This window comes from Myxococcus sp. AM011, assembly GCF_013372595.1.
Taxonomy (GTDB): domain Bacteria; phylum Myxococcota; class Myxococcia; order Myxococcales; family Myxococcaceae; genus Myxococcus; species Myxococcus eversor.
In genome coordinates this window covers 1-41,257 of the sequence record NZ_JABXEM010000070.1, presented here as the reverse complement: position 1 = coordinate 41,257, position 41,257 = coordinate 1, and the positions used below count along the sequence as shown (strand labels likewise).

The 41,257-nt window shown below is 70.3% G+C and carries 17 protein-coding genes; 3 read left to right on the top strand and 14 right to left on the bottom strand.

The genetic code is table 11. The annotated features are described in order from the left end of the window. The 6 genes from HUW62_RS16830 to HUW62_RS16800 form a co-directional block, all read right to left on the bottom strand. The coding region (locus HUW62_RS16830) for a non-ribosomal peptide synthetase (RefSeq protein ID WP_176435032.1) at positions 1-5,218 on the bottom strand (5,218 nt) is incomplete at its 3' end. Between the two features lie 108 nt (positions 5,219-5,326). Continuing rightward, positions 5,327-9,697, bottom strand: a complete 4,371-nt coding sequence (locus HUW62_RS16825) for a type I polyketide synthase (RefSeq protein WP_255203471.1) — start codon at positions 9,695-9,697, stop codon at positions 5,327-5,329. A 20-nt stretch (positions 9,698-9,717) separates the two neighbouring features. Continuing rightward, the gene (locus HUW62_RS16820; protein WP_176435030.1) at positions 9,718-11,010 is read right to left on the bottom strand and encodes a glycosyltransferase; all 1,293 of its coding nucleotides are present in this window, start codon (positions 11,008-11,010) and stop codon (positions 9,718-9,720) included. Positions 11,011-11,048: 38 nt separating this feature from the next. Further along, positions 11,049-15,740 carry a type I polyketide synthase gene (locus tag HUW62_RS48115; RefSeq protein ID WP_217911373.1) on the bottom strand — a complete coding sequence of 1,564 codons (4,692 nt, stop codon included), beginning with the start codon at positions 15,738-15,740 and terminating at the stop codon, positions 11,049-11,051. 21 nt (positions 15,741-15,761) lie between these two features. Further along, entirely contained in the window at positions 15,762-20,324 is a 4,563-nt protein-coding gene (locus HUW62_RS16805) for a type I polyketide synthase (protein WP_176435029.1), read from the bottom strand. Between the two features lie 7 nt (positions 20,325-20,331). Beyond that, the gene (locus tag HUW62_RS16800) at positions 20,332-26,805 is read right to left on the bottom strand and encodes a MupA/Atu3671 family FMN-dependent luciferase-like monooxygenase (RefSeq protein WP_176435028.1); all 6,474 of its coding nucleotides are present in this window, start codon (positions 26,803-26,805) and stop codon (positions 20,332-20,334) included. A gap of 378 nt (positions 26,806-27,183) precedes the next feature. Between HUW62_RS16800 and HUW62_RS16795 the strand changes: the two genes are divergently transcribed. Then, positions 27,184-28,536, top strand: coding sequence for a cytochrome P450 (locus tag HUW62_RS16795; protein WP_176435027.1), 1,353 nt, complete (start codon positions 27,184-27,186; stop codon positions 28,534-28,536). Positions 28,537-28,565: 29 nt separating this feature from the next. Here HUW62_RS16795 and hppD read toward each other — a convergent pair whose 3' ends face one another. Together hppD and HUW62_RS16785 are read right to left on the bottom strand one after the other, a co-directional pair. Next, complete coding sequence (hppD, locus tag HUW62_RS16790) at positions 28,566-29,621, bottom strand: 4-hydroxyphenylpyruvate dioxygenase (protein ID WP_163869376.1); 1,056 nt, start codon at positions 29,619-29,621, stop codon at positions 28,566-28,568. Positions 29,622-29,831: 210 nt separating this feature from the next. Beyond that, positions 29,832-31,478 (bottom strand): cyclic peptide export ABC transporter, encoded by a 1,647-nt coding sequence (locus HUW62_RS16785; RefSeq protein WP_163869375.1) that lies wholly within the window; start codon positions 31,476-31,478, stop codon positions 29,832-29,834. 177 nt (positions 31,479-31,655) lie between these two features. Here HUW62_RS16785 and HUW62_RS16780 point away from each other — a divergent pair, with 177 nt between their 5' ends. Beyond that, positions 31,656-32,675, top strand: a complete 1,020-nt coding sequence (locus tag HUW62_RS16780) for a DUF4105 domain-containing protein (protein WP_176435026.1) — start codon at positions 31,656-31,658, stop codon at positions 32,673-32,675. Here HUW62_RS16780 and HUW62_RS16775 read toward each other — a convergent pair. The 3 genes from HUW62_RS16775 to HUW62_RS16765 all read right to left on the bottom strand — a co-directional run bounded on the left by HUW62_RS16775 (position 32,664) and on the right by HUW62_RS16765 (position 35,822). Then, entirely contained in the window at positions 32,664-33,410 is a 747-nt protein-coding gene (locus HUW62_RS16775; protein WP_163869373.1) for a hypothetical protein, read from the bottom strand. The genes HUW62_RS16780 and HUW62_RS16775 overlap by 12 nt on opposite strands. A 74-nt stretch (positions 33,411-33,484) precedes the next feature. Next, a complete protein-coding gene (locus tag HUW62_RS16770) occupies positions 33,485-34,441 on the bottom strand; it encodes a ketopantoate reductase family protein (RefSeq protein WP_163869372.1) in 957 nt (318 codons plus the stop codon). A gap of 73 nt (positions 34,442-34,514) precedes the next feature. Beyond that, positions 34,515-35,822, bottom strand: coding sequence for a styrene monooxygenase/indole monooxygenase family protein (locus tag HUW62_RS16765; RefSeq protein WP_176435025.1), 1,308 nt, complete (start codon positions 35,820-35,822; stop codon positions 34,515-34,517). A gap of 239 nt (positions 35,823-36,061) precedes the next feature. Between HUW62_RS16765 and HUW62_RS16760 the strand changes: the two genes are divergently transcribed. Next, the gene (locus tag HUW62_RS16760; protein ID WP_163869370.1) at positions 36,062-37,063 is read left to right on the top strand and encodes a hypothetical protein; all 1,002 of its coding nucleotides are present in this window, start codon (positions 36,062-36,064) and stop codon (positions 37,061-37,063) included. A 6-nt stretch (positions 37,064-37,069) separates the two neighbouring features. Here HUW62_RS16760 and HUW62_RS16755 read toward each other — a convergent pair whose 3' ends face one another. The 3 genes from HUW62_RS16755 to HUW62_RS16745 all read right to left on the bottom strand — a co-directional run. Further along, a complete protein-coding gene (locus HUW62_RS16755) occupies positions 37,070-38,161 on the bottom strand; it encodes a D-TA family PLP-dependent enzyme (protein ID WP_163869369.1) in 1,092 nt (363 codons plus the stop codon). A 137-nt stretch (positions 38,162-38,298) separates the two neighbouring features. Then, a complete protein-coding gene (locus tag HUW62_RS16750; protein WP_163869368.1) occupies positions 38,299-40,476 on the bottom strand; it encodes a prolyl oligopeptidase family protein in 2,178 nt (725 codons plus the stop codon). Between the two features lie 160 nt (positions 40,477-40,636). Continuing rightward, on the bottom strand, positions 40,637-41,257 hold a 621-nt coding region (locus tag HUW62_RS16745; protein WP_176435024.1), incomplete at its 5' end, for a D-alanyl-D-alanine carboxypeptidase.

The window sequence follows — 41,257 nt, the reverse complement described above, 5'->3', positions numbered from 1 at the left end:
GAGTGACGCCGCGGTGAGGGACGCAGACACCCTTGGGCTCGCCCGTGGAGCCGGAGGTGAACATGACGTAGGCAAGGTCATTGCCCGTCACATCCAGAGGCAGCGTGGAAGAAGGCTGGCCTGCGATACGAGAAGCCTCCTCATCGATGACGAGGAGAACGGCGCCAAAGGCCGGCAAGTCGTCGACGACGTCGGAGTGGGAGAGGACGACTCCCGCGGCGGACTCGCGAAGGACGAAGGCGAGACGCTCGGAGGGCCAGGCCTTGTCGAGAGGGACGTAGGCCGCCCCCACCTTGAGGATGGCGAGGAGGGAAACAATGAGGTCCGCGGAGCGGTCAAGGCGGACAGCGACGCGAGAGCCCGGGAGCACACCCAACGAGCGCAGGTAATGAGCGAGCTGGTTGGAGCGCGAGTCGAGCTGGGCGTAGGAGAGCGACTCCTCGCCGGAGACGACCGCGGCAGCGTCAGGCGCGAGCGCGGCCTGCACGGCGAAGAGGTCCTGAATGCTCGCGTTGCGCGGGTAGTTCGCCGTGGCGCCATTCCAGCGCGTGAGCACCAGTTGCTTCTCGTCCGGCGTGAGCAGCGACATCCGTCCGAGCCGTGCATCAGGCGCGGTGACGGCCTCCGTGAGCAGCACGGAGAAGTGCCGCGACAGGCGCTCCAGGGTCGCCGCGTCGAAGAGGTCGGTGTTGTAGTTGAAGACGCCCGAGAAGCCGCTGCCGCCCTCTTCGAGCAAGAGACTGATGTCGTACTTCGACGTCTCCAGCTCCGGAGGAAGGTGCGTGAGGGTGATGCCAGGAAGCGCGAGCGTCGAGTTCGGCGTGTTCTGAAGGGTGAGGGTGACCTGGAACAGCGGACTGCGGCTCAGGTCACGCTGCGGCTGAAGCTCCTCGACGAGCTTCTCGAACGGGACGTCCTGGTGCTCATAGGCGGCCAGGGTGGACAGGCGCACCTGTGCCAGCAGCTCACGGAAGGACTGTCGGACGTCGATGCGCGTGCGCAGAACCAGCGTGTTGACGAAGAAGCCGACCAGGCCCTCGGTCTCCGCGCGGTTGCGATTGGCGATGGGCGAACCCACCAGGACGTCGTCCTGGCCCGAGTAGCGTGACAGCACGAGCTGCCACACGGCGAGCAAAATCATGAACGGCGTAGCGCCTTCGCGCTGCGCGAGCTCCCTCACCGCGTTGCTCACGCTGGCGGACAGGGAGATGGGAAGCACCGCGCCATGCTCGGTCTGCGCGGCGGGACGGGGCCTGTCGGTGGGCAGCTCCAGCGCGGCGGGCGCTCCGGAGAGCTGCTGCTTCCACCAGTCCAGCTCCTGACGAAGCGTGTCGCCGCTGAGCCGCTGCCGCTGCCAGACGGAGAAGTCCGCGTACTGGATGGGCAGGGGCGCGAGCCGCGCGGACTCGCCGCCGGAGAACTGGCGATAGAACGCACCCAGCTCCCGGACCATGACCTCCGTGGACCAGCCATCCGAGATGATGTGGTGGACGGTGACCAGCAGCAGATGGTGGTGCGCGTCGAGCCGAAGCAGCGTGGCCCGGACGAGCGGCCCACGGGCCAGGTCGAACGGACGCAGGGCCTCTTCCCGCATCAGCCTGCGCGCTTCCTCATCCCGGTGCGATGGCTCCAGCAGCCCGAGCTCCTGCACGGGCAGGTCCACCCGCGCCTCGGGCTCGATGACCTGAACGGGCTGCGCATCACGGACGACGAAGTGCGTGCGCAGCACCTCATGACGCTGGACGAGCGCCCGCAGGGACTGCCGCAGGGCCTCGACATCCAGCTCTCCTTCGAGCCGCAGGGCCGCGGGCAGATTGTACGAAGCGGTGCCCGGCTGGAGCTGGTCCAGGAACCACAGACGCTGCTGTGCGAACGACAGGGGCAGGTCCCCATCGCGCGGAACCGGGCGCAGCTTCGCCGGGCCCGAGTCCGCAACAGCCCCACCCGAAGCGACCTGGAGCCGCTGAGCGAGCAGCTCGACGGTGGGCGCCTCGAACAAATCGCGCAGCGGCAGCTCCACGCCGGTGGAGGCACGAAGCCGCGCCACCAGTCGCGTGCCCAACAGCGAGTGACCACCCAACTCGAAGAAGCTGTCGGTGACACCGACGCGCTCGATGCGAAGCACCGAGGCGAAGAGGGAGGCGAGCAGCTCCTCTGAGGGCGTGCGAGGCGCGACGAACTCGCGCGAGGCGGGGACGAAGTCCGGGGCCGGGAGCGCCTTGCGTTCCACCTTGCCACTGGGGCTCAGGGGGAGCGCGTCGAGGAAGACGAAGGCGGAGGGCACCATGTACTCGGGCAGGCGCTGGGAGAGCGCGGCCCGGAGTGCGGCGGCGTCGACATCACCGGAGGAGACGACGTAGGCGACGAGACGCGCCTCGTCGCGGACGACGACGACGGTATCGGAGATGGAGGGAAGCGAGCGAAGCGCGGCCTCGACTTCACCCAGCTCGATGCGGAAGCCGCGCAGCTTGACCTGGAAGTCGGAGCGGCCGAGGTACTCGAGAGTGCCGTCGGGCAGCCAGCGAGCGACGTCGCCGGTGCGGTAGAGGCGAGCGCCGGGAGTGGCGCTGAAGGCGTCGGGGATGAAGCGCTCAGCGGTGAGGTGGGGCTTGCGCCAGTAGCCGAGGCCGACCTGGACGCCGCCGATGAAGAGCTCGCCCGGGACGCCGACGGGAGAAGGCTGGGAGTCGGGGTCGAGGACGTAGAGGCGCGTGTTGGCGACCGGCCTGCCGATGGGGATGGAGGAGCGAGAGGAGCCGCGAGCGCAGTGGAAGAAGGAGACGTCGACGGCGGCCTCGGTGGGGCCGTAGAGGTTGTGGACCTCGGCGGAGGCAGGCAGGCGCGCATGGGCGCGAGCCACGAGGTCCGAAGTGAGGGCCTCACCACTGCACACGACGCGGCGCAGACCGGAGAGCTTCTCGACGCCCGGCTCCTCGAGGAAGGCGCGGAGCATGGAGGGGACGAAGTGGAGCGTGGAGACGCGCTGCTCGGCGATGAGGCGCACGAGGTAGGCGGGGTCCTGGTGACCACCGGGCTTCGCGAGGACGAGGCGAGCGCCCGTCATGAGGGGCCAGAAGAACTCCCAGACGGAGACGTCGAAGGAGAACGGAGTCTTCTGGAGGACCGTGTCCATCGCCGTGAGGGCGTACTGCTGCTGCATCCACAGCAGGCGGTTGACGACGCCTGAGTGGGCATTCATGGCGCCCTTGGGGCGGCCCGTGGAGCCGGACGTGAAGATGACGTAGGCGAGCGAGTCCGGGCCGGCGAGCGACTCGAGCGAAGAGGAGGGCTGGCGAGAGACAGCGTCCCACTCGGAGTCGAGGCAGAGCACGTGAGCGGCGTGCGGGGGGAGAACGGACTTCAGGTGCTCGTGCGTGAGGAGGACAGGCGCGTCGGCGTCCTCCAGCATCCCTGCGAGGCGCTCACGCGGATACGCGGGGTCCAAGGGCACGTACGCGGCGCCAGACTTGAGGACGCCGAGCAGCGCGACGACGAGGTCGAGCGAGCGCTCCAGGCAGACACCGACGAGGACGCCGGGGCGAGCACCGAGCGAGCGCAGGTGGTGCGCGAGCTGGTTGGAGCGCGAGTCGAGCTGGGCGTAGGTGAGGACGCTGTCCTCGAAGCGAATGGCCTCCGAGTAAGGCGTGCGCATCGCTTGCGACTCGATGAGCGAGTGAAGCGTGGCCTCACTCGGGTACTTCACCTGCGCGCCCTGGAAGTCGGCGAGGAGCTGATGGTGCTCCTCGTTCGTGAGGAGGGGCAGCTCGGACAGGCGGGTGTCCGGGTTGGCGGCCACCGCTCCGAGCAGCGTGTAGAAGTGACCGCGCAGCCGCTGGATGGTCGCGACGTCGAAGAGGTCGGTGTTGTACTCCAGCCAGCCGAAGATCTCGTCCGGCCGGTCCTCGCGCAGCTCCAGCAGCAGGTCGAACTTCGCCGAGCCCGGGTCCACCAACAGATAGGTGGACTGCAACCCCGGCATCGACAGGTCCTGGCGCGGGGTGTTCTGGAAGCTGAACATCACCTGGAACAGCGGGTGACGGCTCAAGTCCCGCGGAGGCTGCAGCTCCTCCACCAGCTTCTCGAAGGGCAGCTCCTGGTGCGCATACGCCGCCATGCACACGTCCTTCGCGCGACGCAGCAGCTCGCGGAAGGTGGGGTCGCCGCCCAGGTCATTGCGCAGGACCAGGGTGTTGACGAAGAAGCCGATCAGCGACTCCAGCTCTGGCACGTTGCGACCGGCGATCGGCGAGCCGACCGTGATGTCCGTCTGCCGCGAGTGCCGGTGCATCAACGTCTGGAACGTGGCCAGCAACGTCATGAAGAGGGTGGCCCCTTCCTGCTGGCTGACCTCCTTCAGCACGCGCGTCAGCGCGACGGGAAGCGTGACGAACTGACGCGAGCCTCGGTACGTCTGGCGGGCGGGACGCGGCCGGTCCGTGGGCAGCTCCAGCGGCTCCGGCAGCGTTTTCAGATGTTGCTTCCAGAAGTCCAGCTCGATGCGCAGCCGCTCACCCTGCATCCGCTCGCGCTGCCACTCCGCGAAGTCGGAGTACTGGATGGCGAGCTCCGGAATCGCGGGCGTCTGGCCCGTGACCTCCGCCGCGTAGAAGGTCATCAGCTCGCGAACGAAGACACCCAGCGACCAGCGGTCCGTCACCAGGTGATGCATGGTGACCAGGGCCACGTGGTTGTCGGGACCCAGGCGCAGCACCTTGCCGCGCAGCAGCGGTCCACGCGCCAGATCAAACAGGCGCTGGGACTCCTCGCTGGTGCGGCGCTCCACCTCCCCGTCCTGCTCCGCCTTGCCCAGGTGGGAGATGTCCTCCACGGGGATGGTCAGCGTCAGCTCCGGCAGGACGATCTGCACGGGGAGCCCGTCGTCCCTCGCGGCGAACACCGTGCGCAGCGACTCGTGGCGCCGCACCACCTGGTTCACACACCGCGCCAGCAGCGGGATGTCCAGCACGCCGGTGAACTGCACGGTGATGTGGACGTTGTACGCGAAGGCCTGTCCGCCCTCGAGCTGGTCCACCACCCACAGGCGCTGCTGCGGGAATGAAGCAGGCGCGGGCTCGGTTCCGGCGCGACGCGGAATGGTCCGCTCGAGCGCCTGCGTCGTGGCGGCCTGGAGCTGCCCCTTCTTCTCCTTGAGGAGCAATTCGTACAGCGCACGCTGCTTGGGAGTGAGCTTGTCGAGATTCTTGGAGCTACCGCTCATTGCTGGACTCCGACTGCGGAGCCTCCGCTCGCTGGGATGACCCAGGGCGGAGGGGAAGGTTGCTGGGGCCGAAACGGGGTCGTCGGCCCGACTGAAATTCGGTGGGGGCTAGCTCGAACGTCTGGCCAGCTCGGCTTCAATCTCTTCGTCGCTGAGGTTGGACAGCTCCTCGAGCGCGGCGTCACTGGCGGCCTCTTCGAGCGCGGTCTGGTGGTCCGCCACCAGCTTCGCGAGGGAGGCCACGGTCGCGGCCTCGAAGAGCTTCGCCAGGGGAATGTCGAAATCGAACTGGGTGCGCAGGCGTCCGGCCACGCGCGTGGCGAGCAGCGAGTGGCCGCCCAGGTCGAAGAAGTTGTCGTTCAGTCCCACGGAGTCCACGCCCAGGACTTCCTGCCAGATGGCCGCGAGCTGCTTCTCCAGCTCGCTCGCGGGCGCCACGAAGGGCGTCTTCGCGCGACGGGGCTTGCCAGCCGCGCGCGCACCCGAGGTGGGCTGGGACGTGTCGCGCTGAATCCACAACTTCCAGCGCTGGGCCAGGTCACCCGTGGCGACGACGACGTGGCCATCCACGCCGAGCGTCACCAGACGACGGACGGCCTCGGCGCCCTCCTGGGGCGTCATGGCGTACTGGTCCATGCTGGTGCGCACGTGGTTGTGCTTCGTCTCCTCCGGCCAGGGGTCCCACGACGCGCTCACCCAGCGCGTCCCGGTGCTTCCCGAGTGGGCCTGCGCGAAGGCGTCCATGAAGAGGTTGGAGGACGCGTAGGTCAGGTAGCCGAGGCCACCGAGGACTGCGGCGTTGGACGAGAAGAGCAGGGCGAAATCCGCCGAGCGGGTGCTCAGCACCTCCTGCAACGCGTAGGTGCCGTAGACCTTCGGACCGAACTGCGTCTCCGACTCGCCCCGGCCAATCTCCGTCAGCGGGTTGTAGAGCGATGGGCCATGCGTGACGCCCGCGCAGTGGAGCACGCCATTGAGCGCGCCGAACCGGGCCTCCACCTGCGCCACCGCGGCCTCCAGTTGCGCCGCGTCCGCGACGTCCGCGCGCACCACCATCACCTGCGCGCCAAGCCGCTCCAGCTTCCGCACCTGGAGGATGCGCTGGGCCACCGCGTCGTCCTCGGGATGCGTGGCCAGATACGAATCCCACTCGGACGTCGCCGGCAGGGCGGTGCGTCCCAAGAGCGCCAGGCGGGCCTTGAGCGTCTGGGCCAGGTGCTCGGCGAGCATCAGGCCCACGGCGCCAAGGCCACCGGTGATGAGGTAGACGCCCTGCTCACGCAGAGGAGCCGCCGCCTCGCCCGAGTGCTCCAGCCGCAGCGGCGCAAGGGTCTGCGTGAAGCGGTGGTTTCCGCGCCACGCCACGACGGCGTCGCGCGTGCGCTGACTCAGCTCGGCGACCAGCCGCTCCGCGAGCTTCTCCACGCCGGCGCCAAGAGGCTCCGGTGCAATCAGGTCGATGCAGCGCGTGCTGACGTGCTCCTGCTCCTGCGGAATCACCTTGCACGGCCCCAGCAGCGTGGCCTTCTCCGGGAGGGCATTGCCCTCGCCCGCCACGTCATGCAGCCGGTCCGTCACCACCTCCAGGCGCACGGGACGGGAGGTGTCTCCCTGCGCGAGCGCCTGTCCCAGGTGCAGGAGGCTGTAGTAGCCCGTGTCCTGCACCTTGCGGAACAGTTCGGGCCCCGGAAGGCCCTCGCCCGACGAGGCGAGGCTCCACAGGTGGACGACCACGGACGGGCTCAGCTCCTGGTCCGCCAGGTCCTTCCACAACGTGGCGTAGTCCCCGCGCAGGCGAGGATCCACCGCATACCGGCGCGCGGCGTCCCGCATGAAGGAGCTTCCCTGGCGCACTCGCACCACGTCCTGGCCAGCCTCCTCCAGGCGGCGGCACAGCGCCTCGCCGACGCCCACGCCGTCCACGAAGACGACCCAGCAGCGACGCTCGGCCAGGGCCTTGCGGTCCAGGGCCACGGGCGCAGTGCGGTGCCACGTGGGCGCGTGGAACCACTCCGCCATGTCCACGAGCTTGCCCTGCGGCGCCTGGGCCTGCGTGGCCTCGACGCGCGAGCCCGGCGCCACCCAGTAGCGCTGACGCTCGAAGGGGTACGCGGGCAGCGGCACGCGGCGAAGGACGCGGCCCTCGCTCACGGCTTCCCAGTCCACCTCCACACCGTCCAGCCAGAGCTGCCCCAGCGCGCCGAGCACCGCCACCGACGCGGGCTGGTTCGTCCCCGATGTGGGCAGGCAGCCGTGCACGGAGCGAGTCCCCGTGCTCCCGGCCAGCGCGCGGGCCTTCTCGACGAGCGGCCCCGCGGCCCCCATCGCGAGCACGACGCGAGAGGGCTCCTTCACCAGCTCGCGTAGCGCATCGTCCATGCGCGGCGCGCGGCTCGTCGCGTCCTTCCACGTCTCGGGGCGGGTGGCCTCGGCGGACGTGAGCAGGGCTCCCGTGGCCAGGGAGTAGAGCGGCACCTCCGGCGCCTTCAGCGTCGCGGCGTTCGGTGACAGCTCACGCCCCTCGGCTCGGGCAACCGTCAGGGAGAGGGCCTCCTCCAGCGGGAGCGTGCCCGCGAGGCTGGCGGCGATCCACGCGCCCATGCCTTCACCCAGCATCGACTCCGGCTGCACACCCCACGACATCCACAGGCGCGCCAGGGCGTACGCCTCCACGAAGCGCGCGGCGGCGGTCACCGCGCCGGAGACGGCCGGTCGGCTCCCGTCCTCGGGATACAGCACGGCGCGCAGGTCCACGCCGAGCCGCGACTGGAGCAGCTCCGCGCACGCGTCCACCTCCGCGCGGAACGCGGGCTCCGAGCGATACAGCGACTCCAACGGAGCTTCCGCTCCGGCGTCGGAGAAGAGGAAGGACACGGGGCGGTTGCCCGTCTCGTGCGTGCCGGAGAGCACGCGCTGCGGCTCCGCCATGCGCAACACCCGCATCGCATCCTGTCCATCGCGCGCCACCAGGACGCGGCGGTGCGCATGGGCCTTGCGGCCCACCTGGAGCGTGTACGCCACATCCGCCAGCGTCTGCTCCGGATGCGTCTCCAGGTGCTGCGCGAGCCGCGCGGTGGCCGAGTCGAGCGCGGTATGGCTGCGCGCGGACAACACCAGCAGCTCCCACGGACGGCCCGTCGAAGCCGCGGGCGCGGGAGGTGCTTCCTCCAGGACGATGTGGGCGTTGGTGCCGCCGATGCCGAACGAGCTGACGCCCGCGCGCCGGGGCGTCCTGCCGCGCGGCCAGGGCTGGAGCGCGGTGTTCACATAGAAGGGCCCGCTGTCGAAGTCGATCTGCGGGTTGGGGGACTCGAAGTGGAGGCTGGGCGGGACCTGCTGGTGCTTCATCGCGAGGATGGCCTTGAGCAAGCTCGCGCTGCCGGCCGCCGCGTCCAGGTGGCCCACGTTCGTCTTCACCGAGCCGATGGGCACCGTGCGACGGCCCTTCGCCTTCGCGCCGAACACCTTCGTCAAGGCGCGCAGCTCGATGGGGTCTCCCAGCGCGGTGCCCGTGCCATGCGTCTCCACGTAGGAAATCGTGTCGGCGGGGACTTCCGCCGCGGCGAGGGCGTCCTTGATGACGGTGGCCTGTCCCTGCACGCTGGGCGCGGTGAAGCTGGCCTTCACGGCGCCGTCGTTGTTGATGGCGGAGCCCTTGATGACGGCGTGGATGGTGTCGCCGTCCGCCAGCGCGTCCTCCAGCCGCTTGAGGACGACGAGGCCGATTCCGCTGCCGAAGATGGTGCCCGCCGCCTTCGCGTCGAAGGCGCGGCAGTGGCCGTCCGGCGAGGCGATGCCGCCGTACTGATACAGGTAGCCGACCTTCTGCGGCACGTTGATGGCGACGGCGCCGGCAATCGCCATCCGGCACTCGTCCGCGAGCAGGGCCTGTCCCGCCAGGTGCAACGCGACGAGCGCCGTGGAGCACGCGGTGTGCACGGAGTACGCGGGGCCGCGCAGGTTGAGGCGGTGCGCCACGCGCGTGGTGAGGAAGGCCAGGTCATTGCCCAGGCCAATCTCGAACGGGTCCAACCCGCCAAGCGCGGAGGGATTGGAGAAGAGGTTGAAGACGTACGTGTCCGTGCGCGCTCCGGCGTACACGCCGATGCGGCCCTTGAAGCGCTCGGCGTCGTAGCCCGCGTTCTCCAGCGCCTCCACGGCGCACTCCAGGAAGACGCGCTGCTGCGGGTCCATCACCTCCGCTTCCTTGGGGGTGACGCCGAAGTAGCCCGCGTCGAACAGGTCCGCGTCCTCCAGGACGGCGGCGGCCTTCACGTAGTTCGGGTCCGAGCGGATGGCGGCCGTGTCGAGCGCGCTCGCCTCCAGCTCCGCGTCCGTCAGGAAGCTGATGGACTCCACGCCGTCCCGCAGGTTGCGCCAGAACGCCTCCAAGTCACGTGCACCCGGGAAGCGCCCCGCCATGCCGACGACGGCGATCTCCAACCCCGTGGTGTCCGCGCTGGATGAATCCGTGGCCATGTCTCTCTCCAAAGTCCCGCTCAAGTTTCGACCTTCCTCGCCCGTTGCTGCTTCAGCGCCGACTTGCGACGCTGTTGCCGCCCCTCGTCTTCCGCGTCCGCCTCGTCCTCGGCCTTCGAGTCCGTGGCCAGCCCCACTCGTCGGACCAGGTCCTCGAGGAGCTGACGCGCCTTCATTGTTCCGTGCTCCGCGCGGAGCTGTTCTCCCAGCCGCGCCGCGGACGCCTGGATATCCGCGCGAGCGTGCACCGCGCTCAACGCGTCCCCGAGTCGCTCCGCGCTCAGCTCACCAATCGGCAGCGCCGCGCCCCCGCAGCCCTGCTGCTGGACGACCTCGCCCCAGGTGAACTGGTCATACGTGTGCGGCACCACGACCTGCGGGACGCCCGCCCGGAACGCCGCGCCCGTGGTGCCCGCTCCGCCGTGGTGCACCACGCACGACACGCGCGAGAAGAGCCAGGAGTGCGGCACCTGTCCCAGGGCCCGCACCGTCGGAGGGAGGACGCGCTGGCCCAGGCCGCTCCATCCGTGCTGGATGAGTGCCCGTCGCCCCGCGCGCACCGTGGCGGCTACCAGCGTGTCCGTCAGCGCCGCCGGGTCCGCGTGGGTCATGCTGCCGAAGGTGATGCAGACGGGCGGCTCGCCCTCGGCGAGGAACGAGGCCAGCTCCGCGTCCGGAGTGAAGGCCGGCTCGTCGACAAGGCAGTACCCGACCGTGTGGTGGTGCGGGGGCAGGTCCGAGGCGGGAGGCCGCACGTGCCGGCTCAGCGCGGTGAGCACCAGTTGATTCGACAGGCCATCCACCAGCGGGTTGTCGAGCGGTGGAAGGCCATGGGCCTCGCGCAGGGGATTGACCAGTCCGCGCACGGCGAACTGGAAGGCGGGGCTGCCGCCTCCGCTGCCACTGTGTTCCACCAGCACCGTGACGAAAGGCAGGTGCGTCAGGTCATGCACCATGCGCGCGACGGGCTGGACGCGTCCGCTGACGAGCACGTCCGCGCCCTGACATGCGGCGCGCAGGTCCTGGAACATGAGGGGCAGCGCCTCCAGGAGCGGCTGGAAGAGCTGGAGCATGCCCCCGGCGGAGTGCACGACGTCGGGGCTCCCCATCATCGCCTGGGTGATGCCGCTCTGGGCTTCCCGCAGGTCGGGGCCCACCGGAATGAAGTCGACGTCATGCTGTCGAGCGAGTGCGCGGTACGACGGCGCGGCGGCGAGCACGGGCTGGTGCCCGTGACGCTTCAGCTCGACCGCCAGCGCCACGAAGGGCTGGATGTCGCCGAGGGTTCCGAAGTTGGTGAGGATGGCTCGCATGGGCGGGGGCGTGGAGGTCGAGAAGGAGCCGCGACGACTCAGTCGCCTTCCTCCGGTTCTTCATCGTCCGCGCGGCGACGGGAGCGCTGTCGCTGGAGATTCTGCTTGCGGCGCTGCACGGCGGACTCGCGCTCGTCAGCCTCGCTGTTCGCGGAGCCGGGTCCCGCCTCGGGAGGCTGGAGCAGCACCGCCAGGGCCTTCACGGTGACACCCTCGTAGAGGCTGGACGCGGGAACGCTGACGTTGAGCCGCCGCTTGAGGCGGTCACTGAGTTGCACGGCGATGAGGGAGTCGCCGCCCAGCTCGAAGAAGTTGTCCTGGATGCCGATGGGCGCGACGCCCAGCGTCTGCTGCCACAGGTCGGCGAGCGTCCGCTCCATGTCCGTCGTCGGCGCCACATAGGCGCTGCGCAGGTTCGCCGGCCGCGGATGCTGAGGCCGCGCCGCGGGCTCCTCCCGCGTGTCCTCGGTGCCGAGCGCTTGCGGCGCCGGGGACAGCCGCGCGGCCACGTCGTGGGTGGACACCACCAGCCAGGGGCCCGTGGCATGCGCGAGCGCGCGGCTCAGGGCCTCGGCGCCTTGCTCGGGCGAGAGCGCCAGTCGGTCCAGGGCCTCACCGCGTGCACCGGGGTGCGCGCCGTAGTCCTCCACCTTCACCACGTCCCAGCCCAGGCTCAGCCACCGCCGTCCTTCATGTGACGCGGCCTGGGCGAAGGCGTCCTGCCAGGCGCTCGCAGCGGTGTGCGCGACGGTGGCCATGCCTCCGAGCACCGCGGAGATGGACGACGCCACCACGCGGAAGTCCAGCGCCCGGTCTCCGAGCACCGCATCCAGCAGCGCCAGTCCACGCGCACGCGGGTCGAAGTGCCAGGCGGTCTCCTCGGGCCCCGTCTCCGAGACGAGCCGCGCCACCTGGTCCTTGGGGAGCCACGCCGCGTGCACCACGCCATGGAGCGCGCCGAAGCGGGCCACGGTCGTATCGATGGCCTCGCGCAACGACTCCTGTCGCGTCAGGTCGGTGGGCAGCACCACCACCTCCGCGCCCAGGGCCTCCAACTGCCGCGCGCGGCGGATGCGCTGCGCCCACGTCTCGCTCTCTTCGTGACGGGCGACGTGCGCATCCCAGGTGTCGCGCGACGGAAAGCCGAGCGGCTCCAGGCAGACGAGCTTCGCTCCGGGAGACAGGCTGGCCAGCGCGCGCCCGTTCATCGCACCCAGGCCGCCGAGGCCATGGACGAGCAGGTACACGCCGTTGGGGCGCGCGCTCGGATGCGGCGCGGGCACGTCGGGAAGGGGCAGCGGCTCCAGGCCCTGCACCCAGCGGTGCGGACCGCGCAGCGCCACCACCGTCTCACGGGGCAGCGAGCGCAGCTCGGCGCGAAGTGCCTGGAGGCTGGTGGCGGAGAGTCGTGCCTCCGGGCTCGTCACCATGTCCACATGGTGGAACCGCAGGAACGGATGCTCCTGCTGAATCACCCGGCAGGGGCCGAGCAGCGTGGCCTTGTCGGCGCGGAGTGACTCATCACCGGTGACGTCGTGGACGTGGTTGGACACCACCCAGACAGTGCAGGGGCGCTCCGACGTCAGCTCGACGAGGGCCCTCGCGAGGCCGACGAGCGTGAAGTAACCGCCCGCCTGGACCTGCGCGAAGGACGCGGGCGCATCCGTGGTGAGGCTCCACAGATGCAACACGGTATCAGGCAGCCGGCCCGCGTCCCGCAGCGCGGTGATCAGCGCGCGCAGGTCCGACAGCGAGCCCGGCGCGACGGTGTAGCTCAACTCCCCGGAGTGACTGAAGCCCGCGCCTGGGCGCACGCGGAGCACCATCCGCTCCTCGCCGGGCTCGGGCGCAAGCAGTGCGTCGGTGGGAGAGGACTCGTCCTCGAAGACCAGCCAGACGCGCTGGTTCGCGGCCTTCGCGGTGCGCCCGGGAGGCAGCGGCGCGCGCTTCCAGGACGGCGCATGGAACCAGCGCTCCATCGGCGCCTGGGCGAGCGGCAGCCCGAGCGTCTCGCTCGTGACGGGCGCGGCCTCGACGCTGGACTTCGTGTCGGGCTCCACCCAGTAGCGCTTCCGCTCGAACGGGTAGGTCGGAAGCGGGACGCGGTGGCGACGCCCCTCACCGTGGAAGCCGCGCCAGTCCACGGTGACGCCGGCCTGCCAGAGTCCACCCAGCGTCGTGTACGCGTGCGGGGGCGCATCGGCGGCCACGGTGTCCTGCGAGGAGGGCATCGAGCTGAGCACCGGACGTGAAGCGGTGGCGTCCGGATAGCGCCGCGTGAGTCGACTGAGCACCTGTCCCGGACCCGCCTCCAGCACCACGCGCTTCGGGTCGGAGAGGAGCGCGTGCAGTCCATCCGCGAAGCGCACCGCGCCACGCAGGTGCTGGGCCCAATACTTGGGGCTCGTCGCCTGCTCCGTCGTAATCCACGTCCCGGTGACGTTGGAGACGAAGGGCAGGGTGGGCGGACGAAGGCTCACGGCCGCCGCGCGTGCCGTGAAGGCCTCCAGGATGGGGTCCATCATCGCCGAGTGGAAGGCATGCGACGTGGCGAGCACGTGGCTGCGAACGCCGGCCTCATCGAGCTGGCGCTTGAGCTTCTCCACCGCTTCCGTCGGCCCGGAGGCCACGCACTGCATGGGCGCGTTCACCGCGGCGAGGCTCAGCTCGGTTCCGAGATACGGACGAACCTCGTCCTCGCTCAGCGGCACCGCCAGCATGGAGCCGGCGGGCAGCGACTGCATCAACCGGCCGCGCGCGGCGACCAATTGGAGCGCGTGCTCCAGCGTGAAGACCCCCGCGAGGCACGCGGCCACGTACTCACCAATGCTGTGCCCCAGCATCGCCGCGGGCTTCACGCCCCAGGACATCCAGAGGCGCGCGGTGGCGTACTCGATGACGAACAGCGCCGGCTGGGTGAACTCCGTCCGAGCCAGCGTCTTCTCGTTCTCCGCCGGGTCCCCGGACTTCGGATACATCACGTCGCGCAAGTCGCGCCCGCCCAGATGCGGCTTGAGCAGCTCGGCGCACCGGTGGACCTCGACGCGGAAGACGGGCTCCGCGTCATACAGCGCTCGCCCCATGCCCACGTGCTGCGAGCCCTGTCCCGGAAAGAGGAACGCCACCGGGCGCTCCACCGCGTCCTGGGACTCGGTGTGGAGGCGGGCATCACCTTCCTGGGAGAGCACCTCCACCGCGTCGCCCACGCTTCGCGCGAGCAGGAAGCGCCGCTGCGAGAAACGCTGGCGTCCCGCCTGGAGCGTCCAGGCCACGTCCGCGAGCTTCGCGTCGGGCTGCGCCTTCAGGGCCTCGGCGAGACGCCGCGTGCTGGCCTCCAGCGCGGAGGGCGTGCGCGCGGACAGCGGCAGCAGGTGCCACGGGCGACGTGAGGCCGTGCTGTCGGGCGTGCGAGGCGCCTGCTCCAGCACGACGTGCGCGTTGGTGCCGCCCACGCCGAAGGAGCTGACGCCGCCGCGCCGGGGCAGCGCGCCCGCGGGCCAGGGCTTGAGCGTCGCGTTGACGTAGAAGGGACTGCCGTCGAAGTCGATGGCCGGGTTGGGCCGCTCGTAGTGGAGGCTGGGCGGCAGCTCACCGTGCTTCACGGCCAGGGCCGTCTTGATGAGGCCGGTGATGCCGGCGGCGGCATCCAGGTGGCCCACGTTGCCCTTCACCGAGCCCAAGGCGCAGAAGCGCCTGCGCTGAGTGGAGGAACGGAAGGCGCGCGTGAGCGCTTCCACCTCGATGGGGTCGCCCAGGGGCGTCGCGGTGCCGTGGGCCTCCACGTAGCCGATGGAGTCCGCGTCCAGTCCCGCCGCAGCGAGCGTCTCCGCCACCACCTGGGACTGGCCCTCGATGCCCGGAGCGGTGTAGCCCGCCTTGAGCGCGCCATCGTTGTTGGTGGCCGAGCCCTTGATGACGGCGTGCACCGTGTCGCCATCCCGCACCGCGTTGCGCAGCTTCTTCAGCAGCACGACGCCCGCGCCACTGCCGAACAGCGTGCCCCGGGCCTTCGCGTCGAACGGGCGGCAGCGGCCATCGGGAGACGCCATGCCTCCCTCGGCGTGCCGGTAGCCGTTGAAGAAGTTGACGTTGACGGAGGCGCCGCCCGCGAGCGCCATGTCGCACTCGCCATTGAGCAGGCTCTGGCAGGCCAGGTGCACCGCCACCAGCGACGTCGAGCAGGCGCTCTGCACGGCGTGGCTGGCGCCTCGGAGGTTCAGCTTGTACGAGACGCGGGTGGCCAGGAAGTCGGTGCCGTTGCCGATGTTCACCTGCACCGGCTCCACGGACTCCAGCACGCGGGGATTGCGCGCCAGGTTCATCAGCAAGTACGTGTTGAGCGTGGCCCCGCCATACACGGAGATGGCGCCCGGGTAGTCGCGCGGCGAGTAGCCCGCGTGCTCCAGCGCCTCCCAGCAGACCTCCAGGAAGACGCGGTGCTGAGGGTCTGTCAGCTCCGCCTCGCGGGGCGGCATGTCGAAGAACGCGGCGTCGAAGGACTCGGGCTCCGGCAGCACCGCCGCCGCGCGCACGTAGTCGGGGTCCGCCACCAGCTCCGGGGGGACTCCGGCCGCGAGACACTCCTCGGGGGTGAAGAAGCGGATGGACTCCACGCCGCCGCGCACGTTCGCCCAGAACTCGGCCGTGTCGCGTGCGCCTGGAAAGCGCCCGGACATGCCGATGATGGCGAGGTCTGCGTTGTCGATGTCTTCCGGCTGCTTCACGTCCACGTCATCCGCTCCTTCGCTGCTCTACTCACGGCGACTGCGCCGCTCCCTGCGCTGGGCTCCCCGGTTCTGACTCGCCTCGAAGGTGGGGGCATCCTCCGGAGCCGGCAGACTCCCCAGCCGCTTCGCCAGCGCGGCCACGGTGGGCGCCTCGAACACGGAGGTGAGGGGAACGTCGCGTCCCAGCTCACGCTTCAGGCGACCGACAATCTTGAGCCACAGCAGCGAGTTGCCACCGAGGTCGAAGAAGTTGTCGTGGATGCCCAGTTGCGCCAGTCCGAGCTGCTCCTGCCACACCTTCGCCAGCGCCAGCTCCACGTCATCCGTCGGCGCCACGTACTCGGTGCCGAGCTGGGGCCGCTCATGCGTCGCGCCACCCGCCGCGTCCGCCTGCTTCCCCGCGCCCTCTCCCCGCACCCACCGCGCGACGCGTGACACGAGGTCGCCGGTGGACACCACCACCTGTCCGCTCAAAGGGGATTCCACCACGCGGCGGAAGGCCTCCACCGCCTCGGTCGGAGACATGGCGAACACGTCGATGCTCGTGCGGACCTCGCGCGTCACCTCGTCCATGCCGGGCCAGCCGTCCCAGTTGGTGCTCAGCCACCGCGTCGACCCCTCGCGCGAGCGAGAGACGGCGAAGGCATCCAGGAACGCATTCGCCGCGCCATACGCCGCGAGCCCCAAGCCTCCGAGCACCGCCGCGTTGGAGGACACCAGCAGCACGAAGTCCAGCGACCGGCCCGTCAGCGCGCGCTCCAGCGCGTAGGTGCCATGGACCTTCGCCCGGAAGTGGGGAGCGCAAGCGGCGGCGTCCAGTCCGGAGAGCAGCGCCACCGCGCCTTCACCCGCGAGGCCCGCCGCGTGAATCACTCCGTCCACCGCGCCGAAGCGAACGTCCGCCTCCGCGAGCGCCAGGCTCAGCCGTGACTCGTCCGCCACGTCGGCGCGGACCACCAGCACCTCCGCGCCCGCCGCTTCCAGCTCACGCACCGCGCGCTGCTTGTGGCCGCCCGGGTCCACCTCCAACCCCGCGCGGCTCACCAGGATGAGCCGGGCTTGATGGGCGCTCGCCAGGTACCGCGCGAGCAGCAGGCCGACGCCACCCAGGCCACCGGTGATGAGGTACACGCCCCGGGCCTTGAAGGGCTGCGCCGCCAGGGCATCCTGCTCCAGCCGCAGCGGCTCATGCGTCTGCGCCAGCCGGTGCGTCCCGCGCCAGGCGACCACGGGCTCCTTCGTGTCGGAGGTGAGCTCGCGCAGCAGGGCGTTCGCGGCCGTCGACACGCCGCCATGGCCCAGGTCCACGTAACGGCAGGCCAGGGTGTCGTGCTCCTGGGGAATCACCTTGCACAGCGCGGGCAGGGTGGCGTGCTCGGGAATGACTTCGTCCGTGCTCTCCACGTCAAACGCCCCGCGTCCCACCACCGTCAGCTCCACGGGGCCGGGCAGGGACTCCTCCGCCAGCGCGCGCGTGAGCCGCAGCAGGGGATGGAATCCGCGCTCTTGCAGTTGCTCGAAGCGCGACTCGGCCGACTCGTGCTCGGCGCCGTCGAGTCCATCCAGGCTCCACAGGTGGACGATGCGCTCCACCTTGAAGTCCTTCGCCTTCAGGGCCAGCAGCAGGAACGAGGGCTCCTGCGTGTCCACGGGGTCCATGCTGAAGTGGTACTCGCCCAGCTCCTGGAGCCGAGCGCCGCGCGACACACGCGCCACGCGGTGACCGGCGCTCTCCAGTCGCGTGGCCAGGGACTCGCCGACGCCGCCCGCATCCAGGAACACGACCCAGTCGCGTGTCGTGCTGGCGCCCGCGCGAGGCAGGGGCAACGGCGCGCGCTTCCACGAGGGCACGTAGAACCAGCCGCCGACGTCCGTCGTCTTGCGCGTCGCGCCTCGTCGCTGCGTGGAGGGCGCTTCAGGCGCGAGCCAGTAGTCCTGTCCCTCGAAGGGATAGGTGGGCAGGGGAACGCGCAGGCGCCGCTTCTCGCCGCGCACGCCGTTCCAGTCGACGTCGATTCCCGCCGCCCAGAGCTTGCCGAGCGTGGCGGTGAGCAGCTCCTCGTCGGGCACCGGGTCCTGCGGATGGCGCAGCGAAGGGAGGACGGGAGGCGCCTGGGGGCCGGTGAGCTGGAGTCGCGCGAGCGTGCTCAGCGTGCGGCCAGGGCCGACCTCCAGGTACACGCGGTGGGGAGTCTCCGCCAGCGTGCGGATGCCGTCGCCAAAGCGCACCGTCTGCCGCAGGTGACGCGTCCAGTACGCCGGGTCCGTCGCTTCCTCGGGCGTCATCCACGTGCCGGTGACGTTGGACATCAACGGCAGGGTGGGCGCGTTGCGCTGGAGCGTCCCGATGAACTCCTGGAAGCGCGCGAGAATCGGCGACACCAGATGCGAGTGCGCCGCCACGTCGATGGGGATGTGACGGAACTCCACCTCGCGGCGAGTCAGCTCCGCCGCCAGGGCCTCGACGGCCTCCACCGTGCCGGCGACCGCGCACTGCGAGGGCCCGTTCACCGCCGCCAGGGACAGCGTCTCCCCAAGCAGGGGCCGCACCTCGGACTCAGGCAGGGGCACGCTGAGCATGCCGCCACCGGGCAGCTCCTCGAAGAGCTTGCCGCGCAGCACCACCAGCGCCAGCGCGTCCTCCAGCGAGAACACGCCCGCGAGGCAGGCCGCCGTGTACTCACCCAGGCTGTGGCCGATGACGGCCTCGGGCTTCACGCCCCACGACTCCCAGAGGCGCGCCAGCGCGTACTCGACGGTGAACAGCGCGGGCAGCGCCAGCGAAGTCCGCTTGAGACGCTGGCTCGCGTTCGCCGCATTGGCCGCGTCCGGGTACATGACGGGCTTCAGGTCGAAGCCCAGCCGGGGGCGCAAGAGCGCGAAGCACTGGTCCACCGCTTCGCGGAACGCGGGCTCCGCGTCGTAGAGGCCCCGGCCCATGTCCGGGTACTGCGCGCCGCCGCCGGGGAACATGAAGACCGCCGACGTCGTGGCGGAGCCGGGCGCGAGCGTGAACAGCCGCTGCGGGTCCCTCGTCTCCAGCACGCGCACGGCGTCGTCGCGGTCGCGGCACACCAGCACGCGCCGGAGGTCCAGCGCCTTGCGGCCCATCTGCAGCGTCCAGGCGACGTCCGCGAGCGACTGCTCGGGGTGCGTCTTCAAGTGCTCCAGAAGGGAGGTGGTCTGCTTCTCCAGCGCCGTCTGCGTCCGGGCGGAGAGCACCAGGAGCTGCCACGCGCGCGCCGAGTCTCCCGGCCGGACGAACGGAGCCTCCTCCAGGATGACGTGCGCGTTGGTGCCGCCGATGCCGAACGAGCTGACGCCCGCGCGGCGCGGCGTGGCGCCCTCGGGCCAGGCCTTGAGCGCGGTGTTGACGTAGAAGGGGCTGTTGGCGAAGTCGATGCGCGGGTTGGGCGCCTCGTAGTTCAGGCTGGGCGGCAGCTCCCCGTGCTCCAGCGAGAGCACCGTCTTCACCAGCCCCGTCACGCCCGCGGCCGCGTCCAGGTGACCCACGTTCGTCTTCACCGAGCCGAGCCCGCAGAACCCACGCTTGTCGGTGCCGGCGCGGAACACGGTGTCGAGCGCCTGCACCTCGATGGGGTCTCCGAGCGGCGTGGCGGTGCCGTGCGCCTCCACGTAGCCGATGGAGTCCGGCGCCACCTCCGCGATGGCCTGGGCCCGGGCGATGACCTCCACCTGGCCCTCCACGCCGGGCGCGGTGAAGCCGACCTTCATCGCGCCGTCGTTGTTGATGGCGGATGCGCGGATGACGGCGTGGATGGTGTCGCCGTCGTTGAGCGCGTCCTCCAGGCGCTTGAGCACCACCACGCCCGCGCCGCTGCCGAAGAGCGTGCCCTGGCCCTTCGCGTCGAACGCGCGGCAGTGGCCGTCCGGAGAGGTGATGCCACCTTCCTGGTAGTGGTAGCCGGTGCGCTGCGGCATGTGCACGGACACGCCACCCGCGAGCGCCACGTCACACTGGTAGCCGAGCAGCGACTGGCAGGCGAGGTGCGTGGCCACCAGCGACGTGGAGCAACCCGTCTGCACCGTCAGCGCCGGGCCCTTGAAGTCCAGGTGATAGGCCACGCGCGTGGCGAGGAAGTCCTTGTCGTTGGCCACCATGGCCGGGAAGGTGTCCTCGGCCTGCTGGAACTCCGCGCGTGAGAGCAGGTTGAAGAGCAGGTAGCTGCTGAGGCTGGAGCCCGCGTAGAGGCCCGTCGTTCCGGGGATTCGCCCCGGCGCATAGCCCGCGTTCTCCAGCGCCTTCCAGACACACTCCAGGAAGACGCGGTGCTGGGGGTCCAACAGCTCCGCCTCGCGAGGGGCGTAGCCGAAGAAGCCCGCGTCGAAGCGGGCCGGTCGCTCCAGCACCGGCGCCGCGCGGACGAAGTGGGGGTTGGCCAGGAACGCAGGGTCAACACCCAGCGACTTGAGCGCGTCGTCGGAGAAGAAGGTGATGCCTTCCACGCCTTCGCGCAGCAGGCGCCAGAACGCGTCCACGTCCTCGGCACCAGGAACGCGCACGGCCATGCCGACGATGGCCACCGCCAGCCCCACGTCCCCCTGGTACTCCCGCTGTTGCCCCATGATGGTCCTACCCCTGTTTCCGTGCCCGTTGCTGTTGCCGCTTCAGACTCTCCAGCTGACGCTTCGCCCGGTCCTGCGCCGTCTCCACCGAGGAAGCCCCGGCCGGAGTTCCCTGACGCACGAAACGGGCGAGCGCGCTGACGGTGGGATGCTCCAACAGCTTGAGCAGCGGCAGCTCCCCACCGAGCACCGCCTTGAGTCGGGTGTGCACCTGCACCATCAGGAGCGAGTGGCCACCCAGGTCGAAGAAGTTGTCGTTCACGCCGACCTGCTCGACCTTGAGCACTTCCTTCCAGATGTCGGAGATCTGCTGCTCCAACTGGCCCTGCGGCGCCACGAAGGCCGCGCGCGAGGCCCGCGTCGCCGTGGGCGCGGGCAGGGCCTTGCGGTCCACCTTGCCGTTGGGCGTGAGGGGCAGCGCCGGCAGCTCCACCACCAGCGACGGCACCATGTGCTCGGGCAGTCGCTGCGCCACCGCGTCGCGCAGCGCGGCCGCGTCGATGGCGTGGCCGTCACGCTGCACCACATACGCCACCAGTCGCACGTCGCCCGGCGTGTCCTCGCGGGCCACCACGACGGCTTCGCGCACCTCCGGCCTGGCGCTGAGCACCGCCTCGATTTCACCCGCCTCGATGCGGAAGCCACGCACCTTGAGCTGGTGGTCCACGCGGCCCAGGAACTCCACCGTGCCGTCTTCGCGCCAGCGCGCCCTGTCGCCCGTGCGGTACAGCCGCGCGCCCGGCTCGCGGGAGAACGGGTCCGGCAGGAAGCGCTCCGCCGTCAGCTCCGGACGCGCCAGGTAGCCGCGCACCACGCCCGCGCCACCGATGAACAACTCCCCGGGCACGCCCACCGGCACCGGGCGCATCCGCGCGTCGAGCAGGTAGAACTGCGTCCTCAGGAACGGCGTGCCGATGGAAACCACCGGCGCGGACTCGTCGCGCACGTCGTGCGTGGACGACCAGATGGTCGTCTCCGTGGGGCCGTACATGTTGAGCAGCCGCGAGCCCTCGCCCAGCACCTGCCGCAGCGATGCGCCGAGGGAGGAGGGGAGGGCCTCGCCGCCGACCATCAGCCGGTGCAGCCCGCCCACCGCCTCGGTGGACTCGGGCTCGGCCATCAGCGCGCGCGCCAGCGACGGCGTGCATTGCAGGTGCGTGACGGCGTGCTCGCGCAGGTTGAGCGGAATGGAGCGCGCGGTGCCGGAGCGACGGCCCTCGCGGTCCGCCTGGAGCTTCACCTCGAGGAGCAGGGGCAGGCTGGCCAGCACGGTGTCCGCGGGGATTCCGAAGTCGATGAGGCAGCCCACCTCGTCCACGCCCAGCGAACGCAGCCGCTCCATCTGCTCACGCACGGAGCGCGGGGTGCCGAACAAGCCGCTCGTCTCGAAGTAACGCTCGAACGCCTGCGCCGCCAGCCGATCCAGATCCGCCTCGGTCGCCGTGTTCAGGTCCACGCCCAGCGTCTGCCCCAGGCCTCGCATCAGGTCCGCGGAGCTGCGCAGGTAGTCGCGGAAGGGCTTCTCCACCACCGAGCGCACCTGGGCGGCGTCCTCGCCGATGAAGGTGTGGAGCATCAGCGTGACGTGGCCGTCACCCGCGTGGCCCGCGGCGCGCCAGGCGTCACGGTAGAGGACCAGCTTCTTCTCCAGGTCCTCCCACGTCTGTCCCAGCAGGTGGGTGAGGACGTGGCAGCCCAGCTTGCCCGCGGTGAGGAACGTCTCCGGGTTGCCCGCCGCCGTGAGCCACACCGGCAGCTCCTTCTGCACCGGGCGGGGCCGCAGCGTCACGTCCACCTGCGCGCCCGCGCCGCCCGTCATGCGCAGCGTCTCACCGCGCCAGAGGCGACGCACCGTCTCCAGTCCCTCCAGCATCAGCTCGCGGCGCTTCTCGTAGCGCTCGGGCGCGAAGACGAAGTCGTTCGCGTGCCAGCCGGAGGCGACGGAGATGCCCACTCGGCCTCGGGAGATGTTGTCCACCAGCGCCCATTCCTCGGCCACGCGGACCGGGTGGTGCAGGGGCAACACGACGCTGCCGGCGCGGATGGCCACGCGCTCCGTCACCGCGGCGATGGCAGCGCTCGCGACAGAGGGGCTGGGGTACAGGCCGCCGAAGGCGTGGAAGTGGCGCTCCGGCGTCCACACCGCCGCGAAGCCATGGCGGTCCGCGAACTTCGCGCCCTCCAGCAGCAACCGGTAGCGGTCTCCCGACGCCGCCTCCGCGTCATCCGCGAAGTAGAAGAGGCTCATCTCCATCGGCTTGCGCTTCGACGCGGAGGCGCGCGCGGGCGCTTTGATTGACGCGCCGTCGCCCTGCACCACCACCTTGAAGCCGCGCGTGAGCGTCCACAGCAGCTCCAGCACGGAGATGTCGAAGGAGACGCTGGTGACGGCCAGCCACGCGCCCGCGGGCTGGTCGCCGATGCGCGCATCCATCGCGGTGAAGAAGTTGGCCACGCCGCCATGGGGCACCATGACGCCCTTGGGGCGCCCCGTGGAGCCGGACGTGTAGATGACGTACGCGAGGTTCGCCGGGCCCATGCCGGAAGGAGGAGGCGCATCGCGCCCCGCGCCGGCCGTCAGCGCCACGCTCTCCAGCGGAACGACGCGAGCGCGTCCCGCGGGCACGGTGCCTTCCAGGTGCGTCTCCGTGAGCAGCACCGTCGCGCCCGAGTCCTCGAGCATGTACGCCAGGCGCTCGCGGGGATAGTCCGGGTCCAGCGGCACGTAGGCGCCGCCCGCCTTGAGCACGCCCATCATCGCGACGACCATGGCCGCCGAGCGCTCCAGGCACAGGCCCACCCGCACCTCGGGCCCCACGCCCAGCGTCCGCATGTGCCACGCCAGCGCGTTGGAGCGCGCGTCCAGCTCCGCGTACGTGAGCGCCGCGTCGTCACCCACCACGGCCACGGCGTCGGGCGTCTTCGCCGCCTGGGCGCGGAACTGCGCGTGGATGCACGCCGCCGCGTCCTCGGGGGCCGAAGGCGTCAGCTCGTTCCAGTCCACCAGCAGCCGCCGCGTCTCCACGGCGTCGAGCAGGGGCAGGTCCTCCACCCGCGTCTCGGACGTGTCCACCGCCGCGCGCAGCAGCGTCTCCAGGTGCTTCGCCAGGCGCGCCACGGTGGCGGCCGTGAAGAGGTCCGTGCGGTACTCGAGCGCACCGGTGAGGCCGTCCGCCGTCTCCGCGAGCGACAGCTGGAGGTCGAACTTCGACGTGCCCTCCACCGCGCCGTCCGGCACCGGCAACACCGGCTGCCACTGCATGCCCGGCACCGTCAGGTCCGTGGGAGGCAACGCCTCCAGCAACAGCGCCGTCTGGAACAGCGGGTTGTCCGCGCCACCGCGAGGAGCCCGCGCCGCGCCGACGACTTCCTCGAAGGGGAGGTCCGCGTGGGACAGCGCCTCGTGGAAGGTCTGCCGAGTCCGCGCGAGCAGCTCGCGGAAGGACGGCTGCCCCGACACGTTCGCCCGCAGCACGAGCGTGTGCGCGAAGAAGCCCACGACGTCGCGCAGCTCAGGGCGCTCGCGGTTCGCCACCACGGTGCCCACGCCGAAGTCTTCCTGGCCGCTGTAGCGGTGCAGGAGCGCCGTCCATGCCGCCGTCAGCGTGACGAAGAGCGTGCAGCCCTCGCGACGCCCCAGCGCGCGCAGCGACTCCACCAGCGAACGCTCCAGCGTGAGCCGGTGCAGAGCGCCCTGGAAGCCCGGCTCCCGGGGACGGGGGAAGTCGGTGGGCAGCTCCAGGCGCGACAGGCCCGCGAGCTGCTTGCCCCAATACGCCCGCTGCCCGTCGAGCCGCGCGCCCAGGCCCTGCTGCCACCGCGCGAAGTCCGTGTACTGGAGGGTGGGGAGCGGCAGCTCGGCGCCTGTTCCGGAGACCTGTGCCCGGTACAGCGCCGCCAGCTCACGCGCCAGCACGCCGATGGACCAGCCATCCGTGGCGATGTGGTGCTGGGTCATCAGCAGCACGTGCTCGTGCTCACCCAGGGCCACCAGCGAGGCGCGCACGGAGGGGCCCTCGGACAGGCGGAAGGGCTCGCGCGACTGCTCCAGCGACAGCCGCCGCAGCTCCGCGGCGCGGGCCTCGGACTCCAGCGCGCGCAGGTCGAAGCGGGGAAGCGCCAGCGGCGCGGGCGCGCGTGTCACCAGGCGCGGCTGTCCGTCCACCTCGGGGAAGCCCGCGCTCAGCGTGGGGTGCCGCGCCAGCAGCGCGTCCAGGCTGCGCCCCAGGGCCTCCGCGTCCAGGGGGCCGGTGAGCCGCAACTGGAAGTGGAGGTTGTAGAGCGCGCTGTCCGGCACCAGCCGGTCCAGGAACCACAGGCGGAGCTGGCCCGACGACAAGGGCAGCTCACCCTCGCGAGGCCCCGCGGTGAGCGGCGGCGCGACAAGCGAGGTCTCCGGCCGGATGCCCTGCCACGCCTCCAGCAGCTTCGCGGCGGCGGCGTCCAGCGTCGGGCTCATCCAGAGGAAGGCGGCGGGCAGGGCCACGCCCAGCTCCGACTCCAACTGGCCGTGCAGCTCCAGCACCATCAGCGAGTCGAGTCCCAGGCTCGCCAGCTCCGTGTGGCCCGGCAGCTTCGCGGCGTCCATGCGCAGCGTGCGCGCTACCGCATAGCGCAGGTAGTCCTGGACGTGCGCGGCGCGCTCCGACTCGGCCGCCAGCGCGAGCGTCTCCTTCAGGGGACGCGTCGGCGCCGCGGGCACTTCAATCGCCTCGGGCTCCGTCACGGAGGCCTCGACGACTTCCAGCTCGCCCGCCAGATAGGCCGCCTTCGTCGCCCGGCGCTGAATCTTCCCGCTGGACGTCTTGGGGATGCTGCGCGCCACGAGCAGCACCACGCCATGCGCGTGGACCGCGTGCTGCTCGGCGCACGCGCGACGCACGGCTGAGACGACCGCGGAGGCGTCGAAGCCGTCGCGGATGTCCACCTCGGCCGCGAGCACCAGCTTCTCCTCGCCCTCCACGTCCACGCTGAAGGCCGCGCAGCAACCGGCGCGAATGGCGCGGTGCGCGCGCTCCGCCTCCAGCTCCAAATCCTGGGGGTACAGGTTGCGGCCCCGGATGATGAGCAGGTCCTTGAGCCGGCCGGTGACGAAGAGCTGCCCTTCGGGCGACAGGAAGGCCAGGTCTCCGGTGCGCAGGAACGGACCTTCGCCCGAGGCCAGCCGCGCCCCGAAGGCGTGCGCCGTCTCCTCGGGCCGTGACCAGTACCCCTGCGCCACGCTCGGACCCGACACCCACACCTCGCCCACGGCATTCGCGCCCAGCGGCTCGCGCGTCTCGGGATGGACGATCAGAACCCGCTGGTCAGGGGCACTGATTCCCGCGCCCACCAGCGTGCGCACGCGCGCGTTGTCGGTGGCCTCGGTCGGAGCCTCCGCGCGGCCCTGCTCCAGCGCCTCCGCGGTGAAGCGACCGTGCACGACGGGCTCGCCCTGCGTGCCACCCGTGACGATGAGCGTGGCCTCCGCCAGGCCGTAGCAGGGATAGAACGACGTGCTCTTGAAGCCACAGGGAGCGAAGGCGTCGGCGAAGCGCTCCAGCGTCTCGCGCCGCACCGGCTCCGCGCCGTTGAAGGCCAGCTCCCAGCTCCCCAGCTTCAGCTTCGCCCGGTCCTCATCGGTCGCCTTCCTCACGCACAAGTCGTAGGCGAAGTTGGGCCCGCCGCTGCACGTCGCCTGGAAGTGGGAGATGGCCTCCAGCCACCGCAGCGGGCGCTGCAGGAAGGAGATGGGCGACATCAGCGTACAGGGGAAGCCGAGGTACATCGGCTGCAGCACTTTTCCGATGAGCCCCATGTCGTGGAACATGGGCAGCCAGCCCATCCCCGACGAGCGCGACGCATCCAGCCCGAACCCTCGGGAGATGAGTGCCTCGTTGTGGAGGATGTTGGCGTGGCTCACCATCACCCCCTTGGGATTACCCGTGGAGCCTGACGTGTACTGGAGGAACGCCAGCGTGCCGCCCTCCAAATCAGGACGGCGCCAGTCCGCGGCCTGAGCCTCCGGCACCGCGTCACTGGCCAGCCACTTCAGCTCCGCCAGCTCCGGCGCCTGGGGCGTGAACAGCTCCGACATCTCCAGGATGAAGCTGGTGGTGAGCACGTAACGCGCGCCGCAGTCCTGGGCGATGGCGCGCAGGCGGGGCAGGGTGCGCTCCAGGCGCGTTGGATCTGGCGGGTAACAGGGGACCGCCACCACGCCGCCGTAGAGACAGCCCATGAAGCCCGCGACGAATTCCATGCCGGGCGCATACAGCAGCAGCGCACGCTGCCCCCGAGCCCCCGAGGCTTCCAGCAGCGCGCCCAGCGCCCTGGCGCGCGTGTCCAGCCGCGCGTAGCTCCACTCCTCGGTGGGGCCGTCGACATCGCCCGATTCCAGGAAGCGATACAGCAGCGAATCACCCTGTGTCTGCGCGCGGTGGCACAGCAGATCCACGAGGTGGGGGAAGTCACCCGGTGACGGCTCGTTGCGCTGTTTCATCCCTGCTCCCAGGCGGACGGCTCGCGAAGTGGGTTCCGCGGGCCCGAGGAGTAGGCCGCTCCTGGGACCGCTTCAGTCCAGTTGGCTGGTGAAGTCCTCGACCCTCAACAGCGGGCGGATTCGACAATCCGCCTCGCGAGGGGCGCGGCCGCGGTGCTCCCCCCGGTCTGCCGCGAGGAACCCGCTACCGCACGGGGGCACGGCACCGGTACCGGGAGCCGTGAACGAGGAAAATTAGGTCGGAGGTGAAGCATGCCCTCTGGCTTCATCCCTTGTTTTATCTGGAATGTCTAGTCAGCCTCGAACGGCGCTAACTCCTTGGTTTGTCAGGGGGTCAGGCACTTCTGATAAACTGGTACGCTTCGCTCGCGAGACCGCATGGCTTCGACTCAAGTTTCGTCGTACCCCCCGGGTCCCCGGGGGCTTCCCATCTGGGGCAACATCCTGCGACATGAGACCGACCCATTGGGTCTCTTCGTCGATGGTTTCAGGGCGCACGGCGACGTGGTCCGCTTCCGGTTGGGCGCCCACGCGACCTACATGGTGAGTCATCCGGACCACGTCCGTTATTTCCTCACGGAAAACGCCCCCAACTACTCCAAGCCGGAGCTGGTGGATGACCCCTTCCTGGGCAACGGGCTCTTCGTGAGCGAGGGGAACTACTGGAGGCGGCAGCGGAGGCTCGTGCAGCCCGCCTTCCACAGGGAGCGGCTGACCGGCCTGCTGGCGGGCATGGTGGACCTCATCCAGCGAAAGCTGAACCACTGGGAGGTGGCGGACAAGCCGGGGCGGCGGTTCGACATCGCGGAGGAGATGGGGGTGCTCTCGCTGCGGATGACGACGCGGGCGCTGTATTCAGAAGAGCCCGACGAGCCGATGGCGGAGGCCATCCGCCGGATGATGTGGACGATGAACGACCGCGGCTCGCTTCTGTACCGGCTCCTGAAGCTGGAGCGGCTGCCCATCTACAAGAAGAAGTGGGCGGACTTCTTCGCCACGCTGCGCCAGCTCAACCGCAAGGCGAAGGAGGTCATCGCCCGGCGCAAGGAAGGCGGCCCCGAGGACGACATCATGTCCATGATGGTGGCCGCGAAGGACCGCGACACCGGCGAGGGCATGACGGACAAGGAGCTTCGTGACGAGTTCATGAACCTCTTCTCCGGCAACGAGGGCCCGGGAGCCGCGCTTTCGTGGGCGTGGCACCTGCTGTCGACCCATCCCGAAATCGCCGACAAGCTGGCGTCGGAGAGCGCGGCGGTGCTCGGAGGAAGGGCGCCGACGCTGGAGGACCTGCCGCGCCTGCGCTACGCCACCCAGGTGTTCGAGGAGACGCTCCGCCTGTATCCCACGGCCTGGCGCCTTCCGCGAGTGGCCAAGGAGGCGGACACGCTGGGCGGCTACCCCGTGGCGCCGGGCTCGGTGGTCATGGCCATCCCCTACGTGCTGCACCGGCATCCGGAGTTCTGGCCGTCGCCGGAGAAGTTCGACCCGGACCGCTTCGCCCCCGAGCCGCGCGGCGCGCGCCACAAGTTCGCCTACCTGCCGTTCGGCGCGGGCCAGCACATCTGCATCGGCAACAACCTGTCGCTGATGTTCGGCGCGCTCGTGCTGGCGATGGTCTCCCAGCGCTACCGCCTCCGCGCCATTCCCGGGCGGAAGGTGAACATCTATCCAGGCATCTCCCTGTTGCCCCACGGCGGGCTGCCGATGACGCTGGAGCCCCGGAAGTGACGTGACGTCATGCCCGCGGCGGGCGAGATTCAGCCCGCCGCGCGCGCCGCTTCCTGTTCCTTCGCCGCGTAGAGCGCCTGGATGTTGGCGCCTCCGAAGCCCCGGGCCTGCTGGCGCTGGATGACCTCGAAGAAGAGGGTGCGCCGCGCGTGCTGGGAGCGGGTGAAGACCTGCAACAGCACGCCCCAGGCGTCCCGGTCCATCAGGATGTTGCGCTCCTGGAGCAGCTCTCGCCGGAACGGGCCCAGCGAGCCCAGGCGTGTCTCCAGCCCTTCGTAGTACCCCCGGGGCGCGTCGAGCAGCTTCACTCCGCGCTGGGTGAGCCCGTCCACCGCGCGGGAGATGTCGTCCGCGAGGAAGGCCAGGTGCTGCACGCCCGCGCCGCCGTGGGCGTCGATGAAGTCCTCGAGCTGCCCCCGTCGCGCGCCGGAGACGGGCTCCTGCAGCGGGAAGCACACCCGGCCCTTCGCGGCCTGCACCACTCGGGAGCTCATGCCGCTGTACTCGGTGCGCACGTCCTCCTGGTGGGTCTGCTCGAAGCCGAGCACGTCCACGTAGAAGCCCACCGTGTCGAGCAACTGGCCCCGCTCCAGCGCGAAGGCGAGGTGGTCCACTCCGGAGAACAGCGCCGCTCCCGAGGGCCCCGCGTCCACCGGCAGATACGCTCCCGGGAGGAACGCGCCTGACGGAGTGTCACGCTGGATGAGCGAGTGCACCCAAGTGCCGGGTCCGGAGATGGTGGCCTTGACCACGCGCTGGCCATTGGCTTCGTGGACGAAGGGCTCGGACACCCCGCGGGCGCCCCGGCTCACCGCCTCGCGAAAGGCCTTGTGCACGTCCGGCGTCGCCAGCGCGATGTCGCGCACGCCATCGCCGTGAGTCCGTACGTACGCGGCCACTTCTCCGCCGGCGCCCAGCGCGGAGGTGACGACCAGCCGCGCGTCTCCCTGCTCGAGCACGAAGGAGCGACGGCCCGCCAACCCCGTCTCCGGTCCGCCGCTGGCCACCATCCGGAAGCCGAACGCGTGACAGAAGAAGTAGGCGGAGAGCGCCGCGTCGCCCACGAAAAGCTCGGCATGATCCACGCGTGTGAACTCCACTCGGAGAACCTCGATTCAATGGGCTGGGCTATTCCAGGCCAGCCTGATGGGAGCGCCACACGGTTGCTTCGTTGCAATAGCCAATTATCATGGATAATCGCCGTAAACCACTCAGTGCGACATCTCCGAGGGCGGACGGTGTATCACCCGAGGCTCACGCCCAGAGAGCGTGTGCGGTGATATGCCACTCGTTGCTCACGCCGAGACGGCGGTGGGCGCGGGTGCGGCGTCTTGCGTGGAGACGAGCTGCCCTGACTCGAGCTTGAGCAGGTGGTCGGCCAGGTGGAAGTAGCGGTCATCGTGGCTGATGACGAAGACGAGCTTCCCCTGGTTCTTCAGCGCGGGGAGCATCTCCCGGTAGAACAGCTCCCGGAAGATGGGGTCCTGGTCCGCGGCCCACTCGTCGAAGACGTAGATGGGGCGGTCCTCCAGGAATGACGTCAGCAGGGCCAGGCGCTTTCGCTGTCCCTGGGAGAGCGACACGGTGGACAGCTTGCCGTCCTCCACCTTCACCTTGCGCTCCAACTGGAGCCGGGACAGGTAGCCGCGAGCCTTCTCCTCGAGCCCGGGGTGGTCCAGGCCGAGCATGCGCTCGAAGAGGTGGAAGTCGAAGAAGACAGAGGAGAAGAGCTGCCGGTAGGCGCGGCGATTGGACGCGGTGATGGGGACGCCGTCCACGCGCAGCTCGCCCTTCTCCGGCGCGTAGAGGCCGGTGAACAGCTTGGCCAGCGTCGTCTTGCCGCTGCCATTGCCGCCCACGAGGAAGACGAGCTGGCCCCGGTGCATCGTCGTGTTGATGGGGCCCAGCGTGAAGCTCGCGCCGTCCTGCTCGCGGTAGTAGGTGTGGGTGACGTCCGCCAGCTCGATTCGCTCGAACTTCGTCGGCACCGCGCCATCGGCGGCGGGGGGCTCCGGGTCCTCCAGCGACAGGCCCAGCTTCTCCAGCTTCTTCATCGCCACGTGGCTGCGAGACAGGGCTGGCCACTGATTCAACAGGCCGTCGAGCGGCTGTTGCAGATACAGCACCACCAGCGCGTACGCGGCCAGCGTGGACATCTCCACCGTCTGGAACCGGGGCACGCCGAAGAGGATGACGGCGATGACGGCCATCACCATGAAGCCGCCCCAGCTCCCGGTGACGATGAAGAGGTTGTTCGTCGAAAGGGAGACGCGGGAGACCTCCTCGGCCGTCGGCTTGAGCTCCTTGGCGAAGAAGTCCTCGCTGCGCGCGTGGTGGAGCTGCAGCTCCTTGGCGCCGTCGATGAGCGTCCTGAAGCTGGAGTACAGGGCGTCGTGGCTCTCGCGCCGCTTGAAGAACTGCGAGTACGCGTAGCGGTTCGGAATGGCGACGCTCGCCATCACCACCGCGATGACCGCGAGGATCATCATCAGGAGCGGCCCGGACAGCCACGCCAGGTAGACGAGGCAGCCCACGAGCGTCGCCAGGCAGATGATGACGCCGGGGATGACGGAGATGGTGCTGTTGATGACGGCGATGTCCTCCGTCAGCGCGGCCAGCAGCTTGTGCGAGCCGGCGTCCTCCAGCTTCCGCAGCGGGGCCGCCAGCATGCGCCGGCACAGCGACAGCCGGAGGTCCAGCAGCGCCACCTGCTGCATGGAGCTCAGCTGCATCTGCGACACGATTCGCAGCACCAGCACCGCCACCGCCAGGCCGACGAACCAGGGCATCAGCGGCATCGCGTCCGCTACCGTCCGGGACGTGAGCGTCTGGTTCATCACCGCGACGAGCGCCGCGCTGCACGCACCCGTGAGGATGCCCAGGAGCGCCGCGAGGATGATGGGGAGTTTGGACTTCTGGAAGAGCAGGGCGAGCAATGACACGACGGCTCCCGGAGACCCGGAGGGACCTGAGAATCGGGCCCTCGCCGCTCTCATACGTCATTGCCGCGCGAAGTGATACCCGTGGACAGGCTGCTTATCGGGTTATCATGGTGCCAGGCGAGACAGGGTGCCGCCACCCTTGGCGGGCGGGCCGGGGGCACGGAATACTGGGGGGATATGCGACTGCCCTCCTTCGTCCCCGACGCGTTGACAGCCCTGGTGCTTCTCGGGGGGACCGCCTGGGTCGGGCTCGCGCTCGCCTTGACAGGGGCGGGGCCCGAAGGCGCGCACCTCCTCAGGGCGTCGGGTGCGCTGGCCGTGGCGGCCGTGGCCCTCGTCGTGTGGCGGCGGTTCGGCTCGCGCCTGGGCGCGGTGGCGTGGGTTCTCGCGGGGTGCGGGGGCCTTCACGTCTGGGCTTATTCCCAGGCGCCGTCGACCGAGCGGGACTGGGCGCCGGACCTGGTCCGGGTGGCTCGCGCGGACGTGGAGGGTCCGCGGGTGACGATTCATGACGTGCGCGACTTCCGCTACCGGAGCACCACGGACTGGGATGCCTCCTGGTACACGGCCACGTATGACGCGCGCGAGCTGACGGGCGCGTGGTTCATCGTCGAGCCCTTCTCCGGCTTCTATGGCGCCGCGCACACCATGGTGAGCTTCGGCTTCTCGGATGGCCGCTACCTCGTCTTCTCCGTGGAGGTGCGCCGAGAGAAGGGGGAGACGTTCTCCGCCGTGGGAGGGCTCTTCCGTCAGTTCGAGCTCGTCTATGTCGTGGGCGACGAGAGAGACCTCGTGCAGCTGCGCTCCAACCACCGGCACGACGAGGTGTACCTCTATCCGGTGAGCGCGTCGAAAGAGCGCATCTCCGACTTCTTCCTGGACATGGTGGCGCGGATGAACGCGCTGCACGCGAAGCCGGAGTTCTACAACTCGCTCACCAACAACTGCACCACCAACCTGGTGAGCCACTTCGAGAAGGTGAGCGCGCTGAAGGTGCCGTATGACCACCGCACGCTGCTGCCGGCGTTCTCGGACGCGCTGGCATACGAGCTGGGCCTCATCGAGACGGACGCGCCGCTGGACGTGGTGCGCGCGCGGCACCGAATCAATCCGCGCGCGCTGGCGGCGGCGAACCAGCCCGACTTCTCGCGGCGCATCCGCCAGGCGGAAGCGCGCGCGGTCGACTCAGCTCCCTGACGCGGCTTTCAGGACGGGGGCCGGCCCGGTTTCCAGGTGGCGGACGTAGTGCGCCTCCAGCGTCGCGAAGTAGCCGCGCTCCTCCCACAGCAGGGCGAGCAGCCGGTCCGCCAGCGACTTCACCTCCGCGCTCTCTCCCGGCTCGGGCGTGCGCGGGCCCGCGTTCTTCGGGTTGAGGAACACGCGCGTGGCCTCGGCCACCAGCATCCGGCTGCTGGCGAAGAGGCGCCGCAGGGCCTGGTTGACGGGCCGCGCGTCCACCTCCGCGCAGGCCGCGACGATGGCCGCGTGGATGGCTTGGGGTTTGTCGCCCTGGAGGCTCAGCGCGTCCAGGTCTCCGCGCTCCAGCGCGTGGTGGAGCAGGTAGCCGTGGTGCAGCGACACGGAGGCCACGTCCACGCAGTCCTTCACCCAGAGCACGAAGAAGATCTTCCGGAAGAGCTTCTTCACGGGCAGGAGCATCATCCCCTTGAGGTAGCCGACCAGCCGGCCGCCCATCGTCCGACCCAGGCTGGAGCCCGCGAGCGCCTCCACGGCCCGGGGCGGCGCGCGCAGCCCTCGCTCCTCCAGGAGCGAGCGGACCAATTGCTCCCGCACCTGGAAGAGGGCGTAGTCATCCAGGAAGGGGACGGGGATGAGGGGCGTCAACCCGGAGGCGACGGCATGCAGCGCCACGCGCCCCAGGGGCGGAGACGACGGAGGGCTCGGCGTGGGGCGGGGGCTCGGCTCGCTCATCACTCATCTCTATGCGAAATCCGGCGGGCGATTGCGTCAGGCCTTCGGCCCGCTCGGCCGGTGGACGGACAGGCTCAGCCCTGACGCGAGCCGCGCGCGTGGGGCAGGAGGACGGAGTACAGGGTGCTCATGACGGGCGTGGGGACGCCGAGCGCATGCCCGCGCCGCGCCACCGTGCCCTGGAGGTACTCGACCTCCAGCGGCTTGCCCGCATCGAAGTCCACCATCATCGACGGGCGAATCTCCGGGGCCATCGCCTCCATGAAGCGCACCACGTCGTCGGGACGCGTGGGGGTGGAGACGCCCTCGGCGGCGGCGACGCGGAGCACCTCTGCGACGGCCTCGCGGAAGACGTCCCGGAAGAAGGGGCCTGCTCTCAAGGGTCCAATCGAGGAGCGCGCCGCGGTACAGAAGCCGGCCATGGTGGCGAGGAAGGCGAGCTTCTCCCAGAGGGGCGCGCGGATGTCGGCCACCGCCTCCGTGTTGAGCCCCGCCTGTGCGAGCACTTCGCGCAGCGCCTGGACGCGCGAGGACACGCGCGAGATGTCCCCGAAGGCCTCCCCCAGCACCACCCGGTGCAGCGTGCCCGCCTGGCGGATGACGCCGGGCTCGGCGATGGCGGTGGAGACGTAGGTCGTCCCTCCGATGACGACGGGCTCGCCCACGGCGGCCGCCACCTCGGAGGGGCTGTCCACGCCGTTCTGGAGCGTGACGACCACCGCGCTGGAGCCTCCGAGCGCGGGACGCTCCGACGCGGCGAGCAGCGTCTTCACCTGGGGCAGCACGCTGGCGACGTCGTAGTTCTTCACCGCCAGCACCACCACGTCCACCGGCCCCAGCCGCGCGGCGTCCTCCTCGGCGCGGACAGGGACGGTGAAGTCTCCCTCCTGGCTGAGGATGGTGAGGCCCTTCTCCCGCATGGCCTTCAAGTGCGAGCCGCGCGCGAGGAAGCCCACCGCATGGCCCGCGCGCACCAACCTCGCGCCGTAATAGCCGCCCACTCCACCCGAACCGACGATGGCGAATCGCATGGCTCGCGAGGATAGCGAGGCGCCGTCACTCCCGCAGGAGTGTTTCGACGGCGCCTCGCACTGAAATCATGTCTCAGCCCGCCAGCGGTCGGATCCGCGCCCCGGTGTCCCAGCCCAGGGCCCCGGACGCGGCGAGAACTTCGGCGCTCGGCGTTCCCGCCTGGGCGATGAACTCCGCGGCGGCCTCCGGCGAGGCGCAGGCGCCGAGGATGCGCTCGGGAATCATGAAGGCGCTGACGATGGCGTCGGCCACCCGGTTGTCCCGGCTGCCCGCGACGAGCAGGTCGATGACGTGCGGCGGAGGCGGCTGCAGGAGCGCGTTGGTCCAGTCCGTCGCCGGGGCCACGGCGGCCCACATCCGCGTCTCCGTGTCGCGGCAGAACTTCTCGTCGAAGGGGCGCTCGGACAGGAGCGCGTCCTGGATGGCGATGGCCAGCGTGAAGGCGGAGGCCGACGCGGCGTTGGCGCCCTGGCCCGCGATGGGGTCGTTCGTCACGTGCGTGTCGCCCACCGTCATCACGAAGCGGCCCTCGCCCACCTGGGCCCAGGCGCGGCGCACCATGGGCGTGAAGCCGCCCTGGAGGAAGTCCAGCGGTCCACGGACGCCGAACTCCGTCGGGTCGATGCGCTCGTACGTCGCGGGCGCGTGGCGGCGCATCAGTTCCAACAGCATCTTGTCGAAGCCGGCCGGGTCGTCGTCTCGCTTGCGGGAGATCATCGATGCCAGCTCGGTGCCAGGAATCGCCTCGATGAGCGTGCTGGGAACGCGGCCGTGCCGGGTGATGATCTGCGATTCGAAGACCTCACCCTGGCCCGGCACCAGGTTGACGTGCATGCCGAAGGGCTCCGGCATCCGCAGGCCCTTGAGCATCGCGGCGAACAGCACGCGCGGCGGCTTGTCGTGCGGCGACAGCTCCGGCACGCGCGGAAACAGCGTGTTGAGTCCGCTTCGCCCGGTGGCCACCACCACCAACGCGTGGCGGCGCGTCAGTCCCTCCAGCGCGGCCAGATCCACCGGCATCACCTCCAGCCGGCCGCCCCGCTCCACGAAGGCCTCCGCGAGCCGGGGCTGATAGAGGCGATAGTCCACGCACAGGCTGGGCTCGCTCACCCGCCCCTTCAGGCTGAACGGGTGCGGCCCGTGGACGTGGATGGCGCAGCGGTTCATCGCCAGCTCGGGCGCGCCCCAGAAGTCCACATACAGCTCCCGCTCCCGCGTGCGTGTGGGCGCATGGTGGGTCACGGTGTTCAGAAGTCGGCCCGTGCGAAGGGCGTCTGGCTCCTGCTCCGCGTAGAGCGTGACGGGAATGCCCTGCGAGAGAAGCTTCAGACCCAGGTGCAGACCGGCAGTGCCGGCGCCGACGATTCCGATGCTCGCCATCTGTCTCTCCTTCACATTTCCTGACTTGAAAGACTTTGAGTCAGGACCGCCCCTCAGGGGATGTGGGGTTCCCCGGGTGTTCCGGGGTGCGCAAGGCTCCATATCACAATGCGAATGGAGTTCTTTAGACTGGTCATACCCCGAGTCTTAGGACCATGGGGGTCCCCAGGCACCCGTTCGCGATTGGACCGTTGGGTTCCGGGTTGGGTACGGACAGTCGACGGCCCTACAGTCGAGGGATGAGCGCGGCTCTCGACGTGGTGCTGGAAGTGGGTGACGTCACCGAGATGAAGGCAGACGTTGCCTTGTTCAAATATGCACAAAGGCTGTACGGCGCCTCCGGCGAGGCCTCGCGGCGACTGGCGGCCGCGGGGGTGGCGCCCGAGCAACTGGCGGTCCAGCCGGGTGAGCACCGCTTCCTGGAGACGCGCGGCGCGCTGGCCTCGCCCCTGGCGCTCTTCGTGGGCACGGTTCGCCTGGGCGCGTTCGGCTACCACGAGATTCGTCAATTCACCCTGCGCGCGCTGAAGGCGTTGGAGGCGCAGCCCCACCTGAAGCACGCGGCGGGCACGGTGCACGGCCCCAACTACGGGCTGGACGAGGACGAGGCGGTGCTGGCCTTCGTGGGCGGGCTCATCGAGGCCTTCCAGCGCGGCACGGGCCCCAAGGGGTTGGAGCGCTTCACGGTGGTGGAGCTGGACATGCGCCGCGCGCTGCGGCTGCGCAAGACGCTGGAGCGGGGCCTGGGGGGAACGCCCGGCGTGGAGCCGTTGCCGGGAGGCGGCTTCCGGGTGCGGCGCAACAGCGCCTTCGTGCAGGCGCCGTCCATGGCGAGCGCGGGCACGGTGTCCATGGCGAAGCCGCATGCCTTCGTGGCCATGCCCTTCGCGCCCGAGCTGGAGGACACGTACCACTACGGCATCCAGGGGCCGGTGAATGCGGCGGGGCTGTTGTGCGAGCGCGTGGATCAGGCCGTGTTCGATGGACCCATCATCCAGCGCATCAAGGAGCGCATCGACACGGCGAAGGTCGTCATCGCGGACCTGTCGCTGGCCAACCCCAACGTGTACCTGGAGGTCGGCTATGCGTGGGGCAAGGGGCGGCCCACGCTGCTCCTGGTCCGCGACGTGAAGGAGCTGCGCTTCGACGTCGCGTCCTACCGGTGCATCGTCTACCGCAACATCCGCGACCTGGAGTCGATGCTCTCGCGGGAGCTGGGGCGGCTCGACAAGCTGGTGTGAGGCGGACTACCAGCCGCGCGCGGCGACGGGCCAGTTGGCCGTCACGGTGTCGCCGCGCAGGACGTGCAGCCGTTCGTGCAGGTTGACGGCGGCGCAGACGTGGTTGGGGACGACGCGCAGGCGGTCTCCCACGCGGGGACGCCAGGATGTGTTGGAGACGTCGAGCAGGCCGTGCTCCTCGGAGACGCTCCGGACGACGAGCTCCGGCCTGTCCAGCAGGGCGCCGTAGCCGCCCGCCGGCGCGAGTCCTTCTTCCTTGGCCAGGGCCTTGGAGCCCGCGTCGACCACCACCTGTCCGGGGACGGCGGTGCTCACCACCGTCGTGAGGACGGAGAAGGCACAGTCACTCCACGCGCACGCGCCGAGCGCGGCGGTGTTGCGGTCATTCAGCACGTTGATGCCCGGGCGGATCTCCGTCAGGCCTTCCACCTCGTGTGAGCGCCACAGCATGGGCGTGGAGCCTCCGCTCACGACTTCGGGGCGGAGGCCCTCGGCGGCGAGCGCGTCCACGAACTCACGCACCCGCGCGGCCTGCTCCCTCACCGCGGATTCCTGTTGCTCCACCGGCGCGCGCACGTGGCCCGGATAGAAGATGACGCCTCGGTACGTCACGGAGGGCATGGCGCTGATTCGACGGGCCAGGGCCACGGCGTCGGCCGGCGTCTGCACGCCCACGCGACGCATGCCCAGGTCCAGCTCCACCAGCACGCCCACGGTGCGGCCCGCGTCATGGGCCGCGCGAATCAAGCCCTCGAGCACCTCCGCCGAGTCGAGCGCCACCGTGAGGCTCGTGCCGCGGGGCAGGGCCATGAGCCGCGCGAGCCTGCCTGTGCCCACGGGGGGATAGGCCAGCAGCACGTCATCGGAGACGGTGGCCATGAGCTCGGCTTCGCGCGGGGTGGCGACGGTGACGCCCACGGCTCCGGCGGCGAGCTGGAGCGCGGTGAGCTCCGCGGTCTTGTGCGTCTTCGTGTGGGGGCGCCAGTGCAGGCGGTGCTCGCGCGAGTACGCGGCCACGCGCCTCAGATTGGCCTCCACGCGGTCCAGGTCCACGAGGGCGGCGGGAGTCGTGAGCGCTTCGAGCGGGAGCAGGTCCATGCCGCGCAATCTGTCACCGCGCGCGTTGACGCTCCAGGTGTCCGTGGGCGCCGTTCGACATGACGAGGCCCGCCGAGAGCCCGGAGTATCTCCTCCGGGCCCAGGCGGGCCTCACGACAGCGCGAAGGCGCGGCGCGCTACTGCGGCTTGGGCGCCGCCACCTTCTTCGCGGGCGGCAGGTACTTCACGCCGAGCTGGCTGAAGATGAAGGAGTACGCGTCCACCTCCTCCTCGATGCGGGAGTTGAGCGGGGTGCCGGAGCCGTGGCCCGTCTCCGCGTCGGCGCGCAGGAGGATGGGGTTCTTGGCCGACGTGGCCGTCTGCATCCGGGCGACCATCTTCCGCGAGTGGAACGGGTCCACGCGCGGGTCATTGGCGCCGGAGGTGAAGAGCACGGGCGGGTACTTCACGCCGTCCTTCACGTTGTGGACGGGCGAGTACGCCAAGAGCGCCTTGAACTGCTCGGGGTCCTTCACCGTGCCGTACTCGGTGACGTTGAACTGGCCGTTGGACGTGCGCTCCGAGCGCAGCATGTCGTAGAGGCCCACGCGGGCCACCACGGCGCCGTACGCCTCCGGGTGCTGGGTGACGACGGCGCCCATCAGCAGTCCGCCGTTGCTGCCGCCCTGGATGGCCAGCTTCTTGGGCTGCGTGTACTTCTGGTCCACCAGCAGCTTCGCGCAGGCGTAGAAGTCGTCGAAGACGTTCTGCTTCTTCGTCAGCGAGCCCTCGGCGTGCCACTTCTCGCCGAACTCCGAACCGCCGCGCAGGTTGGCGATGGCGTAGACGCCGCCCTGCTCCAGCCACAGGCCCGCCAGCGGGCTGAAGCCCGGGCTGATGGAGATGTTGAAGCCGCCGTAGCCGGTGAGCAGCGTGGGGTTGTTGCCGTTGAGCTTCGTGCCCTTCTTCTTGAGGATGGTGAGGGGGACCTTGGTGCCGTCCTTCGACGTGGCCTCGGCGCGCACCACCTCCACGTCACTGACGTCCAGCGGCGAGGTCTTGGCCAGGGCCGTCTTGGTCACCTTGCCGTCCGCGGCGGTGAAGCGGTACCAGGCCTGCGGCTGCACGAAGCTGGAGTTGCTGAAGTAGATGTCGTCGCCACCCGCGCTCACCAGTCCGCCCACCGAGGACACCGGCGGGGTGGGGACCAGGCCCAGGTCCTTGCCCTTCAGGTCCACCATGCGCAGCTGCGACGGGCCGCCGAGCTGCTCGCTCACATACAGCCGCGACTTCGTCGGGAAGAAGCCCTGGACGCTGGCCTCACCCTCGGGCAGCAGCACCGTGGCCTTGTCCAGCGTCGGCGTGGCCAGCGCCAGGCGCAGCACCTTGCCGCGCGGCGTGTCCTGCCGGCTGAGCAGGTAGAGGGCGCCGTCGTGGCCGAACCGGGCGCGGATGACCTTGTCCGCGAACTTCGTCACCTGCGTCCACTTCCCGTCGGGGCCGTGGAGGTACAGCATGAACTCGCCGCCGTCGCCGTTGGCGACCATCGCCTTGACGTACTTGCCATCGGGCGACGTCTCCAGCTCCGTCATGGCGATGCGCGGGAAGTCCTTGCCCAGCGCGTACGTGTCCTGCTCCGTGGGCGTGCCCAGCTTGTGGAAGTACACCTGCTGGAAGAAGTCGCGGTCCGCCGCGGGACGCTCCTCGCCGCGCGGATAGCGGGTGTAGAAGTAGCCCGTCCCGTCCGCGTTCCACGCGAGCCCACCGCCCGCCGTGCCGCCGTTGACGCGGGGCACCACCTCGTTCGGCAGCGGCTTGCCCGTGGCCACGTCGTAGACGGAGACGTCACCGCTCTCCGTGCCGTTCTTCGACAGCGACACCGCCAGCTTCTTGCCGTCCAGCGTGGGCTCGATGAAGTCGATGGTGGTGTGACCCGACGGGTCGATGACCATGGGGTCCAGCAGTGAGCGCTCCTTCGACGTGTCGTCCGGGGAGCCGATGACCACCACGTACGGCTGCTGCCGGGGCGGCTGCATCTTGATGCCGACGAGAGTGCCGTTGGCCTCCGTCAGTCCCCCGTAGCCCGGGGACTTCCAGGACAAGAGCTCGGAGACGCGCTGACGGATGCCCTCGCGGCCCGGCAGCTTGTCCAGGATGGCTCGCGTGTGGGCGTTCTGCCCGTCGTTCCACTGCTTCACCTTCGCGTCGTCGGTGGCCTCCAACCACTGGTAGGGGTCCTTCACCTCCGTGCCGTGGTAGGTGTCGACGACCTCCTGCTTCTCGGTGACGGGCGGCTTGGACGCGCCCTTGCCGGCGGCCGGGGACGTGAGTGGCAGCAGCAGTGCCGCCGCGGCCATTGCGGTTGTCAGCTTCATGTTCACCTCGAGGATGGGAAAGCGGGCGCAGCCTGCCACGTCCCATCTCCCATGGCGCTCTTCCCGACAGGGGAATGTCGTGATGGGACGGGTGTTCCCTCGGGTTGCCGCCAGGCGTGCGGTGCGTCAAACCCGCCGGGGAATTCGAGGACGCCCCACGTCAGGGCGCGCGCAGGGGCAGCTCCACCAGCGCGGCGGCGAAGCGGTCGAAGGCCTCATTGGCGGGGAGGGCGGTGCTCTCGTCCATGTTGCCGAGCATCAGGGCGAAGACGACGCGGGGATGCTCGGCGTCGCCGGGTCGGTCCACCACGCCCGCGAAGCACTTCTGGCCGGAGAGCGTGCCCGTCTTGGCGCGGATGCGGCCCGCGGTGAGGGGCGTGACGGGGCGGGTGGCCAGCGTGCCGTCGACGCCGGCCACGGGCAGGCTGTCCACCAGCGCGTCACCGTAAGGCTCTCGCAGGCTGGTGAAGAGCACGCGCGCCAGGCCTCGTGCCGTGGCCAGGTTGTAGCGGGACAGGCCGCTGCCATCGACGGGGCGCAAGTCGCGAGCGGGGATGCCGCGACGGGTGAGCTCGTCCGCGAGCGCGGTGCTCAGCGTGGCGTAGCCCTCCGTGCCGCTTCTCTCGCGAGCGAAGCGCAGGCCCAGGCGCTCCGCGTAGAGGTTGAGGGACTCCTTGTTGGTGGCCTTCACCAGCTCCGACAGGGGCGGGCTGACCAGCGTCACGAGCGGCTCCGGCACGGGCGGACGCAGGGGGCCGGGGGCCTCCAGGGTGGCTGTCTC

Excerpts from the sequence above, each read along its gene's own strand:
- HUW62_RS16825 (WP_255203471.1), bottom strand. The coding sequence starts at position 9,697 with ATGGCCACGGATTCATCCAGCGCGGACACCACGGGGTTGGAGATCGCC.
- HUW62_RS16820 (WP_176435030.1), bottom strand. The coding sequence starts at position 11,010 with ATGCGAGCCATCCTCACCAACTTCGGAACCCTCGGCGACATCCAGCCC.
- HUW62_RS16805 (WP_176435029.1), bottom strand. The coding sequence starts at position 20,324 with ATGGGGCAACAGCGGGAGTACCAGGGGGACGTGGGGCTGGCGGTGGCC.
- HUW62_RS16800 (WP_176435028.1), bottom strand. The coding sequence starts at position 26,805 with ATGAAACAGCGCAACGAGCCGTCACCGGGTGACTTCCCCCACCTCGTG.
- HUW62_RS16795 (WP_176435027.1), top strand. The coding sequence starts at position 27,184 with ATGGCTTCGACTCAAGTTTCGTCGTACCCCCCGGGTCCCCGGGGGCTT.
- HUW62_RS16780 (WP_176435026.1), top strand. The coding sequence starts at position 31,656 with ATGCGACTGCCCTCCTTCGTCCCCGACGCGTTGACAGCCCTGGTGCTT.
- HUW62_RS16775 (WP_163869373.1), bottom strand. The coding sequence starts at position 33,410 with ATGAGCGAGCCGAGCCCCCGCCCCACGCCGAGCCCTCCGTCGTCTCCG.
- HUW62_RS16770 (WP_163869372.1), bottom strand. The coding sequence starts at position 34,441 with ATGCGATTCGCCATCGTCGGTTCGGGTGGAGTGGGCGGCTATTACGGC.
- HUW62_RS16765 (WP_176435025.1), bottom strand. The coding sequence starts at position 35,822 with ATGGCGAGCATCGGAATCGTCGGCGCCGGCACTGCCGGTCTGCACCTG.
- HUW62_RS16760 (WP_163869370.1), top strand. The coding sequence starts at position 36,062 with ATGAGCGCGGCTCTCGACGTGGTGCTGGAAGTGGGTGACGTCACCGAG.
- HUW62_RS16755 (WP_163869369.1), bottom strand. The coding sequence starts at position 38,161 with ATGGACCTGCTCCCGCTCGAAGCGCTCACGACTCCCGCCGCCCTCGTG.
- HUW62_RS16750 (WP_163869368.1), bottom strand. The coding sequence starts at position 40,476 with ATGAAGCTGACAACCGCAATGGCCGCGGCGGCACTGCTGCTGCCACTC.